Source organism: Mycolicibacterium alvei (assembly GCF_010727325.1).
Lineage (GTDB): Bacteria > Actinomycetota > Actinomycetes > Mycobacteriales > Mycobacteriaceae > Mycobacterium > Mycobacterium alvei.
The window spans coordinates 4,617,744-4,671,463 of the sequence record NZ_AP022565.1 but is presented as its reverse complement, the minus strand read 5'-3'; the positions used below and the strand labels follow the sequence as shown (position 1 = coordinate 4,671,463).

The 53,720-nt window shown below is 66.7% G+C and carries 62 protein-coding genes, 4 tRNA genes, 1 pseudogene and 1 riboswitch (2 of these 68 cut by a window edge); of the genes and pseudogenes, 34 read left to right on the top strand and 33 right to left on the bottom strand.

The features are described 5' to 3' along the window. The 4 genes in view from G6N44_RS22285 to G6N44_RS22270 are tightly spaced (each overlapping or abutting the next) and all read left to right on the top strand, a layout consistent with a single transcriptional unit that may run on beyond the window. Positions 1-472: the 3' portion of an ECF transporter S component gene (locus tag G6N44_RS22285; protein WP_163667769.1), read on the top strand. Its footprint begins 146 nt before the window's first position; 472 of the gene's 618 nt are visible here — the last part of the coding sequence; the start codon falls outside the window, past its left edge; the stop codon is at positions 470-472. Beyond that, positions 469-1,953 carry an ABC transporter ATP-binding protein gene (locus G6N44_RS22280; protein ID WP_163667766.1) on the top strand — a complete coding sequence of 495 codons (1,485 nt, stop codon included), beginning with the start codon at positions 469-471 and terminating at the stop codon, positions 1,951-1,953. The genes G6N44_RS22285 and G6N44_RS22280 overlap by 4 nt, the downstream gene beginning before the upstream one ends. Further along, the gene (locus G6N44_RS22275) at positions 1,950-2,693 is read left to right on the top strand and encodes an energy-coupling factor transporter transmembrane component T family protein (RefSeq protein WP_235682842.1); all 744 of its coding nucleotides are present in this window, start codon (positions 1,950-1,952) and stop codon (positions 2,691-2,693) included. The genes G6N44_RS22280 and G6N44_RS22275 overlap by 4 nt, the downstream gene beginning before the upstream one ends. Continuing rightward, positions 2,680-3,231, top strand: a complete 552-nt coding sequence (locus tag G6N44_RS22270) for an AAA family ATPase (RefSeq protein ID WP_163667763.1) — start codon at positions 2,680-2,682, stop codon at positions 3,229-3,231. Before G6N44_RS22275 ends, G6N44_RS22270 begins: the two co-directional genes overlap by 14 nt. A gap of 8 nt (positions 3,232-3,239) precedes the next feature. On the opposite strand, the gene G6N44_RS22265 is transcribed toward G6N44_RS22270, so the two are convergent. Both G6N44_RS22265 and G6N44_RS22260 read right to left on the bottom strand, forming a co-directional pair. Beyond that, the gene (locus tag G6N44_RS22265; protein ID WP_163667760.1) at positions 3,240-4,898 is read right to left on the bottom strand and encodes a 4Fe-4S binding protein; all 1,659 of its coding nucleotides are present in this window, start codon (positions 4,896-4,898) and stop codon (positions 3,240-3,242) included. Between the two features lie 40 nt (positions 4,899-4,938). Next, a complete protein-coding gene (locus G6N44_RS22260; RefSeq protein ID WP_163667756.1) occupies positions 4,939-5,955 on the bottom strand; it encodes an AurF N-oxygenase family protein in 1,017 nt (338 codons plus the stop codon). A 300-nt stretch (positions 5,956-6,255) separates the two neighbouring features. On the opposite strand from G6N44_RS22260, the gene serC reads away from it, so the two are divergent. Both serC and sepH read left to right on the top strand, forming a co-directional pair. Then, positions 6,256-7,362, top strand: a complete 1,107-nt coding sequence (serC, locus tag G6N44_RS22255) for a phosphoserine transaminase (RefSeq protein ID WP_163667752.1) — start codon at positions 6,256-6,258, stop codon at positions 7,360-7,362. Positions 7,363-7,453: 91 nt separating this feature from the next. Beyond that, the gene (gene sepH, locus G6N44_RS22250) at positions 7,454-8,263 is read left to right on the top strand and encodes a septation protein SepH (RefSeq protein ID WP_163667749.1); all 810 of its coding nucleotides are present in this window, start codon (positions 7,454-7,456) and stop codon (positions 8,261-8,263) included. Positions 8,264-8,337: 74 nt separating this feature from the next. On the opposite strand, the gene G6N44_RS22245 is transcribed toward sepH, so the two are convergent. The 3 genes from G6N44_RS22245 to G6N44_RS22235 are packed head-to-tail and all read right to left on the bottom strand — an operon-like array spanning position 8,338 to position 9,883. Then, positions 8,338-8,613 (bottom strand): DUF2537 domain-containing protein, encoded by a 276-nt coding sequence (locus G6N44_RS22245; RefSeq protein WP_163667746.1) that lies wholly within the window; start codon positions 8,611-8,613, stop codon positions 8,338-8,340. A 20-nt stretch (positions 8,614-8,633) separates the two neighbouring features. Continuing rightward, positions 8,634-9,455 (bottom strand): TrmH family RNA methyltransferase, encoded by an 822-nt coding sequence (locus G6N44_RS22240; protein WP_163667743.1) that lies wholly within the window; start codon positions 9,453-9,455, stop codon positions 8,634-8,636. Continuing rightward, a complete protein-coding gene (locus tag G6N44_RS22235) occupies positions 9,452-9,883 on the bottom strand; it encodes an Rv0880 family HTH-type transcriptional regulator (protein ID WP_163667740.1) in 432 nt (143 codons plus the stop codon). The genes G6N44_RS22240 and G6N44_RS22235 overlap by 4 nt, the downstream gene beginning before the upstream one ends. 85 nt (positions 9,884-9,968) lie before the next feature. Between G6N44_RS22235 and G6N44_RS22230 the strand changes: the two genes are divergently transcribed. Continuing rightward, entirely contained in the window at positions 9,969-10,232 is a 264-nt protein-coding gene (locus G6N44_RS22230) for a DUF2530 domain-containing protein (RefSeq protein ID WP_163667738.1), read from the top strand. A gap of 9 nt (positions 10,233-10,241) precedes the next feature. Then, entirely contained in the window at positions 10,242-10,694 is a 453-nt protein-coding gene (locus tag G6N44_RS22225; RefSeq protein ID WP_163667735.1) for an SRPBCC family protein, read from the top strand. Between the two features lie 53 nt (positions 10,695-10,747). Here G6N44_RS22225 and G6N44_RS22220 read toward each other — a convergent pair whose 3' ends face one another. Then, positions 10,748-11,530, bottom strand: a complete 783-nt coding sequence (locus G6N44_RS22220) for a DUF3027 domain-containing protein (protein WP_163667733.1) — start codon at positions 11,528-11,530, stop codon at positions 10,748-10,750. 141 nt (positions 11,531-11,671) lie between these two features. On the opposite strand from G6N44_RS22220, the gene G6N44_RS22215 reads away from it, so the two are divergent. Next, complete coding sequence (locus G6N44_RS22215) at positions 11,672-13,279, top strand: MFS transporter (protein WP_235683115.1); 1,608 nt, start codon at positions 11,672-11,674, stop codon at positions 13,277-13,279. Beyond that, positions 13,276-13,785 (top strand): DUF2771 domain-containing protein, encoded by a 510-nt coding sequence (locus tag G6N44_RS22210; RefSeq protein WP_163667729.1) that lies wholly within the window; start codon positions 13,276-13,278, stop codon positions 13,783-13,785. The genes G6N44_RS22215 and G6N44_RS22210 overlap by 4 nt, the downstream gene beginning before the upstream one ends. Here the strand turns inward: G6N44_RS22210 and G6N44_RS22205 are convergent. Then, the gene (locus G6N44_RS22205) at positions 13,774-14,778 is read right to left on the bottom strand and encodes a glutathione S-transferase family protein (protein ID WP_163667727.1); all 1,005 of its coding nucleotides are present in this window, start codon (positions 14,776-14,778) and stop codon (positions 13,774-13,776) included. The genes G6N44_RS22210 and G6N44_RS22205 overlap by 12 nt on opposite strands. 87 nt (positions 14,779-14,865) lie before the next feature. Next, positions 14,866-15,276, bottom strand: a complete 411-nt coding sequence (locus G6N44_RS22200; RefSeq protein WP_163670247.1) for a cold-shock protein — start codon at positions 15,274-15,276, stop codon at positions 14,866-14,868. Between the two features lie 162 nt (positions 15,277-15,438). Between G6N44_RS22200 and G6N44_RS22195 the strand changes: the two genes are divergently transcribed. The 4 genes from G6N44_RS22195 (at position 15,439) to G6N44_RS22180 (ending at position 18,380) form a co-directional block, all read left to right on the top strand. Then, positions 15,439-15,831, top strand: a complete 393-nt coding sequence (locus tag G6N44_RS22195; RefSeq protein ID WP_163667726.1) for a YccF domain-containing protein — start codon at positions 15,439-15,441, stop codon at positions 15,829-15,831. Beyond that, a complete protein-coding gene (moaA, locus tag G6N44_RS22190) occupies positions 15,828-16,904 on the top strand; it encodes a GTP 3',8-cyclase MoaA (RefSeq protein ID WP_163667724.1) in 1,077 nt (358 codons plus the stop codon). The genes G6N44_RS22195 and moaA overlap by 4 nt, the downstream gene beginning before the upstream one ends. 15 nt (positions 16,905-16,919) lie before the next feature. Beyond that, entirely contained in the window at positions 16,920-17,168 is a 249-nt protein-coding gene (locus G6N44_RS22185) for a MoaD/ThiS family protein (RefSeq protein WP_235682841.1), read from the top strand. 246 nt (positions 17,169-17,414) lie between these two features. Next, positions 17,415-17,610, top strand: a riboswitch (cyclic di-AMP (ydaO/yuaA leader). Between the two features lie 8 nt (positions 17,611-17,618). Beyond that, positions 17,619-18,380, top strand: coding sequence for a transglycosylase family protein (locus tag G6N44_RS22180; protein ID WP_163667719.1), 762 nt, complete (start codon positions 17,619-17,621; stop codon positions 18,378-18,380). Between the two features lie 3 nt (positions 18,381-18,383). Here G6N44_RS22180 and G6N44_RS22175 read toward each other — a convergent pair whose 3' ends face one another. From G6N44_RS22175 to G6N44_RS22160, 4 genes are read right to left on the bottom strand one after another with little or no spacing between them, the layout of a single operon-like run. Beyond that, positions 18,384-18,812 carry a molybdenum cofactor biosynthesis protein MoaE gene (locus tag G6N44_RS22175; RefSeq protein ID WP_163667716.1) on the bottom strand — a complete coding sequence of 143 codons (429 nt, stop codon included), beginning with the start codon at positions 18,810-18,812 and terminating at the stop codon, positions 18,384-18,386. 60 nt (positions 18,813-18,872) lie between these two features. Further along, positions 18,873-19,349 carry a MogA/MoaB family molybdenum cofactor biosynthesis protein gene (locus tag G6N44_RS22170; protein ID WP_163667713.1) on the bottom strand — a complete coding sequence of 159 codons (477 nt, stop codon included), beginning with the start codon at positions 19,347-19,349 and terminating at the stop codon, positions 18,873-18,875. After that, a complete protein-coding gene (moaC, locus tag G6N44_RS22165) occupies positions 19,346-19,780 on the bottom strand; it encodes a cyclic pyranopterin monophosphate synthase MoaC (RefSeq protein WP_235683114.1) in 435 nt (144 codons plus the stop codon). Before moaC ends, G6N44_RS22170 begins: the two co-directional genes overlap by 4 nt. 41 nt (positions 19,781-19,821) lie before the next feature. Next, entirely contained in the window at positions 19,822-20,019 is a 198-nt protein-coding gene (locus G6N44_RS22160; protein WP_163667708.1) for a hypothetical protein, read from the bottom strand. Positions 20,020-20,077: 58 nt separating this feature from the next. Between G6N44_RS22160 and G6N44_RS22155 the strand changes: the two genes are divergently transcribed. Next, entirely contained in the window at positions 20,078-22,336 is a 2,259-nt protein-coding gene (locus G6N44_RS22155; protein WP_163667705.1) for a helicase-associated domain-containing protein, read from the top strand. A 33-nt stretch (positions 22,337-22,369) separates the two neighbouring features. Beyond that, complete coding sequence (locus G6N44_RS22150) at positions 22,370-24,019, top strand: DNA repair helicase XPB (protein ID WP_163667702.1); 1,650 nt, start codon at positions 22,370-22,372, stop codon at positions 24,017-24,019. On the opposite strand, the gene G6N44_RS22145 is transcribed toward G6N44_RS22150, so the two are convergent. Continuing rightward, positions 24,016-24,351 (bottom strand): cupin domain-containing protein, encoded by a 336-nt coding sequence (locus G6N44_RS22145; protein WP_163667699.1) that lies wholly within the window; start codon positions 24,349-24,351, stop codon positions 24,016-24,018. The two genes, G6N44_RS22150 and G6N44_RS22145, sit on opposite strands and share 4 nt — an antisense overlap. Before the next feature lie 67 nt (positions 24,352-24,418). Between G6N44_RS22145 and G6N44_RS22140 the strand changes: the two genes are divergently transcribed. Both G6N44_RS22140 and G6N44_RS22135 read left to right on the top strand, forming a co-directional pair. Continuing rightward, the gene (locus G6N44_RS22140) at positions 24,419-25,270 is read left to right on the top strand and encodes an LpqN/LpqT family lipoprotein (protein ID WP_235682840.1); all 852 of its coding nucleotides are present in this window, start codon (positions 24,419-24,421) and stop codon (positions 25,268-25,270) included. Positions 25,271-25,315: 45 nt separating this feature from the next. Continuing rightward, positions 25,316-25,639 carry a hypothetical protein gene (locus G6N44_RS22135; protein WP_163667696.1) on the top strand — a complete coding sequence of 108 codons (324 nt, stop codon included), beginning with the start codon at positions 25,316-25,318 and terminating at the stop codon, positions 25,637-25,639. A 40-nt stretch (positions 25,640-25,679) separates the two neighbouring features. Here G6N44_RS22135 and G6N44_RS22130 read toward each other — a convergent pair whose 3' ends face one another. Both G6N44_RS22130 and G6N44_RS22125 read right to left on the bottom strand, forming a co-directional pair. Then, the gene (locus G6N44_RS22130; RefSeq protein WP_163667693.1) at positions 25,680-26,003 is read right to left on the bottom strand and encodes a hypothetical protein; all 324 of its coding nucleotides are present in this window, start codon (positions 26,001-26,003) and stop codon (positions 25,680-25,682) included. Positions 26,004-26,184: 181 nt separating this feature from the next. After that, a complete protein-coding gene (locus G6N44_RS22125; protein WP_163667690.1) occupies positions 26,185-26,643 on the bottom strand; it encodes a hypothetical protein in 459 nt (152 codons plus the stop codon). 91 nt (positions 26,644-26,734) lie between these two features. On the opposite strand from G6N44_RS22125, the gene G6N44_RS22120 reads away from it, so the two are divergent. After that, positions 26,735-27,442 carry a helix-turn-helix transcriptional regulator gene (locus tag G6N44_RS22120; RefSeq protein WP_163667687.1) on the top strand — a complete coding sequence of 236 codons (708 nt, stop codon included), beginning with the start codon at positions 26,735-26,737 and terminating at the stop codon, positions 27,440-27,442. Here G6N44_RS22120 and G6N44_RS22115 read toward each other — a convergent pair. After that, positions 27,423-28,412, bottom strand: a complete 990-nt coding sequence (locus G6N44_RS22115; protein WP_163667684.1) for an LLM class F420-dependent oxidoreductase — start codon at positions 28,410-28,412, stop codon at positions 27,423-27,425. The genes G6N44_RS22120 and G6N44_RS22115 overlap by 20 nt on opposite strands. A gap of 54 nt (positions 28,413-28,466) precedes the next feature. On the opposite strand from G6N44_RS22115, the gene G6N44_RS22110 reads away from it, so the two are divergent. The 3 genes and pseudogenes from G6N44_RS22110 to G6N44_RS29605 all read left to right on the top strand — a co-directional run. After that, complete coding sequence (locus G6N44_RS22110; RefSeq protein ID WP_163667681.1) at positions 28,467-28,892, top strand: pyridoxamine 5'-phosphate oxidase family protein; 426 nt, start codon at positions 28,467-28,469, stop codon at positions 28,890-28,892. Positions 28,893-28,896: 4 nt separating this feature from the next. Then, entirely contained in the window at positions 28,897-29,484 is a 588-nt protein-coding gene (locus G6N44_RS22105; protein ID WP_163667678.1) for a class I SAM-dependent methyltransferase, read from the top strand. Between the two features lie 69 nt (positions 29,485-29,553). Further along, a pseudogene (locus tag G6N44_RS29605) lies at positions 29,554-29,640 on the top strand (pyridoxamine 5'-phosphate oxidase); the annotation flags it as partial. A gap of 118 nt (positions 29,641-29,758) precedes the next feature. Here the strand turns inward: G6N44_RS29605 and G6N44_RS22100 are convergent. From G6N44_RS22100 to G6N44_RS22090, 3 genes are all read right to left on the bottom strand, one after another. Further along, positions 29,759-31,906 carry a 3-hydroxyacyl-CoA dehydrogenase NAD-binding domain-containing protein gene (locus G6N44_RS22100; protein ID WP_163667675.1) on the bottom strand — a complete coding sequence of 716 codons (2,148 nt, stop codon included), beginning with the start codon at positions 31,904-31,906 and terminating at the stop codon, positions 29,759-29,761. Positions 31,907-31,917: 11 nt separating this feature from the next. After that, positions 31,918-33,129 carry an acetyl-CoA C-acetyltransferase gene (locus tag G6N44_RS22095; RefSeq protein ID WP_163667672.1) on the bottom strand — a complete coding sequence of 404 codons (1,212 nt, stop codon included), beginning with the start codon at positions 33,127-33,129 and terminating at the stop codon, positions 31,918-31,920. A 351-nt stretch (positions 33,130-33,480) separates the two neighbouring features. Further along, the gene (locus G6N44_RS22090) at positions 33,481-34,587 is read right to left on the bottom strand and encodes an alkene reductase (RefSeq protein ID WP_163667669.1); all 1,107 of its coding nucleotides are present in this window, start codon (positions 34,585-34,587) and stop codon (positions 33,481-33,483) included. A 123-nt stretch (positions 34,588-34,710) separates the two neighbouring features. Here G6N44_RS22090 and G6N44_RS22085 point away from each other — a divergent pair, with 123 nt between their 5' ends. After that, the gene (locus G6N44_RS22085; protein ID WP_163667666.1) at positions 34,711-35,880 is read left to right on the top strand and encodes a pyridoxal phosphate-dependent aminotransferase; all 1,170 of its coding nucleotides are present in this window, start codon (positions 34,711-34,713) and stop codon (positions 35,878-35,880) included. Here the strand turns inward: G6N44_RS22085 and G6N44_RS22080 are convergent, their stop codons facing one another. From G6N44_RS22080 to G6N44_RS22065, 4 genes are all read right to left on the bottom strand, one after another. Then, positions 35,881-36,330 carry an SRPBCC family protein gene (locus tag G6N44_RS22080; protein WP_163667663.1) on the bottom strand — a complete coding sequence of 150 codons (450 nt, stop codon included), beginning with the start codon at positions 36,328-36,330 and terminating at the stop codon, positions 35,881-35,883. It abuts the gene before it with no gap. 64 nt (positions 36,331-36,394) lie between these two features. After that, the gene (locus tag G6N44_RS22075) at positions 36,395-37,270 is read right to left on the bottom strand and encodes a universal stress protein (RefSeq protein WP_163667661.1); all 876 of its coding nucleotides are present in this window, start codon (positions 37,268-37,270) and stop codon (positions 36,395-36,397) included. Then, on the bottom strand, positions 37,263-38,162 hold the full coding sequence (locus tag G6N44_RS22070; RefSeq protein WP_163667657.1) for a universal stress protein: 900 nt from the start codon (positions 38,160-38,162) through the stop codon (positions 37,263-37,265). The genes G6N44_RS22075 and G6N44_RS22070 overlap by 8 nt, the downstream gene beginning before the upstream one ends. A gap of 59 nt (positions 38,163-38,221) precedes the next feature. Further along, positions 38,222-39,304 carry a CaiB/BaiF CoA transferase family protein gene (locus G6N44_RS22065; RefSeq protein ID WP_163667654.1) on the bottom strand — a complete coding sequence of 361 codons (1,083 nt, stop codon included), beginning with the start codon at positions 39,302-39,304 and terminating at the stop codon, positions 38,222-38,224. Positions 39,305-39,321: 17 nt separating this feature from the next. Between G6N44_RS22065 and G6N44_RS22060 the strand changes: the two genes are divergently transcribed. Next, on the top strand, positions 39,322-40,989 hold the full coding sequence (locus G6N44_RS22060) for an alpha-keto acid decarboxylase family protein (protein WP_163667651.1): 1,668 nt from the start codon (positions 39,322-39,324) through the stop codon (positions 40,987-40,989). Between the two features lie 4 nt (positions 40,990-40,993). On the opposite strand, the gene G6N44_RS22055 is transcribed toward G6N44_RS22060, so the two are convergent. The 3 genes from G6N44_RS22055 to G6N44_RS22045 all read right to left on the bottom strand — a co-directional run bounded on the left by G6N44_RS22055 (position 40,994) and on the right by G6N44_RS22045 (position 43,725). Further along, the gene (locus G6N44_RS22055; RefSeq protein WP_163667648.1) at positions 40,994-41,434 is read right to left on the bottom strand and encodes an SRPBCC family protein; all 441 of its coding nucleotides are present in this window, start codon (positions 41,432-41,434) and stop codon (positions 40,994-40,996) included. Between the two features lie 79 nt (positions 41,435-41,513). Then, on the bottom strand, positions 41,514-43,070 hold the full coding sequence (locus G6N44_RS22050; RefSeq protein WP_163667645.1) for a phytoene desaturase family protein: 1,557 nt from the start codon (positions 43,068-43,070) through the stop codon (positions 41,514-41,516). 49 nt (positions 43,071-43,119) lie between these two features. Continuing rightward, positions 43,120-43,725, bottom strand: coding sequence for a TetR/AcrR family transcriptional regulator (locus G6N44_RS22045; protein ID WP_163667642.1), 606 nt, complete (start codon positions 43,723-43,725; stop codon positions 43,120-43,122). 88 nt (positions 43,726-43,813) lie between these two features. On the opposite strand from G6N44_RS22045, the gene G6N44_RS22040 reads away from it, so the two are divergent. Further along, entirely contained in the window at positions 43,814-44,290 is a 477-nt protein-coding gene (locus G6N44_RS22040; protein WP_163667638.1) for a DUF2834 domain-containing protein, read from the top strand. Here G6N44_RS22040 and G6N44_RS22035 read toward each other — a convergent pair. Together G6N44_RS22035 and G6N44_RS22030 are read right to left on the bottom strand one after the other, a co-directional pair. Further along, entirely contained in the window at positions 44,283-44,867 is a 585-nt protein-coding gene (locus G6N44_RS22035) for a TetR/AcrR family transcriptional regulator (RefSeq protein ID WP_235682839.1), read from the bottom strand. The two genes, G6N44_RS22040 and G6N44_RS22035, sit on opposite strands and share 8 nt — an antisense overlap. Positions 44,868-44,906: 39 nt before the next feature. Continuing rightward, positions 44,907-45,167: a hypothetical protein gene (locus G6N44_RS22030; RefSeq protein WP_235682838.1), complete on the bottom strand. Its 261-nt coding sequence runs from the start codon at positions 45,165-45,167 to the stop codon at positions 44,907-44,909. Positions 45,168-45,370: 203 nt separating this feature from the next. Here G6N44_RS22030 and G6N44_RS22025 point away from each other — a divergent pair, with 203 nt between their 5' ends. Then, positions 45,371-46,129, top strand: coding sequence for a L,D-transpeptidase (locus G6N44_RS22025; RefSeq protein WP_372508163.1), 759 nt, complete (start codon positions 45,371-45,373; stop codon positions 46,127-46,129). Between the two features lie 52 nt (positions 46,130-46,181). Here the strand turns inward: G6N44_RS22025 and G6N44_RS22020 are convergent. The 3 genes from G6N44_RS22020 to G6N44_RS22010 all read right to left on the bottom strand — a co-directional run bounded on the left by G6N44_RS22020 (position 46,182) and on the right by G6N44_RS22010 (position 46,478). Next, positions 46,182-46,255 (bottom strand) — tRNA-Phe (locus G6N44_RS22020). A gap of 38 nt (positions 46,256-46,293) precedes the next feature. Next, positions 46,294-46,370: transfer RNA gene (locus G6N44_RS22015), tRNA-Asp, on the bottom strand. 35 nt (positions 46,371-46,405) lie between these two features. Then, positions 46,406-46,478, bottom strand: a tRNA-Glu gene (locus G6N44_RS22010). A gap of 133 nt (positions 46,479-46,611) precedes the next feature. On the opposite strand from G6N44_RS22010, the gene G6N44_RS22005 reads away from it, so the two are divergent. After that, positions 46,612-46,687: transfer RNA gene (locus G6N44_RS22005), tRNA-Lys, on the top strand. A gap of 21 nt (positions 46,688-46,708) precedes the next feature. Here the strand turns inward: G6N44_RS22005 and G6N44_RS22000 are convergent. Both G6N44_RS22000 and G6N44_RS21995 read right to left on the bottom strand, forming a co-directional pair. Next, the gene (locus tag G6N44_RS22000; RefSeq protein WP_163667630.1) at positions 46,709-47,878 is read right to left on the bottom strand and encodes a site-specific integrase; all 1,170 of its coding nucleotides are present in this window, start codon (positions 47,876-47,878) and stop codon (positions 46,709-46,711) included. Next, positions 47,868-48,506 (bottom strand): helix-turn-helix domain-containing protein, encoded by a 639-nt coding sequence (locus G6N44_RS21995; protein ID WP_163667627.1) that lies wholly within the window; start codon positions 48,504-48,506, stop codon positions 47,868-47,870. The genes G6N44_RS22000 and G6N44_RS21995 overlap by 11 nt, the downstream gene beginning before the upstream one ends. Before the next feature lie 120 nt (positions 48,507-48,626). Here G6N44_RS21995 and G6N44_RS21990 point away from each other — a divergent pair, with 120 nt between their 5' ends. The 7 genes from G6N44_RS21990 to G6N44_RS21960 form a co-directional block, all read left to right on the top strand. Next, positions 48,627-48,818 carry a helix-turn-helix transcriptional regulator gene (locus G6N44_RS21990; protein ID WP_163667624.1) on the top strand — a complete coding sequence of 64 codons (192 nt, stop codon included), beginning with the start codon at positions 48,627-48,629 and terminating at the stop codon, positions 48,816-48,818. Between the two features lie 148 nt (positions 48,819-48,966). Next, the gene (locus G6N44_RS21985; RefSeq protein WP_163667622.1) at positions 48,967-49,473 is read left to right on the top strand and encodes a hypothetical protein; all 507 of its coding nucleotides are present in this window, start codon (positions 48,967-48,969) and stop codon (positions 49,471-49,473) included. Then, positions 49,470-49,847 (top strand): DUF2742 domain-containing protein, encoded by a 378-nt coding sequence (locus G6N44_RS21980; protein WP_163667619.1) that lies wholly within the window; start codon positions 49,470-49,472, stop codon positions 49,845-49,847. Before G6N44_RS21985 ends, G6N44_RS21980 begins: the two co-directional genes overlap by 4 nt. Further along, positions 49,844-51,217: an AAA family ATPase gene (locus G6N44_RS21975; RefSeq protein ID WP_163667616.1), complete on the top strand. Its 1,374-nt coding sequence runs from the start codon at positions 49,844-49,846 to the stop codon at positions 51,215-51,217. The genes G6N44_RS21980 and G6N44_RS21975 overlap by 4 nt, the downstream gene beginning before the upstream one ends. Next, positions 51,214-51,765, top strand: coding sequence for a hypothetical protein (locus G6N44_RS21970; protein ID WP_163667613.1), 552 nt, complete (start codon positions 51,214-51,216; stop codon positions 51,763-51,765). Before G6N44_RS21975 ends, G6N44_RS21970 begins: the two co-directional genes overlap by 4 nt. Further along, positions 51,762-52,097: a hypothetical protein gene (locus G6N44_RS21965; RefSeq protein ID WP_163667611.1), complete on the top strand. Its 336-nt coding sequence runs from the start codon at positions 51,762-51,764 to the stop codon at positions 52,095-52,097. Before G6N44_RS21970 ends, G6N44_RS21965 begins: the two co-directional genes overlap by 4 nt. Before the next feature lie 403 nt (positions 52,098-52,500). Beyond that, positions 52,501-53,720 carry the 5' portion of a terminase large subunit domain-containing protein gene (locus tag G6N44_RS21960; protein ID WP_163667608.1) on the top strand. It continues 241 nt past the right edge of the window, so 1,220 of the gene's 1,461 nt are visible here — the first part of the coding sequence; its start codon is at positions 52,501-52,503; its stop codon lies beyond the right edge, outside the window.

Below are 53,720 nucleotides of genomic sequence, written 5' to 3'. Positions count from 1 at the left end.
GTTGACGGCGCTGCTGCCAGGCCTGCAGGCACTGCTCGCCGGCGGATGGTTGTTCGCCGGGGTGCTGACCGCCCTGGTGATCCGCAAGCCGGGCGCGGCCCTGTACGGCGAACTCGTCGCGGCCACGGTATCGGCGTTGGTCGGCAACCAGTGGGGCGTGCTCACCCTCGAATCCGGACTGGTGCAGGGCCTCGGCGCGGAACTGGTGTTCGCGGTCTTCCTCTACCGCCGCTGGGGATTGCCGGTCGCACTGATCGCGGGGGCCGTCGCCGGGCTGGCCCTGGCCGTCAACGACCTGATCCTCTGGTATCCCGGTGCAGCCAACACGTTCGCCGTGATCTACACGGCCTCGGCGATCGTGTCCGGCGCACTCGTCGCCGGCCTGCTGTCCTGGTTCGCGGTGAGGGGGCTGGCGAAGACCGGAGCGCTGAGCCGGTTCGCCTCGGGGCGGATCGGCCCCGACGCTCGATGAGTTCACCGCACGGCAGCGGTGCCACCGTCACGGCGCACAACTGGCGGTGGTGCCATGCCGGCCGTGCCGCCTGGGCCGTGCGCGATCTCGATCTTCAGATCGAGCCCGGTGAGCGAGTGCTGCTGCTGGGACCGTCCGGCGCCGGGAAATCGACTCTGCTGCACGGTGTTGCAGGATTGCTCGGCGGCGCCGAAGAGGGCAAGCAGGCGGGAACGCTCCGGGTCGACGGCGCCGCCCCGGCCGAACAACGCCACCGGATCGGCATGGTGTTACAGGATCCCGACGCCCAGGTGATCCTGTCCCGGGTCGGTGACGACGTCGCCTTCGGCATGGAGAACCTCGGCGTCGCGCGCGAACAGATCTGGCCTCGGGTCCGCACGGCTCTCGACGCCGTGGGGCTGAATCTCGCCCTGTCCCGATCCACCTCGGAGTTGTCGGGCGGGCAGAAGCAACGTCTCGCGCTGGCCGGGGTGATCGCGATGAATCCAGGGCTGATCCTGCTCGACGAACCGACGGCCAATCTCGACCCCGTCGGTGTCCTCGAGGTGCGGGATGCGGTTGCCGCTTCGGCGGCGCGGACCGGTGCCACGCTCATCGTCATCGAGCACCGCACCGAGGTGTGGCTACCCGTCATCGACCGCGTGATCGTGCTCGGCGCCGACGGTCAGGTGATCGCCGACGGATCACCGGATGCGACCGTCCGGCGCCACCACGACTACCTGGTCCGGTCAGGTGTCTGGGTACCCGAAACCCCGCTACCCGAGATCATCCGCCACCGGTCCCGAACACGCGAATCATTGCTGCATGCAACCGATCTCGCACTGGCCCATCCGGGTGCTCCCCCGATGCACGTCGGGTTGAACTTCGAGATCGAGGCCGGGCAGACCACGGTGATCAGCGGTCCGAACGGGGCAGGCAAGTCGACGCTGGCCCTCACGCTCGGCGGCCTGTTGCCCGTGCCTGCCGGACGTCTTGAGGCGGACCCCGAATTCGCCCCCTCCCCGTCACGCCGCCATCCCGTCAGATGGCGGTCCAAAGAACTACTCACCCGGATCGGCAGCGTGTTCCAGGATCCTGAGCACCAGTTCCTCACCGCCACGGTGCGCGACGAACTCTCGTTGGGCCCCAGGGCGATCAAGGTGGGCGCCGCCGAAATCGCCACCCGTACCGACGAACTTCTCGAACGCCTGCACCTGGCGCACCTTGCCGCGGTGAACCCGTACACCCTCTCCGGTGGAGAGAAGCGCCGGCTGTCGGTGGCAACCATGCTGGCAACCGCGCCCAAGGTGATCATCCTCGACGAGCCGACCTTCGGCCAGGACCGTCGCACGTGGGAGGAGCTGACCCGGTTGCTGGCCGAAATCGCCGATGGTGGTACCGCCGTCATCGCAGCCACCCATGATCTCGACTTCGCCGGCCTGCTCGCCGACACCCGGATCGTGTTGCCCGACTGGGAGCCCACCGCGGACACGGCGTCGTGATCAACCCGGTGGCGCGACTGCTCACCGCGCTGATCATCGCGGGCGCCCTGGTGCTGTCGGTCGACTGGGTGTCGGCTCTGACCGCGCTGGTCGGTGAGATCGTGCTGTTCGCCGCAATCGGAGTGAAACTGATGGCGGCGCTGACCCGGGGCGCGGTGGTCGTCGTCGCGGCAGCTCTCACCGCGATCACGATCCTGCTCTACGGTCAGGTGAGCGGAACGGTGTACTGGCATTTCCTCCTCATCACGATCAGTGACGGATCCATCGCCCTGGCCGCGGCCACCTTCCTGCGGGTCCTGGCGATCGCACTACCGTCGGTCATCCTGTTCATCGACGTCGAATCAACAGAGTTGGCAGACGGTTTGGGGCAGGTGCTGCGACTGCCGGCCCGGTTCGTGCTCGGCGCGCTGGCCGGCCTGCGCCTGGTGGGCCTGCTCGGACAGGACTGGCGGTACCTCGGTTACGCCCGGCGGGCCCGCGGCGTGGCCGACCGCGCCCGGGCGCGTCGGATCGCCGGGCAGACGTTCGCCCTGCTCGTCTTCGCCGTGCGGCGCGGGTCCAAGCTTGCCACCGCGATGGAGGCCCGCGGGTTCGGCGCCTACCCCACCCGGACCTGGGCCCGGCCGTCACCATTCGGCACCCGCGAATTCGCCTTGATCGGTGCAGGATTCGTCATCGCTGCGGCTGCCATCGCCGTGTCGGTGGCCTCCGGGAACTGGAACTTCATTGGTGCTCGATGACATCCTGGGCCGCCTCGGCCCCACGGCGACCACCGTCCTGATCGACGGCCGCTCAGGGTCGGGCAAGTCGACGCTCGCGATGCGACTGCACAACCTGTGGGCCTGCAGCACGGTGGTACGTCTCGACGACATCTACCCGGGGTGGGATGGATTATCCTGGGCCGCAGAGCATGTGCGGCGATCGCTGCTCGAGCCGCGGGCGGCCGGGCATACCGGGCGCTGGAGGCAATGGGACTGGGCCACCGCCGCCCCCAGTGGTTGGCACACCGTCACGCCCGGACAACGTCTCGTCGTCGAGGGCATCGGTGCGCTCACCCCGACCAACCGGGCGCTGGCCGATCTGGGCATCTGGGTCGACGCCGACGACACCGAGCGCAAGCGGCGCGCACTGGAACGCGACGGCGAGACCTACCGGCCGCACTGGGACCGGTGGGCCACCCAGGAGGACGCGTTCATCGCCCGATTCCACCCCAGAGCGTGTGCCGATCTGATCGCGGTGGTGACCGCAGACGGATTCGAATTCACCGTGCCCGATTAGCGCGCCGGTTAGCGCAGACCGTCCAGAACCCTCTGTCGTACACTTGGTTTCGGCGCTTTCGCAGCGACCGCGACCATCTCGTCCACCGAGGTGAACTTGTCGCGGGGCCGGTCTTCGCCACCGCGCGCGATCTCGGTCGCGTTGATGGCCTGCCACCCGGCGGCATCGATCATGGCGGGCTGGCGCGTCCGCACCAGCTTCTCCAAGGCGGCCGGCTTGTGCACCGGATCGGTCAGCACACCGGCGTTGTAATCGTCGACCAGCTGGTGCACGGTCTGCGCCGCACACGACTTGTTGGTGCCGATGAAGCCGGTGGGCCCACGCTTGATCCAGCCGGCCACGTAGGCCCCGGATACGTCGCGGACACGTCCGCCGTCGTTGGGCACGACGGCGGCGTCGTCATCGAACGGAAGATCGGCAATCGCCTTGCCGCGGTAGCCGATTGAAGTCAGTACCAGCCCGGCGTCGAGCGCACGCAGCTGATCGGTTCCGGTGACACTGAACTCGATGCCGGTCACCCGGCCCTCGCCGAGCACCCGCTCGGGGGTCAGGCGGTACGCCAGCCGGATCCTCGGCCTGGTCGACGGTACGGACGAATTTCCCAGCTTGGTCAGGATCTCCAGCTTGCTGCGGGTCAGCCGATCCGTCTCGCGGGCCAGGTCCGCCTCCACCAGTTGGTGATCGGCGTCATCGAGCACGACGTCGCAGCTGGCGGTCAAGCCGATCAGCTCGGGGAGGGTGAAGGCCGACTCGGCGGGGCCGCGGCGGGCCGCGATCACCACCTCGGAAACCTTCGAGGAGCGCAGCGCAGCCAGCGCATGATCGGAAATATCGGTTCGGGCCAATACATCCGGATCGGTGGTGAGCACCCGGGCCACGTCGAATGCGACGTTGCCGTTGCCGACGATGACTACCCGTTCGTGGCTCAGGTCCACCGGCAGATCGGTGAACTCGGGATGCCCATTGATCCAGGCCACCATCTCGGTCGCCGTCCCCGTGCCCGGCAGGCCCATGCCGTCGATGTCGAGCCGACGGTCGTTGGGCGCACCGACCGCGTACAGCACGGCGTGATGATGCTCCAGCAGATCGGCGTGCGACAGGTGGTTACCGACCTCGACATTGAGGAAGAACCGGAATCCGCGCTGCTTACCGATGGTGTCGAACAGGTGCGTCACCCTCTTGGTGCCCTGGTGGTCCGGCGCCACACCGGCACGCACCAGCCCGTAGGGCGTCGGCAGCTTCTCGAAGACACTGACCCGCACGCCGCGCTGTGTCAGCAGCTCGTCGGCGGCGTACATGGCGGCCGGACCGGAACCCACGATGGCCACCCTCAGCGGCCCGCCGGGACGCGCCGTCACCTTCGGTGCCGCAATCACCGGGGCCAGCTTCGAGGTCGGCGGCAGCTTCCCTTCGCGCTTCGGGTAGAAGGCGGCGTTGAGCTCGATGAACGGCAATTGTTTCTCGGTCAGCCGGGTATCGGCCGCGATCGCGCCCACCGGGCACGCACTCACGCACGCTCCGCAGTCCACACACGCTTCGGGATCGATGTAGAGCATCTCGGCCGTAGCGAAGCCCGGCTCATCCGGCGAGGGATGGATGCAGTTCACCGGGCACGCGTAGACACACGACCCGTCGCTGCAACACGACTGTGTGATCACGTGGGGCATTGGAACCTCTGTAAACCTTGCGTCTTTCCGGGGGCGAACTTCAGGCGACCGAGACCAGGTGCTCGCGCTGAGGCTCGCTACGGTAGCGGCTCGGCGGCCCGTCGATCTTGCAGATCCGCCACATCAGCTTGGCGATCGGGTTCATCAGGCCAGTGTCGTGGCACAGCATACGGACATCACCGAACATGTCACGCAGCATCTTGCGCGACTCCGGCGCATTGAAGAACACGTCCTTGCGCACCGAGCGCGGGATGTCGAACTCCTTCCAGAACGCGCGCGGCGGCACGAGGATCGCCGAGCACAGGACGCGCATGGTCAGCGGCACGAAGATCGACAGGATCCAGCGCTGACGGCGACGCAGGTTCGGCACCCGTTTGTGCAGGTACTGGTGCGCGAACGAGATGTGGCGGGCCTCCTCGGCGACGTGGATCGCCATCACCCGCTCCATGATGGGGTGCAGGTTCGCGCCCTCGCGCAGCACGCTCTTCTGCGTATGGTCGATGGGCTCCTCGCCGGCGAGCACGCCGAAGAAGAACGGGATCGGCAGCGGGCCTGCGGCCAACGGGATGATCGGCTGCACCCACTTGAGCAGCTTCGGCATGCCCGGCACGTCTTTGCCGATCCGGTTGACCATCTCCTGGAACATCAGGGTGTGGTTGCACTCCTCAACCGATTCGTGCAGGCAGTACCGGTACTCCGGTGAACCGTTGGGCACCCAGAACGAGTACTCCATCAGCCCACGGATCAGGATGTTCTCGAAATGCAGGCCGACCTTGGCCACGTTGGCCTGACGCCACATGCCGATCTCGATCTGCCGCTCGAGGGGCTGAGCCTGGTACCAGGGGTGGCCACCCAGCGGATCGGTGTCGGTGAGGACCCACCGAGGATCGTTGGGGAAGACGGCAAACTCCGGCGAATCCCACTCGATGTCCTTGTAGGGGTTGAAATTGCGTCGCACCGACCCCTCGGACAATGTTGTTAGCATGTCAACGTACTGAATGTCGTCGCTGACGTCCATGTTCTTGCGCCAGCGCCTGACCATCTTGGTCCGAGCCATATTGCAGACCTCCTGATAATCGACTGAGGTTTACATCTACCCACCTGTTGTCCAAACGGTACCGCAGGTACCGCGTAAATGTCCATGCCTGATTCGAATCGTTTGCCGATAGGTGTCCCATGTGGTCAATTTCGCGGAAAAAGACCAGGTAGAAGCGATGGCCGCGATGGAAAAAAGTTGCGGAAACATCGCGGGCACCCGCAGAGCAGCCCGACGACCGGACGCACCGACACACCGTCGCCGCGACCACCGACCATGTCCGAATTTTGATGCGGTAGCGGCCGACTTTAGGCTGGTCCCATGGCTGAATTGATCATCCCCGCCGACCTCAAGCCCCGCGACGGCCGTTTCGGATGTGGCCCCTCCAAGGTCCGCCCCGAGCAACTGACCGCGCTGGCCGCTGCCGGAGATCTGTTCGGCACGTCGCATCGGCAGGCGCCGATCAAGAACCTGGTGGGTCGCGTCCGCGACGGACTGCGCACACTGTTCTCGGTTCCTGACGGGTACGAGGTGGTTCTCGGCAACGGCGGCTCGACCGCTTTCTGGGACGCCGCGGCCTTCGGTTTGATCGACAAGAAATCGCTGCACCTGACCTATGGCGAGTTCAGCTCGAAGTTCGCCTCGTGCGTGGCCAAGAACCCGTTCGTCGGCGACCCGATCATCGTCAAGACCGACCCGGGCACCGCACCGCAGCCCCAGTCCGACCCATCTGTCGACGCCGTTGCCTGGGCCCACAACGAAACCTCGACCGGCGTCTCGGTGCCGGTGCAGCGCCCGGCCGGCGACGCCCTGGTCCTGATCGACGCCACCTCGGCCGCCGGCGGCCTGCCCGTCGACATCTCCGACACCGACGCGTATTACTTTGCGCCGCAGAAGAATTTCGCCGGCGACGGCGGCCTGTGGCTGGCCATCGTCAGCCCCGCGGCGCTGGCCCGCATCGAGGCGATCGGCGCATCGGACCGCTGGGTGCCCGACTTCCTGTCGCTGCCCATCGCGGTGGAGAACAGTCTCAAGAACCAGACCTACAACACCCCCGCGATCGCCACGCTGATCCTGCTCGCCGAGCAGCTCGACTGGCTCAACGGCAACGGCGGCCTGGACTGGGCCGTCAAGCGCACCGCCGACTCCTCGCAGCGGCTGTACTCATGGGCCGAAGGCACGTCGTTCGCCACCCCGTTCGTCACCGATCCGGCACTGCGCTCGCAGGTGGTCGGCACGATCGACTTCAACGATTCGGTGGACGCCGCCGCGGTCGCCAAGGTGCTGCGGGCCAACGGCATCGTGGATACCGAGCCCTACCGCAAGCTGGGCCGCAACCAGCTGCGGATCGGCATGTTCCCGGCCGTTGAGCCCGACGACGTGAGCGCCCTCACCGCCTGTGTCGACTGGGTCGTCGGCCAGCTCTGAGTCAACCTTCGATCCACGTCGGCTCCCCCCGCGTGTCAGCCCGATAACGGGCTGATAACGCAGTAGGGTTCGCGCAGGAGGTCAGGTCGGTATGCGAGAACTCAGAGTCGTTGGATTGAACGTAGACGGCAGGCGCATCATCTGCGAAGACGACGACTCCAAAGAGACGTTCAGCTTGCGTGTCGATGACCGGTTGCGCGCTGCGATGCGTGGAGACAAGACCGCCTCGAATCAGCCCGAGATCGATATAGAGGTGCAGAACATGCTGCGGCCCAAGGAGATTCAGGCAAAAATTCGCGCCGGGGCGTCGGTCGAGCAGTTGGCCACAGCAGCCGGGGTGCCGATCGAGCGAGTCGAGCGGTTCGCTCATCCGGTGTTGCTGGAGCGGGCCCGCGCTGCCGAGCTGGCCACCGCGGCGCATCCGGTGCTGGCCGACGGACCCGCAGTCCTGACGCTGCTCGAAACCGTCACGCAGGCCATCGTGGCCCGAGGTCTGGACCCCGATTCGATCGCGTGGGACGCCTGGCGCAACGAAGACAGCCGCTGGACGGTGCAGCTGGCCTGGAAGGCCGGGCGTTCGGACAATGTTGCGCATTTCCGGTACAGCCCCGGGGCTCACGGCGGCACCGTCTCCGCATCGGACGATGCGGCCCGTCAGCTGATCAATCCCGATCTCGGGCGGCCGTTGCGCCCAGTCGCGGCGGTTCCGCACCTGTTCGACAACCACGAGTCGCACGAGATGCCCGCCGCAGTGCCCGAGCAGTACAGCCGGCCGGCCGAACCTGCACCCACGCCCACACCCGCTCCCCCGGCGCCCAAGCGCAGCCGCAAGGCCCGCGCGACGGTTCCGGCCTGGGAGGACGTGCTGCTCGGCGTGCGCTCGTCGGGCACCCAGCCCTGACCGTCTGACCACTTACACCGAGGATTCCAGTCAGCATGTGGCTGTGATCCTCGGTGGAGTGCTTTCTCTCGAGGTCAGCCCTGCATCAGTCCGACGGCCACGAGCACCAACCAGCCACCCGCCACACCGACGCCTGCACCGAGAACGAACCAGCGCCACACCGGCCGGTGCCGCCAGCCCCACACGGTGGGGGCCAACCCGCCGACGGCCACCATGTTCAGCCCGAGCGCCAGCAGCGGGTGCACGCGTAGCAGGCCCACCCCGAGCACCACGATCGCCGCTCCGAGCACCACGGCCACGAAACCGGCCACCGTCAGGCCGGTTCCCCACGGCGTGGAATCGTCGGTCACGGTGTCAATCTAACGCGATCTCAGCCTCCGAGCCGGGCACGCTCGTAGAACGCCAGCGCTGCCGCCGTGGCGACATTGAGCGAATCTGTGCGCCGCGACATCGGGATGCGCACGCGCACGTCGCTGGCGCGCATCGTGTGTTCGGTCAGCCCCGGACCTTCGGCGCCGACGAGGACCGCCACCCGCTCCCCGTCGAGCTGCGCCATTGCCTCCGACAGGGTCGCGGCCGCCGGATCCGGCGTCATCGCCACGAGCCGAAACCCCTTGTCCCGCAATAGTCCCAGATCGCCCGGCCACGAGGCGGTCCGGGCGAACGGAACCAGCAGAGCATGCCCCATCGACACCCGCACCGCCCGTCGGTACAACGGATCGGCGCATCCCGCACCGAACACCACCGCATCGACGGACAACCCGGCGGCGTTGCGGAAGATCGACCCGAGGTTCTCGTGATCGTTGACGCCTTCGAGCACCGCGACGGTGCGCGCCCCGGCGATGACCTCGGCTACCGACAACTCCGGCGCCCGCGACGCCGAGGCCAGCACGCCACGGTTGAGGTGGAAGCCGACCGCGGCGGCCATCACGTCCGCATCGGCCCGGTAGAACGGCACGTCGACACCCTCGAGATCGGTGGCCAGTTCCGCCAGGCGCCGGTCGGTGCCGAGCAGCGCGCGCGGCACGAACCTGGAAGCCAGCATGCGCTGAGCCACCAGCACCCCTTCGGCGATCACCAACCCCTTGCCGCTCGGCAGATCGGGCCGACGGTCCACACTGTTTAGATCGCGAAAGTCGTCCAACCGCGAATCGGCCGGATCCTCGATATCGATTACCTGCAGCAGACTCACACGCCCTCTTGAACCATGGCCGACATCAGATCGGTCGCGTCGAGCAGGGTCTGGCGCTCGTCCGCATCCAGCCGCGACAGCTGCGTCTGGAGCCACTCCTGGCTCGCCCGACGCTCGGCCTCTACGAGATTCACCCCGGCCGGGGAGGCAGACACCACGATCTGGCGGCCGTCCACCGGGTGTGCGGCGCGGGCCACCAGGCCCTGCTCGGCCAACGAGGCGATCACCCGGGTCATCGACGGGGGGCGCACCCGCTCCCGCAGCGCGAGGGCGCCCGGCGTCATCGCGCCCTCCTTGGCGAGGGTGGCGAGTGCCGAGAACTGAGTGAGTGAAACCGGGGATTCTGCACGCCGCGTTCGCAATTGACGCGCGAGACGAACAATCGCCAGCGCCAGATCATTCGCAAGCCGCGCCTCCAGATCCTTCACATCGGGAATAGTACTGAGACACCGACCGTAAAGGGCTAGAACCAAGACCAATGAATCCCGACCGCATCGGATACGTTGATCATCGATGACCGAGGACAACGACGACACGTCGGCCCCCGAACCGCCGGCCCTGCCCGCCGCCCTACTGGAGCCGTGGCCGGTGATCGTGACGATCGCCACGGGCTGGTTGATCGCGACCGTCGTGACCTTCACCGTCAGCGGTCTGCAACACTGGCGGCCGTTCACAGTCGCCGGACTGGCGATCGGCGTTCTCGGCACGACCATCTTTCTGATCCAGCGCCGCGCCGTGCGCCGCGGATCCCGCGGCGCACAGAGCGGATTGACCTGAGGAGACACCATGGCCGCACCCCTACTGCAAGCCAGCATCGATATCGACGCACCGGTTGACAAGGTCTGGGGGTTGATCTCAGACCTGAGCCGGATGCCGCAGTGGAGCCCGCAGTGCCGGCTGATGAAGCCACTCGGCCCGCTGCGTCCGGGAACCCGTACGTTCAACCTCAACCGGCGCAAGTTCATGTTCTGGCCCACCACGTCGCGCCTCATCGAGGTCGTCGACAACAAGAAGCTGTCCTTCCTGGTGGAGGGGAACAACAGCGTGTGGAGCTACGAACTGGAGCCGACCGCCACCGGCACCCGGGTGACCGAATCCCGCCACGCCGAGAACGGCACCACGGCCGTGTCCAACGCTCTGGTCGGCGCATTGTTCGGCGGAGTCCCCAGCTTCGAGAACGAACTCGTCGACGGCATGAATGCCTCGCTGGCGCGGATCAAGGCTGCCGCCGAGAACTGACCGGAGCTCACACCCGGATCAGATTCGCCTCAGTCGACCGGATCAGATTCGCCTCAGTCGGCGGTGTCGAGCACACCGTCGTCGTACGGCTCGTAGATCGGCGACCCGGTGCCGGGCGGTTGCGGGGTGTCCGAATGGGCCCCGCAACCGTATTCGGCCTCCACCACATGACCGTCGGCCGAGAGATCGTTGGCGCACACACCGAACATCGCGCCCAGCGCACCGCCCAACGGTAGGTAAAAGCCGCAGTCGCGACAGACCCGTCGCGTCGAGCGGGCCATCGCCGAACCTGGCCCGTAGTCGCCGTCGTGCCAGCGCTGCGCCGCCTGGGCGCGCCCCCACTCGCTGAGCACCTGGGGGCGGCCGAAGCCGAGGTCGAGCGGGGCGTCATCAAGCAGTGGATCCCCGGTGGCCACATACCCCGGAACCAGACGCGGATCATTCGGCGCGGGGGCGAGCAGGTCGCCGGGCCCGAGATCACCGGGACGAACCCGGTCCTGCCACGGCACCCACTCCGGTGCCAACAGAGCCGTCGGACCCGGAATCAGGACCAGCTCGCTGATCGTGACGCGGTCGGCACCCGGGTAGGCGGCCACCACGACGGCCCACTGCCAACCGCGGTAACCAGGCAGGTCAGCCAGGAATCGGTAGGTGGCCGAGGCCGCATCCTCGATGCTCACGCCGAGGTATTCGCCCACGGCGCCCTCGTCGCTGAAGTCGATCAGCGCCGCACGAGCTTGCTCGGCGGCACCCAGGAGCACCGCCTCCTGCTCCTGCGACGGTGACGCCGGGCTGATCTGTGGGGTCTGCTCGGCAGATTCGGTCACGCTTTCCATCGCCTCCATAGTGCCTGATCGGGGCAACCGCAGGCCACACCGGTTGCCTGTCGGCCGACTGCGCGCCGGATAAGAGAGAATCGGGGGGTGACCTACTACCCGCCGCGGCCGCCGGCCGATCACGGCGCGGAACATCCCGGAATGGCCAACTACCCCAGCGACGAGACGCCGCGGCGGCCACGCAGGCAGTCGGTGCCCAGCTCCAACCGCTGGCTCCCGCCGCTCGACGAGCAGCACACCGCCGAGCACTCACGGCACGACGACGCCCGCCGCTCCCACGGGATCGGGTCGGCAGCCGGTGAGAAGGTCACGGTCACCCGGGCCGCCGCGGCGCGCAGCCGCGAAATGGGTTCGCGGATGTACGGTTTCGTACACCGCGCGGCCACCGCCGACGGCGCCGACAAATCCGGGCTGACCGCGCTGACCTGGCCCGTGGTGGCGAACTTTGCCGTCGACGCGGCCATGGCCGTCGCACTGGCCAACACCCTGTTCTTCGCCGCGGCCAGCGGTGAGTCCAAGGGCAAGGTCGCGCTGTACCTGCTCATCACCATCGCGCCGTTCGCGGTGATCGCCCCGCTGATCGGGCCCGCGCTGGACCGCCTGCAGCACGGTCGCCGGATGGCGCTGGCCGCATCGTTCGCGTTGCGCACCGGGCTGATCGTGATCTTGATCGCCAACTATGACGGCGCCACCGGCAGCTACCCGTCCTGGGTGCTCTACCCGTGCGCGCTCGGCATGATGGTGCTGTCCAAATCGTTCTCGGTGCTGCGCAGCGCGGTCACCCCGCGGGTGCTACCCCCGTCGATCGACCTGGTCCGGGTGAACTCCCGGCTGACCACCTTCGGTCTGCTCGGCGGCACCGTGGTCGGTGGCGGCATCGCCGCAGGCGCCGAATACCTGTTCAACGTCGCTCAACTGCCCGGGGCGCTGTACGTCGTCGTCGCGGTCAGCGCTGCCGGTGCGGTGCTGTCGATGCGGATCCCGAAGTGGGTCGAGGTCACCGAGGGCGAGGTGCCCACCACGCTGAGCTACCACGGTCAATCGGACGGCCATGGTGAGGTGCGTCGTCGCCCCGGCAAACCCAAGGCCGTACGGCAGCCGTTGGGCCGCAACACCATCACCGCACTGTGGGGCAACTGCACCATCAAGGTGATGGTCGGATTCCTGTTCCTCTACCCGGCGTTCGTTGCCAAATCGCACGATGCCAGCGGCTGGGAGCAACTGCTGATCCTGGGTCTGATCGGGGCTGCCGCCGGCATCGGCAACTTCGGTGGCAACATTGCCGCCGCCCGGCTGAAGCTCGGTCATCCCGCACAGCTGGTGGTGCGGGCCGCTGCTGCCGTGACCGTTGCCGCGCTGGTCACCGCTCTCACCGGAAACCTGCTGGTGGCCGCCGGTGCGACACTGGTCACCTCGGCTGCGAGCGCCATCGCCAAAGCCTCGCTCGACGCATCCCTGCAGGACGATCTCCCCGAGGCCTCGCGGGCCTCGGCATTCGGACGTTCGGAATCGGTGCTGCAGCTGGCCTGGGTGACCGGCGGCGCCACCGGGGTGCTGATCTATACGGACCTCACAGTCGGGTTCACTACGATCACGGCCGTGCTGATACTCGGGCTGGCGCAGACGATCGTGAGCTACCGCGGCGAATCACTGATTCCCGGCCTGGGCGGTAACCGCCCGGTCCATGCCGCACGAGAAGGCGGCAGCCGTTCCGCGGCAGCCCCGACAACACAGTGGGAGTCCCGATGAAGCGCACCCTGGCGGTCCTGGCTGCCGTGATCGTGCTGGCTATCGCCGGCACCTCCGTCGGAGTCTGGCGCCTGCACAGTGCGCACGGCGATCGACTGCCCGAGATCAGCGCGTACTCCCACGGGCACTCGGTGCGGGTCGGCCCGTTCCAGTACTGCGAGGTACTCAACCTCGACGACTGCAAGGAGCCGCGCGACGCGGGCGAGTTGGTCGTCACCAAGAACAGTCCGGTGCAGCTCTCGGTGCCCAGCGCGGTCTCCCGTGCACCATGGCGGCTGCTGCGGGTGTACGAGAACCCCGTCGACACCACGGTGACGTACTTCGCACCCAAAACCACACTGGCCGTCACCATCCCCACGGTCGATCCCGACCGGGGCCGGCTCACCGGCCTGGCCGTCCAACTGCTGACCCTGGTCCAGGATCAAGACGGCCAGGAGTTCGCGCTGCCCCACGCCGAATGGTCGATCAGCACCGTCTGGCCGGACAAGCCCGCGCTAACCCGCTGAGTGCCCGTCCGGTACCCGCTCACCCGACGCCGTCGGACCGGGCGGAGTACCGTCGCCGAAAGGCCTGCCGCCCAACGATCCCCGACCATGGGGTGCGAGCCAGTCGGCCAGGTCCGGGCCTTTGGGCACGATCTGCGTCGGATTGATGTCCGAATGCACGATGTAGTAGTGGTCTTTGATCTGAACGAAGTCGATGGTGTCGCCGAAGCCCGGGGTCTGGAACAGATCCCGCGCGTACGCCCACAGCACGTCCATCTCGGTGAGCTTGGACCGGTTGCACTTGAAGTGGCCGTGATAGACCGGGTCGAACCGGGCCAGCGTGGTGAACAGCCGGACGTCGGCCTCGGTGATGGTGTCGCCCACCAGATACCGCTGCGTACTCAGCCGCTCGGTCAGCCAGTCCAGCGCCGCGAACAACCGGTCGTAGGCGGCGTCGTAGGCCTGCTGTGAGCCGGCGAATCCGCAGCGATACACACCGTTGTTGACCTCGGTGTAGATGCGCCTGGCCACCTCGTCGATCTCGGCGCGCAGCGACTCCGGATACAACTGCGGTGCGCCGTCACGCTGATACGCGGTCCATTCGGTGGAAAAGTCCAGCGTCATCTGGGCGAAGTCGTTGGTCACCACCGCACCCGTGGCGACCTCGACGATCGCGGGCACGGTAATGCCCTTCGGGTAGTTCGGGTCGCGCTTGAAGTACGCGTCCTGCAACCGCGGGATCTTCAGCACCGGGTCGAGCCCGCCCGGATCGAGGTCGAACGTCCAACTGCGTGCATCATGCGTCGGGCCGCAGAAGCCAATGGACAGAGCACCTTCGAGGCCCAGCAGGCGTCGCACGATGATGGTGCGGTTGGCCCACGGGCAGGCCCGCGCCACGATCAGCCGGTACCGGCCGGCCTCGACCGGATAACCGTCAGCGCCATCGCGCGTGATGCGGGTGGTGATGTAATTGGTGTCGCGGTTGAACTCACCGGCGCCGGCCACATACGACATGGGACCAGACTGCCAACTGAACCTGAAGTTATGTGCGAGAAATCAGCGGATTCTCGACCACAAGCTCAGGTTCGTCGCGGGGGACGCTCAGGCGTCGAGTTCCTGGGCGACCGCCTTGACGACCTCGGACACCCGGCGGGCGACCTTGCGATCGGGGTAGCGACCCTTGCGCAACTCCGGCTGCACGATGTCCTCGAGCAGCGTGATCATGTCCGAGACCATGCCGTGCAGCTCATCGGGAGTGTGCTTGTGCTCGGGACGCTCCGCCTCGCGCCGGGCCCGACTCAGGCTCGGCGGCGGATCGATGAGCTTGACGCTCAACGCCTGCGGGCCACGACGGCCGGCAGCCACGCCGAACTCGACACGCTGACCGGCCTTGAGGCCCTCTACGCCCGCGGGCAACGCCGAGGAACGCACATAGACGTCCTCGCCATCTTCCTGGGACACAAAGCCGAAGCCCTTTTCGGCGTCGTACCACTTCACCTTGCCGGTCGGCACTGCACTCACCCGCTCGTCTTGTCAGAACTACCTACACACATAAAGCTCGCGTCCCGTTAGCGCCGGGACGCGATGGAGCGATCCTACTCGGACGCCGCCGGGTAGTTCACCCCGATTACTAGGTAGGCTTGCAAACACCTCTGGGAGAGAGATGCGCCGGTAATGCGAGTGATACTCAACATCATCTGGTTGATCTTCGGCGGCCTGTGGCTGGCAGTGGGGTACCTGCTGGCCGCGCTGCTCTGCTTCGTCCTGATCATCACCATCCCGTTCGGATTCGCCTCGCTGCGCATCGCGTCCTATGCCCTGTGGCCGTTCGGCCGCACGATCGTGGACAAGCCGGGCACCCGGCCTGGCGCCCTGGTCGGCAACATCATCTGGATCGTCCTGTTCGGCTGGTGGCTGGCACTGGGACACCTGGTCAGCGCGGTGGCCATGGCCGTCACGATCATCGGAATCCCGTTGGCGCTGGCCGATCTCAAGATGATCCCGGTCTCGTTGGTCCCGCTGGGCAAGGAGATCGTCCCGGTCGACTCGGTAGGGGTGCCGGCATGACGCTGACCTCACTCGGCCTGCCCGCGGTAGGCGGGCCCGGTCGCCCACCCCTCGGGCCGGCCCCGTCCAGCGGCCCGCTGGTGGACACCTACGGCCGGGTGGCCACTGACCTGCGGGTCTCACTCACCGACAAATGCAATCTGCGCTGTACCTATTGCATGCCCGCCGAAGGGCTGGACTGGTTGCCCGGCGAGGCACTGCTGAGCCCCTCCGAACTGGGCCGGTTGTTGCGCATCGCCGTCACCCGCCTCGGCATCACCAGCGTGCGGTTCACCGGCGGCGAACCGTTGGTCACCCGCCATCTGGAAGACGTGGTCGCCGCCGCGGCAGCGCTGCGCCCCCGCCCGGAGATCACACTGACCACCAACGGCATCGGGCTGGACCGCCGCGCGGCGGCCCTCAGACAGGCCGGGCTGGACCGGATCAACGTGTCGCTCGACAGCATCGACGCCGCCCATTTCGCCCGGATCACCCGCCGGGACCGACTGGGCGACGTGCTCGACGGACTGGCGGCCGCCAAGGCGGCCGGGTTGTCGCCGGTGAAGGTCAACGCCGTGCTCGACCCGGCGTCGGGTCTCGAGGACGCCGTGAACCTGTTGGGGTACTGCCTGGACCATGGATACCAGCTGCGCATCATCGAGCAGATGCCTCTGGACGCCGGACACACCTGGCAGCGCGGCAAGGTGATCGACGCGGACACCATCCTTGCCACGCTGCGGCAGCACTTCGATCTGCGATCCGATCCGCAGCCGCGCGGTTCGGCCCCCGCCGAGCTGTGGCAGGTCTCCGAGAGCGCCGAGCATCCCGCGGGCACCGTCGGGGTGATCGCCTCGGTGACGCACGCCTTCTGTTCAGCCTGTGACCGCACCAGGCTGACCGCCGACGGCCAGATCCGCAGCTGCCTGTTCTCCACCGAGGAGAGCGATCTGCGTGCGCTTCTGCGCGGCGACGCCGACGACGCCGACATCGAGGCGGCTTGGCGGACCGCGATGTGGGGCAAGCCCGCCGGGCATGGGATCAACAACCCGGATTTCGTGCAACCCGCGCGGCCTATGAGTGCGATCGGCGGCTAGATGACAGGGCACACCATGGCGGTGACGGTCCGCTATTTCGCCGCTGCGGCGGCGGCAGCCGGAGTTGATACGGAAACGTTAGATTTAGCGAAAGACGCGACGATCGCGTCGCTCGTCGAGCAACTCAGCGGCCGCGGCTCAGAGCTCGCGCGGGTGCTAAAGCGCTGCTCATACCTGTGCGACGGCGTGGCCGTCCGCGATCTGAACAGGCCGATGTCAACGCCTCAGACCATCGATGTGTTACCCCCCTTCGCGGGCGGATAACGTGATTTGCATCACATAACAAAATGGTCACGAGCTGGCTACGGCGGGGTGGAGCTCCTCGCCCACCTGCGACAACGCAAAAATAACCTGCACCTTTAAACAACTTTTAGAGTTTGCTCCGAGCCGAAACGCCCGAGGCCGTCAAAGGTGACGGGATAGCCGAGAGCCGTTACCTTCGAACCCGAGTCAACGGACCCTAATCGGTTGACCTACCTCGAACCGAAGCGCCGAGCTCCATCCATCGGGCCGGGGTACACGACGAACAACAAGGATGGAGACGGGGGACCCACCGGTCCACCGCTTTACTTCAGGACCAGGAGCCGCTTGCGGCCCCTTGGGGTGCCCCTTGGGGTGAAGCCGTCAGAGTTTCGACGACGACGGCCGGGCAACCTCTCCAGCCCGAACCCGACAGCTGACCTCGTGGGCGCATACGAGAGGACCTTCACGCTTATGAGCGGACGGCATCGCAAGCCCACCACGTCCACATCAGCCAAGAACGTCGCCAAGATCGCGGTGACCGGCGCTGCGATCGCAGGCGGCAGCCTCGCGATGGCCAGCCAGGCGACGGCCGCGACCGACGGCGAATGGGACACCGTCGCTCGCTGCGAGTCCGGCGGCAACTGGGCGATCAACACCGGCAACGGCTACCACGGGGGCCTGCAGTTCTCCCCCAGCACGTGGTCCGGTCACGGCGGTGGTGAATATGCCCCCACGGCCTTCATGGCCACCAAGGAAGAGCAGATCGCCGTCGCCGAGCGCGTTCTGGCCACCCAGGGCAAGGGCGCCTGGCCCACCTGCGGCCGCGGCCTCTCGAGCGCCACCCCGCGCAATGTGGTCAACGAGCCCGCCCCCGCCCCGCTGGACGCACCCGCGGTCAACGGCGAACTGCCGCCCGCACCTGACGCTCCGGCCCCGGCACCCGAGGCAGCCCCGATGGACGCCCCGCTGCCGCCCGCGCCCGAGAACCTGCCGCCTGCCCCGGAGAACCTGCCCCCGGCACCCGAAGCTCCGGCCCCGGCACCCGAAGCTGCCCCGATGGACGCCGCGCCAGCCCCGGCCCCTGAGGCCGCCCCGATGGACGCCGCACTGCAGGTGCCCGCTCCGGCTCCCGAAGAGGCACCTGTCCCCGCACAGACGGTCAGCTACTTCGATAAGATCCAGCACGCCATCGAGAAGCAGGGCCTCGACGGCAACATCGTTATCAACGGCTGAGTTTCAGGCCGAACCGACCCATTCGTCGGTGCCGTCGGAGAAGTACTGGTGCTTCCACACCGGTAGCCGCTCTTTGACGGTGTCGACGAGGCGGGCACAGGTTTCGAACGCCGCCCCGCGGTGGTCCGCTGCCACAGCGGCCACCAGGGCGGCGTCTCCTATATTCAGGGTTCCGATGCGGTGGCTGACCGCGATCGCACGTACCCCGGTGGCCTGCGCGGCCACCTCGGCGGCCACCTCTTGCAGGGTTTGAAGGGCATCGGGGTGCGCGGAGTACTCCAGCCGGAGGACCGAGCGGCCGTCGTCGTGATCGCGCACCACCCCGGAGAACCCGACGACCGCTCCGGCCGCCTCGTGGGCCACCAGCGCCTCGTATTCGGTCAGTGAGATCGGTGTCTCGGTCAGTTCGACCCGTACGACGCTGGCGCTCATCGGCACTGTCTCCTCTTCGCGCAAGCGCTCATCGGCACTGTCTCCTCTTCGCGCAAGCGCTCATCGGTGGTCCTTGCCGCTCAGTTGGTCCAACGCATGCTCCAGGACGCCGGCCAGTACGCCCAGCCCGTCCTTGACCCCGCCCGGCGACCCGGGCAGGTTGACGATCAGGGTGCGCCTGGCAACGCCGCAGACGCCGCGGGACAACACCGCGGTGGGCACCTTGTGCACGCCGGCACGCCGGATGGCATCGGCCAGGCCGGGTATCTGATAGTCGAGTACCGCCGAGGTGGATTCCGGCGTCGTGTCGGTGGGCGAGATGCCGGTGCCACCGGAGGTGATGATCAGGTCGACGCGCTCGGCCAGTGCGGCCCGCAGGGCGTCGCCGACGGCATGTCCGTCGGCGACCACCATCTGCTCGGTGACGTCATAGCCCCGATCGGACAGCCAGCCGACGATGAGCGGGCCGGTCCGGTCGTCGTACACCCCGGCAGCGGCACGGGTGGAGGCGATGATGACCCGCGCCGAACGCGTCACTGAGTAGTTCTTTCCCACAATCCCGTTTTACCGCCTTCTTTGCGCATCACTTTGATGTCGTCGATGCGTGCGGCGGGGTCGACGGCCTTGATCATGTCGTACAGCGTCAGCGCGGCCACGCTCACCGCGGTCAGGGCCTCCATCTCGACCCCGGTGCGGTCGGTGCTGCGCACGGTGGCGGTGATGGCGACCTCGGCGTCGCGGGCGTCGAAGTCCACGTCGACACCGGTCAGGGCCAACTGATGGCACAGCGGAATCAACTCGGGAGTCCGCTTGGCCGCCTGGATGCCGGCGATCCGTGCAGTGGCCAGGGCATCACCCTTGGGCAGGCCGCCCGAGGCGATCAGGGCCACCACATCCGACCTGGTGTGCAACGTGCCCACGGCCACCGCGGTGCGTTTGGTCACGGCCTTGGCCGTGACGTCGACCATGTGCGCCGCGCCGGACTCGTCGAGGTGCGACAGGCCCTCTGTCACCTGTTGACGACGGTGGCCGACTGGATGAAGGGCAGGTCTTCGGCCGGCAGCGGAAAGGTCAGATCACCGAACGGGGACAGTGCGCCGGTGCGGTCGGTGGCAAGCTCACTGACGGCGTGATCATCGCCGTCGGAGAGCACGGGCCAGCCGTTGTCGACGTAATGGTTCTTCTTGTTGTCAGCCACGCTCCACATTGTGGCAGGCTCCTCATCCGGTGGCGAGACCGGCGGGCTGCTTTACCCTGGTCAGGATATGACCGCCGCACAGACTCCCGGATTCCCGCTGGGTGCCTGGCTGTCCGACCTCGACGACAAGGGCCTCATCCGCCTGCTGGAGCTGCGGCCCGACCTGAGCCAGCCACCACCGGGAACGATCGCCGCGCTTGCCGCGCGCGCCACCTCACGTCAGTCGGTCAAGGCTGCCACCGATTCCCTGGACTTCCTGAGGCTGGCCGTGCTGGATGCACTGCTGGTCCTGCACGCCGACACCCACGCCGTTCCGGTTTCCGAGGTGAGCAAACTGTTGGGTAAGCGGGTCGGTGCCGGCGACGTGACCACTGCGCTGGAAGATCTGCGCGAGCGGGCCCTGGTGTGGGGCGAGGCCGCCGTCCGGGTGGCGCCCGAAGTAGCGGCGGGCCTGCCCTGGTTCGTCGGTCAGGCCGCCGTGGAGACCTCAGATCGCAGCGCCGACGAGATCGCCGACCTGCTCGGAGGGCTCGATGAGGCCCAGAGCGAGCTGCTGGCCCGGCTGCTGGAGGGCTCACCGATGGGCCGCACCCGCGACGCGGCCCCCGACACCCCGCCCGACCGGCCGGTGCCGCGACTGCTGGAGGCCGGACTGCTGCGGCGGATCGACGCCGAGACGGTGATCCTGCCCCGGATGGTCGGTCAGGTGATGCGCGGCGAGGCGCCCGGCCCGACGGAGTTGACCACGCCGGTGCTTCAGACCTCGTCGACAACGCCTGCCGATACGAACGCGGCGGCCGCCGGTGCTGCCATCGATCTGCTGCGCGAGGTCGACCTCGTCATCGAAACCCTCGGCAGCACGCCGGTTCCCGAGTTGCGCAACGGCGGGCTCGGGGTGCGCGACGTGAAACGGCTGGCCAAGGCCACCGGCATCGACGAACCGCGGCTGGGGCTGCTGCTGGAACTGGCGGCCGGCGCCGGACTGATCGCAGCCGGGATGCCCGAACCGGACCCGGGTGACGGCACCGGGCCCTACTGGGCGCCGACCGTGGCCGCAGACCGGTTCATCGAGTCCCCGACTGCCACCCGCTGGCACCTGCTGGCCGCGACCTGGCTGGACCTGCCGGCCCGGCCCGCCCTGATCGGCAGCCGCGGGCCGGACAACAAACCCTTTGCCGCACTGTCGGATTCGCTGTATTCGACGGCAGCTCCACTGGACCGCAGACTGCTGCTGAGCGTGCTGGCGGAGCTGGCACCGGGCTGCGGGGTCGACGGCACCGAGGCCGCTCGGGCCATGGTGTGGCGGCGGCCGCGCTGGGCGGCGCGCCTACAGCCGGCCACGGTCGGCGGCCTGCTCGCCGAAGCGCATGCGCTGGGCATGGTGGGCCGCGGTGCGATCAGCACCCCGGCTCGCGGCCTGCTGGCCGGTGACCCCGAGGTGGACGTGCTGGCCGCGATGGCCAAGGCGCTGCCCAAACCACTCGACCACTTCCTGCTGCAGGCCGACCTCACGGTGATCGTGCCCGGACCGCTGGAGCGGGATCTGGCCGAACATCTGGCCGAGGTGGCCACCGTCGAATCGGCGGGCGCGGCGATGGTCTACCGGATCAGCGAAGCGTCCATCCGCCGTGCACTCGATGCCGGGCGCACCGCCAGCGAGCTACACACCATGTTCGAGAAACACTCGAAAACCCCGGTGCCGCAAGGCTTGACCTATCTCATCGACGACGTCGCCCGCCGGCACGGCCAGCTGCGCGTCGGGATGGCCACGTCATTCCTGCGATGTGAAGATCCGGCACTGCTGGCCCAGGCGGTCGCCTCCCCGAAGGTCGACCAGCTCGAGTTGCGCCTGCTGGCCCCGACCGTGGCGGTGTCGCAGGCCCCGATCGCCGACGTGCTCACCGCGCTACGCGACGCCGGGTTCGCGCCCGCCGCCGAAGACTCCACCGGCGCCGTCGTCGACATCAGGGCCCGCGGCGCGCGCGTCATCGCACCGACCCGGCGCCGCGTCTATCGCCCACCCACCCCGCCGACCGCCCAGACTCTCGGCGCGATCGTCGCGGTGCTGCGCAAAGTGGCGTCGGGACCGTTCGCCGGCGTGCGCCTGGACCCCGCGATGGCCATCACCCAATTGCAGGACGCCGCGATCAACCAGACCCCCGTGGTGATCGGATACGTCGACCCGGCCGGGGTGGCCACCCAGCGGGTGGTCTCCCCCATCAACGTGCGCGGCGGTCAGTTGACCGCGTTCGATCCGGCCGCCGGGCGGGTCCGCGAGTTCGCCATCCACCGCGTCACCTCGGTCGTGTCGGCCGATTCGGAATAATGGGCAGAATGACTTGCCTGCGAGGAGCCGAGAATGACTGACGGCCCACTGATCGTGCAGTCCGACAAGACGGTGCTGCTCGAGGTCGACCACGAGCAGGCCGGGGCGGCCCGCGCCGCCATCGCACCGTTCGCCGAGCTGGAACGCGCCCCCGAACACGTCCACACCTACCGCATCACCCCGTTGGCACTGTGGAACGCCCGCGCCGCGGGCCACGACGCCGAGCAGGTGGTCGATGCGTTGGTCAGCTTCTCGCGGTACCCGGTGCCGCAGCCACTGCTGGTCGACATCGTCGACACCATGGGCCGCTACGGCCGCCTGCAGTTGGTGAAGAGTCCCGTGCACGGTCTGGTCCTGGTCAGCCTGGATCGCGCAGTGCTCACGGAGGTGCTGCGGCACAAGAAGATCGCCCCGATGCTGGGCGCGCGCATCGACGACGACACGGTGGTCGTGCACGCCAGCGACCGTGGCCACATCAAGCAGATGCTGCTGAAGATCGGCTGGCCGGCCGAGGACCTGGCCGGCTACGTCGACGGTGAGGCCCATCCGATCGAGCTGGCCCAGGACGGCTGGGAGCTGCGCGACTACCAGCAGATGGCCACCGATTCGTTCTGGGCGGGCGGCTCCGGTGTGGTGGTGTTGCCGTGCGGTGCGGGCAAGACCCTGGTCGGGGCGGCGGCGATGGCCAAGGCCGGCGCGACGACGCTGATCCTGGTCACCAACACCGTGGCCGGACGGCAGTGGAAACGCGAACTGGTCGCCCGCACCTCGCTGACCGAGGACGAGATCGGCGAGTACTCGGGTGAGAAGAAGGAGATCCGGCCGGTCACCATCGCGACGTACCAGGTGATCACCCGCCGCACCAAGGGCGAGTACAAGCATCTGGAGATCTTCGACACCCGCGACTGGGGGCTGATCATCTACGACGAGGTGCACCTGCTGCCGGCACCGGTGTTCCGGATGACCGCCGATCTGCAGTCCCGGCGGCGGCTGGGCCTGACGGCGACCCTGATCCGCGAAGACGGCCGCGAAGGTGACGTGTTCTCCCTGATCGGGCCGAAACGCTATGACGCGCCGTGGAAGGACATCGAGGCCCAGGGCTGGATTGCCCCCGCCGAGTGCATCGAGGTGCGGGTGACGATGACCGACAACGAGCGGATGCAGTATGCCACCGCCGAACCCGAGGAACGCTACAAACTGTGTTCGACCGTGCACACCAAGATCGCGGTGGTCCGCTCGATCCTGGAACGTCACCCCGGCGAACCGACCCTCGTGATCGGTGCCTACCTGGATCAGCTGGAGGAACTGGGCGAGGAGTTGGATGCGCCGGTGATTCAGGGGTCGACGAAGAACTCCGAGCGCGAGGCTCTGTTCGACGCGTTCCGCCGCGGCGAGATCACCACACTGGTGGTCAGCAAGGTGGCGAACTTCTCCATCGACCTACCGGAAGCATCTGTCGCCGTTCAGGTTTCAGGCACCTTCGGCTCCCGCCAGGAAGAGGCGCAGCGCCTGGGCCGGCTGCTGCGTCCGAAGGCCAACGGCGGCGGCGCGGTGTTCTACTCCGTGGTCTCGCGTGATTCGCTGGACGCGGAGTACGCCGCGCACCGGCAACGGTTTCTGGCCGAGCAGGGCTACGGCTACGTCATCAAAGACGCCGACGACCTGCTCGGCCCCGCGATCTAGGCGTGCGGCTTGACCACGGTCAGCAGCACCACCGAATTTTCGAGTGCATGCAGGCTGTGGCGGGTACGCGGGATCACGATGTGATCGCCCGGCGATCCTTCCCAGCTGGCCTCGGCGGTGGCCAGCTTCACCCGGCCGTCGATCACCTGCAGGGTCGCCTCGCCCGGGCTCTCGTGCTCGTCGAGACCGGTGCCACCTTTGAGAGCGATCACCGTCTGACGCAACTGGTGCTCATGCCCGCCGTAGACCGTGGTGGCACTGCGTCCATTGCTGGCCGCAAGGGCGGAAGTCAACTGTTGGCGGGCAATCGCGGTGAGCGAGATCTTCTCCATAACGGTGCATTCCCTTCCGACGGGGTCGGGCTGACGACACCGGTCCGGTGACCGATTCTGTGACCCCTTGGCAGACTATCGCTCCCGTCACACAGTCCGCGCCCGGCTGGGCGGAGATACCACGGCAACGGTCCGTTCCGAATGCGCAAACACAATTCCGCGCAAACACGTTTGGGTATCAGCGATGCCGATATGCTGCGGACTCGAGCCTGACCACGACGAAAAGGGAACCGATCCCATGAGAAAAATGTTGGTGGCCACAACAACCGGCCTGACCGCAGCGGCCCTCAGTTTCGCCATTGCGGGTTGCGGACCGTCCGGCGAATCAAAATCCACCACTTCGGAATCGACGGCGGTGACCGCAGTGCAGGATCAACCGCCCAAGCTGGAGGACGGTCTCGACGACACCCTGCATGACTATATCGTCGAGCACAACATCGCCGAAGTCCCTTTCAAGCCAGGCGATCCCGGGACACCGACCTACGACCTCGCTCTTCCCGAGCACTGGGCCTTGGCCACCGAGATACCGGAATGGGCCTTCGGAGCCATCGTCTACGACCAACCTCGAGACGCCTCGGATCCCCCCACCATCACCGCGATCGCCAACAAGCTCACCGGCGACGTGGAGGGCCCGGAAGTTCTCGATTATGCGTCGGGACTTTTGGACAACATGCCCGATTTCAAACCGCTCGGTGAGGCCACCGAACGCACCATCAGCGGGTTCAATTCCGTTGATTACGCCGGAACGTACCTCCATGAGGGCAAAACCCGTTTCGTCGCCCAGAAAACGGTTGTGGTGCCGGGTCCGGACGCGCTCTTCGTCGTCCAACTGAACGGCACGGCAGTGGAGAGTGATTCACAGATCGTGCTCGACGCCATGCAGTGGATCAATGACCGCACGACGATTACTGCCGCCTAGCCGCCCGGCCGCGGTCACATCCGCAAATGATGGAGACCCTCGAGAATGACCCGAATCAAAGCTTCCACGCTGCTGTTGGCGCTGCTCGGCTTCGTGCTGTTCCTGTCAGGCCCGGTCATCACCGCTCCGCCGGCGTACGCGGCATGTGCCCCCAACCAACAGCTTGATCCCCGCACCGGGATGTGCTGGTCGACGGCCGACCGGAACACCGTGGGCACGCCGCGCGGAACGGGCGGAACCGCACCCTGCATTCCCGGCCGGCTCGGGATGTGCCTGGCCGCCGCACAGAACGGCACGCAGCCCGGTGCGAACCTGAAGCCACAACCGCCCGGGGGCCCTGCACCTCGCACCACCTGGCCGGCCCGGTAACGCCTCGGCCCGACCCCGGCGGCGGCTTCGCCGGCGACATTCAAATCACCCGGAGTGGATCTTCGCCGTAGCCGAAGCGGCACCGCAGTTGGACGAGCAATCGTTCGGCCTCGGCGATGCGCCCGTGCAACCGGACAAGTGCCTCCGGTATCGGCGCGTCGGCCACTCGGCTGCGTTCCCGAAGCTTCCGCCACCGGAGTTCCGTGGCGGCGAGATGGTCTCGCAGGTCATCGATTTCCCCGAGCAGAATTTCCTCGAACAGGCGCGATTGAGCGATGTCAGCGCTGTGCACGGGCCTGGAACAGTCCACCGGGGCGGCCGCGAGGGGGGCCGTGCGCGGCCGGCGGTTGAACACCGCGGCCACGCCGGCCCCGACGGTTGGGGCGGATACGGTTCCGCTCCCGAATTCCCGTGATATCAGCGTCACGTAGGGATCATGGAGCACATTACTGCTCCAATCCACCGCACGTTTCAGCCGGCATATCGTCTCCGGTCATCTACCAGTCATGCGATGTACATTTGACGACCGTTTCGCGCGGACGCCATCAATGCGTGCCGGCACGATGCCAGGCCGGGTCATAGACCCAGGCCAACCGGGCGAGGGTCAGCGCCGCCAGCAGCAGCCCGAAATCGCGCAGCGCGACATCGTAGAAGCCCGGGTAACTCACCAGGTTGAGGATGATGCCGGCCAGCCACGCGGCCACGACGTAGGCCGCATACCTCGGCTTGACGGCCACTGCCACGCCGGCCACGATCTCGATCACTCCCACCACGAGCATGGTCGAGTGCGCGCCGAACGGGCTGAGATCCGCGATCCACGGCGCCAGATAGCTGTCCCAGTTGGTCAGCAGGTCGGTGAACTTGTCGATCCCGAACACGATGGGCAACACGGTAAAGCCGATCCGCAGCAACGCGTAGGCCCCGTACGCCGGGTCGGTGCGGGCGCGTTCGACCGCGGCCGCCCAACCAGCAGGTTGGCCGATACCAACATTTGAGGTGCTCATGACCCTTCCCTTCTAAAAATAAACTGTGACACTTTTAGACTCGACCCCGCTCCCCGACTTTGTCAAGAGTTTTTGGTGTTAGAATGGAGCAATGTTCTCCCGGTCTGCCCACCCGGCGACCATGTCAGCGCTGAGCACGCTCGATGACCCGCTACGCCGCCGGCTCTATCAACTCGTCGCCGACAGCGACGAGCCGGTGTCCCGCGAGGACGCCGCGGCAGCAACCGGGATCGGACGCACCCTGGCGGCCTACCACCTGGACAAGCTCGCCGATGCCGAACTCCTTGCGGTCACCTACCAGCGACCCGACGGGCGATCGGGCCCCGGCGCCGGACGGCCCGCCAAGCTCTACAGCCTGGCCGAACGCGAGCTGGCCATCAGCGTGCCGCCTCGCGACTATCAGTTGCTGGCCGGAATACTCGTGACCTCCATCGAGCAGGACACCGGCGGTGCGGTAAGAGCGACGGTCGAGCAGGCCGCGCGCGATGCTGGCATGCGCGCGGCTCACGACGCAGGCGGCGATTTGATCGATGCCCTGCGTGGCTGCGGATACCTACCCCGCACCGACCCGGACGGGGGAATCTCGCTGCGGAACTGCCCGTTTCACGCGGTGGCCCGTGATCACCTCGACGTGGTGTGTGGGTTGAACCTGGAACTGATCCGGGGCGCGATCGCCGCCAGTTCGTCAAGCACCGCACAGGCAGAACTCAATCCACGTCCCGGACACTGCTGCGTGCAGCTACACGACGCAGATCGCCAGCATCGCGTTTCCGACCCGGTCAACTCAACGCCGGGATGACCTTCTGCTCGAACAGTTCGATCCCGGACCGGTCGTAGGCGGCCTCCGGGAAGTACAGAATCGCGTACTCACACCCGAGGTCGCGCATCCGCTGCAGCTTCTCGATCACTTGTTCGGTTGTACCGCTTGCCGATTCGGGTGCGGTGGCGTTGGCGAGCATGGCGTCGACGGCAGCCTCGCCGGCCACCGGCACCTGCCGGGCCCGCAACCGCGCGACACGGGCGGCCACATCGGCCTCGGACTCCCCGATGACGGCGTTGAAGTTGGCCGAACGCACGATGGTGTCGTAGTCGGTACCGACGTCGCGGCAATGCCCGGCCAGCACCTCCGACTTGTGCGCGAAGCCGTCCGGCTCAGACGTGAAGTTCGTGTACTGCGCATACTTGGCCGCGATCCGCAGTGTCACCTTCTCCCCGCCGCCGGCGATCCACATCGGAATACCGTTGTCCTGCAGTGGCTTCGGAGCAACGATGGCGCCGTCGACCTGGTAGTGCTTGCCGTCGAAGCTGACCCGGCCGACGCGCCAGGCGTCGCGCATGATCTGCACGCCCTCGTCGAGCCGGCCCAGCCGCACCCCGGCCGACGGGAATCCGTATCCGTAGGCGCGCCACTCGTGCTCGTACCAGCCGCCGCCGATACCCATCTGCACCCGACCACCCGAGATGATGTCGGTGGTCGCGGCAATCTTGGCCAGGTAGACCGGATTGCGGTAGCTCATCGCGGTACACATCTGGCCGAGTTTGATCCGCGACGTCGTCGCCGCGTGCGCCGCCATCAGCGACCAGGCCTCATGGGTGGCCTCGTCGGTCGGCACCGGAACGGTGTGGAAATGGTCGTACACCCACAACGAGTCCCAGCTGCCTGCGTCGGCGTAGGCAGCCAGGTCGCGCATCACCGGCCAGTGGTTTTCGGTGGGAATGTCGACGAGATCAAGGCGCCAACCCTGCGGGATGAAAAGTCCGAAGCGCATGGCCCCCGACTCTACGGCGCCGACCCATGTTGCGGTACGGGGTTAGCCTCGGATATGCCCCTCTCCAAGGAAGAACGCGAGCAATTTCTGGCCGAACCGCACATCGCCGCATTGTCGGTCTACGCAGGAGACAAACGCGGTCCGCTGACCGTCCCGATCTGGTACCAGTACACCCCTGGCGGGCAACCCTGGCTGCTGACCGGTACCGGGTCCCGTAAGCACCGGTTGATCGAGGCAGCCGGACATCTGTCGTTGATGGTCGAGCGGCTCGAGCCGACGGTGCGCTACGTGGCAGTCGACGGCGCAGTCGACCGCATCGAACCGGGCACCGATGAGCAACTCGTCGAGATGACCAAGCGCTACCTGGCTCCTGAGAAGGTGGAGCCATACCTCGAATTCGCCCGCCGCGAGCAGGGTGAGAGCGTTGCGGTGTTCTTCAAGCCCGAGCACTGGCTGTCCTCCGATCTGGGAGCGCTCTAACTCTGTGAGCTCGCGCCAACGCTTGTTCCGGTGGCTGTACCGGCTGGGGTTCACCCCCTGGGATGGCCACCCATTGGCGCACAGCCTGATGACACTTGTCGAGGGCACCGCGTTGCCCCCGGGAACCGCGCTCGACGTGGGCTGCGGCACCGGGGACAACGCGGTGTACCTGGCCAGACACGGGTGGCGGGTCACCGGCGTGGACTACGTGGCCAAACCGCTGAAGATAGCCCGCGCCAAGGCCGCCGGACTGCCCGCTGTCTTCACCAAAGCCGATGTGACACAACTGAGCTGGTCGGGTGTCGGGGCCGGATTCGATCTCATCGTCGACAGTGGCTGCCTGCACGGCATGGACGCCGACGACCGTGACGCCTACGTCCGGGAGGTCAGCGCAGTGGCCGCCCCCGATGCACAACTGCTGATCGTGGCGTTCATCCCGGGTGGATCGATGGGTGTACCCGGCATCGGGTTCGAAGAAGTGCAACGACGCTTCAGTGCGGGCTGGATACTGCTGTCCAGCGGGGATGAGCCCGCGATGAACCAGAACGGCAAGAACGCGGCGCGGTTCTATCTGTTCCGGCGCACCACATAAAGGGTTACGCGCTTCGGTCAGTCATATAGCGAAGGCCTGGCAACGCATTTCGCTGCGTACCCGTCGTCGGGCGACGACTGGGACACCTACGACCGCGTCATGCGCGAGGAGCGCCGCACCGCGGTGCTGATCTCTCCCACCCGGATCTACTCGAACCCAGATCGAGATTGCACACAGGGTCGTGAAATCGCGAAATCGACAGCCCTGGGCGCAATCTCGACGCCCGCGCACGCAAAAGCCCCCGACTTGCGCCGGGGGCTTCTGACGTTCTGGCTTAGCTCTCCAGCGAGGCCGGGGGCAGGAAGCGGTCGCCGTAGCGGGCGGCCAGTTCCTTGGCGCGGGCGACGAACGCCGCCTTGCCGACACCGAGCTCACCCTGGTAGCCGACGATGAACTGCGCCGAACCACCGGTGTAGGGCGGGAAGCCAATACCCATGATCGAGCCGATGTTCGCGTCAGCGGTCGAGGTGAGCACGCCTTCGTCGATGCACTTCTGGGTCTCCAGTGCCTCGGCGAACAGCATGCGGTCGATCATGTCCTGCAGCGGGATCGAGGCGCTTCCGGAGTTGAAGGCCTCCTTCAGACCCGGCCACAGCTGCGTCCGCTTGCCGTCGACGTACTCGTAGAAGCCGGCACCCTTCAGCCGCGACGGGCGACCGAGCTCGATCATCTTCTCCACCACGGCCTCGGCCGGGTGCGGCACGTGGGTGCCACCGGCAGCCTCGACACCTTCCTTGGTGGCGACAGCGATCTTGTGCATGAGCTCCAGGTTGAGCTCATCACTCAGCTGCAGCGGCGCCGCCGGGTAACCGGCCTGCGAACCTGCCTGCTCGATGGAGGCGGGCGCGACGCCCTCGCCCAGCATGGCCAGCGCCTCGTTGACGAAGGTGCCGATCACGCGGCTGGTGAAGAAGCCGCGGCTGTCGTTGACCACGATCGGGGTCTTGCGGATCGCCAGCGTGTAATCGAACACCCGGGCCAGCGCCTCGTCAGAGGTCTTCTCGCCCTTGATGATCTCCACCAGCGGCATCTTGTCGACCGGTGAGAAGAAGTGGATGCCGATGAAGTCCTCCTGGCGCTTCACGCCGGTCGCCAGACCGGTGATCGGCAGCGTGGAGGTGTTCGAGCCGAGCAGCGCGTTGGGCTCGACGATGTCCTCGATCTCCTGGAACACCTTGTGCTTGAGTTCCTGGTTCTCGAACACGGCCTCGATCACGAAGTCGACGCCCTTGAGATCCTGCGGATCGGCGGTCGGGGTGATCTTGGCGAGCAGCGCCTTCGACTTCTCTTCGGTGGTCTTGCCACGCTTGAGTGCCTTGGCCTCCAGGCCCTCCGAGTACGCCTTGCCCTTGTCAGCGGCTTCCTGCGTGACGTCCTTGAGCACGACGTCGTAGCCAGCCTTGGCCGACACGTAGGCGATACCGGCGCCCATCATGCCCGCGCCCAGCACACCGATCTTCTTGATCTCCTGCTTGGCGATGCCCTCCGGACGCGATGCGCCGCCGTTGATGGCCTGCAGGTCCAGGAAGAACGCCTGAATCATGTTCTTGGCGGTCTGGCCGGTGACCAGCGAGACGAAGTAACGGCTCTCGATGCGGCTGGCGGTGTCGAAGTCGACCTGCGCACCCTCGACAGCGGCGTCCAGGATGGCCCGCGGGGCGGGCATCGGGGCGCCCTTGAGCTGCTTGCGCAGCAGCGCCGGGAACGACGGCAGGATCGCCGCCAGAGCCGGGGAGGACGGGGTGCCGCCGGGCATCTTGTAGCCCTTGACATCCCACGGCTGGGTGTGGGCCTCGGGGTTGGCCTTGATCCAGGCCTTGGCTGCCGGGAGTAACTCGTCCACGTTCGGTACGACCCGGTCCACAAGCCCGATTTCAGCGGCCTTGGCCGGGCTGAACCGGGTGCCCTGGCTCAGGATCTCCATGAAGGCCTTCTGGATACCGAACATCCGCACGGTGCGGGCGACGCCGCCACCGCCGGGCAGCAGGCCCAGGGTGACCTCGGGCAGACCGATCTGGCTGCCCTTCACATCGGCGGCGATGCGGTGGTTACAGGTCAGCGCGATCTCCAGGCCACCGCCCAGCGCCGCGCCGTTGATGGCGGCGACGACGGGCTTGGGCAGGGTCTCCAGCTTGCGCAGGTCGGCCTTGATGGTTTCGACCATCTCGAACGCCTCGGCGGCGTCGTCGGGGCCGATGTTCATCATGCCCTTGAGGTCGCCACCGGCGAAGAAGGTCTTCTTCGCGCTGGTGATGACCACACCGGTGATCGAATCCTGCTCCGCAACAAGCTTTTCCACAGCATCATGCATGGACTGCTTGTAGTGCTCGTTCATCACGTTGGCCGAACCGGTCGGGTCGTCCAACGTCAGGGTGACGATGCCGTCGGCATCCTTGTCCCACTGAATAGTGTTCTCAGCCATTGTCATTACTCCTAGACGCGCTCGATGATGGTGGCCACGCCCATGCCGCCGCCGATGCACAGCGTGATCAGGGCACGCCGAGCGCCACGACGCTCGAGCTCGTCGACCATGGTTCCGGTGATCATGGCGCCGGTGGCGCCCAGCGGGTGACCCATCGCGATGGCGCCACCGTTGACGTTGAGCTTCTCGTCGGGGATGTTGAGGTCCTTCTGGAACTTCAGCACCACCGAGGCGAACGCCTCGTTCAGCTCGAACAGGTCGATGTCATCGACGGTCAGGCCGGCCCGGTCGAGCACCTTCTTGGTGGCCGGAGTGGGACCGGTGAGCATGATGACCGGGTCGGCACCGCTGGTGGCGGTGGCCACGATGCGGGCGCGCGGGGTCAGGTTCTGGGATGCCCCTGCACTTTCGCTGCCGATCAGCAGCAGGCCGGCGCCGTCGACGATGCCCGAGCTGTTGCCGCCGGTGTGGACGTGGTTGATCTTCTCGACGAAGTGGTACTTCTGCAGCGCCACGTCATCGAAGCCACCCATGGCACCCAGGCCCTCGAACGCCGACTTGAGCTTGCCCAGATCCGCCGCAGTGGTGCCCGGACGCATGTGCTCGTCATGGTCCAGCACGACCAGACCGTTCTGGTCCTTGACCGGAATGACCGACTTGGCGAAGTAGCCACCGGACCAGGCCGCGGCGGCCTTCTCCTGCGACCGCGCCGCGTAGGCGTCGACATCGTCGCGGGAGAAGCCCTCGATGGTGGCGATCAGGTCCGCGCCGATGCCCTGCGGGACGAAGCCGATGCGGTAGTTGGTCTCCGGGTCAGAGGCCCAGGCGCCGCCGTCCGAACCCATAGGGACGCGACTCATCGACTCGACACCACCGGCCAGCACCAGATCGTCCCAGCCCGAACGCACCTTCTGGGCGGCCAGGTTGACCGCCTCCAGGCCCGACGCGCAGAAACGGTTGAGCTGGAAACCACCGGTGGTCTCGGGCAGCTTGGCCACCAACCCGGCGGTGCGGGCGATGTCACCACCCTGATCACCCACCGGGGACACCACACCCAGGATGACGTCGCTGATCAGCGTCTCATCCAGGTCGGGATACCGGCTACGAATCTCCTCGATCAGACCGACCACCAGATTGACCGGCTTGATCTCATTGAGTGCGCCACCGCGCTGCTTGCCACGCGGCGTACGGATCGCCTCGTAGATGAAAGCTTCTTCGGACATGTCTGCTCCCCTGCCGTATCGGCGTCCAGGTTCAGGTTGGGTTGTGGAACCGCCCAGCGAATGTGGACAGTCCTCTGAACGGCAGCGTAGCAGCCTCGCCCAACCCGTTGGTTGGGCCTGTGCTCAGCATCTCCTTTGCGGGACGATCCCGCCCGCACGCCGCTTTCCACCCCAGGGCTGCACACCACGCAGCGCAACGACCCCGGCGTCGGAAATGGCGCAAACGAACATCCCACCCGCACGCCGCTTTCCACCCCAGGGCAGCGCCCGGCGAAGACCAGCGACCCGCAGGTAGAAATCGGTGCGACGACGGCGCCAACCGTGTCACACCAGGCGCGAAATCACCCGACGTCAGGCCGAGCGGGGCTCCTCGATCTCGATCAGCGACGGGTAGTCGGTGTACCCGCTCGGCCCGGGAGCGTAGAAAGTCGACACGTCGGGTTCGTTGAGTTCGGCACCCAGGATCAGCCGGTCGATCAGGTCCGGGTTCGCCAGGTACGCCCGCCCCACCGCTGCCGCGCTGATCGCGCCCCACTCCGCATAACCCTCCAGTGCCGAGAAGTCGGTGCCGGAGGCGCGACCGGTATTGAGGACGAACGTCCCCGACCACAAGGCGCGGATGACGCCGAAGGTCCGGGTGGCCGGGTCGATGAGCACGTGCAGGTAGGCCAGACCCAGCGGGGCGATTCGCGCCAGCAATGCCTCATAGGCGCCGACCGTGTCGTTCTCGTGCATGTCCCCGGCGGTGTTGCCGGGCGAGATACGCAGCCCGACCCGACCCGCGCCGATCTCGTCGACGACGGCCTCGACCACCTCGGCGGTCAACCTGGCCCGGTTCTCCGGCGAACCGCCATAGGCATCGGTGCGCTGATTGACCACATCGGAGGCGAACTGGTGCAGCAGGTAGCCGTTGGCGCCGTGGATCTCCACGCCGTCCATGCCGGCGTCGATCGCCCGGCGCGCGGCGGTGCGGAACTGTTCGACGATCGCCGGGATCTCGGCGGTATCCAGTGCTCGCGGCGTCTGCAGCGCCTTCTTGCCGGTGGGTGTGTGGGTGACCACATCGGCCGCGATCGCCGATGGCGCGACGGCCTCGAACCCGCTGATCTCGGGGTGCGCCATCCGGCCGACGTGCCACAACTGGACGAACATCTTGCCGCCGGCGGCATGCACCGAATCGGCGATCTCGGCCCAGCCCTGCTGATGGCGGTCGGTGTAGATGCCCGGGGTGTTCAGGTAGGCGCCGTTGGCGGTCTCGGCGACAGCGGTGGCCTCGCTGATGATCACGCCCGCACCCGCACGCTGCGAGTAGTACTGCGCGGCCAACGGCGAGGGGGTGCCGTCGGCATCGGCGCGCGAACGTGTCAGCGGCGCCATGAACAGACGGTTCGCGGCGGCGGTGTCGCCGACCTGGATCGGCTGAAGCAGTGCGGCGTCGGCGTTCAGTTTGTAGGTCACGCCGCTCTAAAGCGTCGTGAGCGCGGCAATCATTCCCGCCGAGCGTGCATCCAGATCTCGGATTCGTCGATTTCCACGATCTGTGCGCACGCTGGGTGTCTCCGAGCACCTACTGTCGACGGCATGACCGTGCAGAGACTGCAGCCCTTCGCCGTCACGATCTTCGCGGAGATGTCTGCGCTGGCCGGCCGACTGGGCGCGGTCAACCTGGGCCAGGGTTTCCCGGACGAGGACGGCCCGGCCGAGATGCTCAAGGTGGCGCAGCATGCGATCTCCGAAGGCCACAACCAGTACCCGCCCGGCCTCGGCATCCCCGAGTTGCGCCATGCCATCGCCGCACAGCGCAAACGCCACTACGGCATCGATTACGACCCCGACACCGAGGTCCTGGTGACAGTCGGCGCCACCGAGGCCATCGCCGCGTCGGTTCTCGGCCTGGTGGAACCGGGCTCGGAGGTGCTGGTGATAGAGCCGTTCTACGACTCCTACTCCCCGGTGATCGCGATGGCCGGGTGTGTACGCAGCGCGGTCCCGCTGGTTGCCGACGGGACCGGGTTCGCGATCGACGTCGAAGGACTCCGCCGCGCCGTCACGCCCAAGACCCGTGCGCTGATCCTCAACTCCCCGCACAACCCCACCGGCGCCGTGGCCTCCGACGCCGAGCTACGCGCCATCGCTGCACTGGCCATCGAGCACGACCTGCTGGTGATCACCGACGAGGTCTACGAGCAGTTGGTGTTCGGCGTCGAACACCTGCCGCTGGCCGGCTACCCCGGTATGGCCGAGCGCACGGTGACCATCTCCAGCGCCGCCAAGATGTTCAACGTCACCGGCTGGAAGATCGGCTGGGCCTGCGGGCCAACGGAATTGATCGCCGGGGTGCGCGCCGCCAAGCAGTACCTGAGCTATGTGGGCGGCGGACCGTTCCAGCCCGCGGTGGCCCACGCGCTCAATCACGAGGACGGCTGGGTGGCCGACCTGCGGGAGTCGTTCCAGACCAAGCGGGATCGACTGGGCAACGCACTGGCCGATATCGGGTTCGAGGTGCACGACAGCCGCGGCACGTACTTTCTGTGCGCCGACCCGCGGCCACTGGGCTATTCGGACAGCACGCAGTTCTGTGCCGAACTGCCGCACACCGCGGGGGTGGCGGCAATCCCGATGTCGGCGTTCTGCGATGCCGAGGCGCCGCATGCCGATCTGTGGAATCACCTGGTGCGCTTCGCATTCTGCAAACGAAACGACACCATGGAAGAGGCCATCCGACGGCTGGACGTGCTCCGCAGACGCTGACTAGATCAATCGGTGCCGTGAATTCCTCATGACGCGCTGACGCAGCCGCTCGATGGCGACGTCGAGAACGAGTGTCTTTGCCCGCTTGATGAGGAACTCCGGCACCGGCACCGCGAGGTCGACGATGACGTCGAACCGCACCCGCGTCCGATCCACCTCGGGCGTCAGGTTGTATTCGACATGCTGGCCACATTGCTGCCGGTTGGGTTCGGCATCCCACACCATCCAGTGGTCGCCCCAGTGGAACTCGAGGAGCTCTTTGTCGGTGATGCCCAATACCCGCAGGGTGGTCTTGACGTGGTGGGGCTTGCCGTCCGGATAGCGGTCTATGACCTTGACGCGACGGTGCATCGCAGACCAGGACGGCAGCGCGTCGACGTCGGCGAGCACCTCCATGATCGCCTCCGGCGAGGAGTCGAACACCGCCTCGCGTGATGCCTGCACGGCCACGCCCTCAAATCTAGCGACGCGCGCCGTCCCATGTGCGGTTCTTCGTATTGAGGTCCAGCGACAATCAGTTGGATTGCCGCGCAACGATCACCGGTGCAGTGGATGAATGCACCACCGCGGAGCTGACCGAGCCGAGCAACATCCCGGCGAATCCACCCCGGCCCCGGTTGCCGACCACCACGAGCTGGGCGGTTTCGGCCTGAGCCAGCAATTGCCGGGCCGGCTGATCGGGCATGACCACCCGCCGAACGGCGACGTCGGGATACCGCTCGCCCCACCCGGCCAGCTGTTCAGCCAGTGCACGCTCGGCCTCGGAGCTCAGATCCTCCCACCTGACGGAGGGGAACTCGAAGTTCAGGTCCGTCCAGGTGTGGAGGACCACGAGCTCCACACCGCGCCGCGACGCCTCGTCGAATGCGATCGCGGTGGCGAGCTCAGACGCAGGTGACCCGTCGACCCCGACCACGACGGGCGCCGTCGACGGGCGTTCGTCGTGGGGGATCACCGCCACCGGACCGTGGGCGTGGTGCGCCAGACTCGAGCTCACCGATCCGAGCAGTCGTCGTCCCCATTTGCCCAGGCCACGGGAACCCACGACCACCAGCTCAGCCTGGCGTGAGTACTCGATGAGCGTCGCAACCGCATGCCCCGGAACAGCTTTCGCAACGATGTTCAGCGGGTGCGTCCCGGCTGCGTCCGCGGCGACCCGGCGGGCGGCATCGAGGACCTCCTGACCCTGCTGGTCCTGATAGTCCCAATATTCCTGAGGCAGAGCCACATCCAACCAGACCGGGGACGCGGCGCCCGGCGATGCATACACCAACGTGAGCTCGACGCTCCGCGACACCGCGGCTTTGGCAGCCCACGACACTGCGTTGTCCGATGCCGGCGACCCGTCAACCCCGACGACGATGCCGTGCCGAAGGTTGTGTTCAGGCATCCGAATCTCCTTGTGCCCGACAGATCATCACCGGTACCGGACTGTGGTGCAGCAGGTTCAGGCTGGTCGAGCCGAGCAATACTCCGGCCAGCGCATTGCGGCCGCGAGACCCGACCACCACGAGTCCGGAATCATCGACGTGCTTCAGCACCGCCTTGCCGGGCGAGTCGGGCTCGATGAAACATTTGGCGTCGACGCCCGGGTGGTTCTTGTTGTGGACGTCGACGGTCTCGGTCAGCGCCATCAGTTCGGCGGACTCCACCCCGTCCCAGTCGATCAGCAGTGGGATGGTGACACCGGTCTCGGCGGGTGCGGTCAACGACAGCGACCGCACGGCGTTGACCGACTGGCCGAACCGATCGGCGAATTCGAAGGCCGTCTCCAGCGCGGTCTGCGCGGCGGGGCTGTCGTCGACCCCGACGATGACCGGGCCGTCCCCGGGGTCGACCCGGTCCCCGCGGAAGGCGACCACCGGGCACGCGGCCCGAGTGGCCACGGACAGCGCCGTCGACCCAAGCAGCAGCGCCGCGGCCGGTGTGACCGTCTTACCGCCGAGGACGACGAGCCGCGCCTGCCGGCTGGCCTCGATCAGCACCTGGTCGGCGGGTTCGTTGAATGAGTCCGTGGATACCGACAGCTCGGGGTGATCGGCGCGTACGGCCTCCTCCGCGGCCTTGAGGAACGCCTGGGCCATGTCGCGCTGATACGACATCATCGCCGCGGTCAGGGCGGCCGCGGTCTGAGTCAGGTTGCGGCCGATGGACGGTAGGGCGTGCACGATGCGCAGCGGCGCGCCGAACCGCGCGGCGACCGCGCCTGCCCAGCGAGCCGCGCCGAGCGCGCCGTCACTGCCGTCGATTCCGACTACTACTGGTGCGTCCGAGGAAGTCACACCCCCATCGTGGCCGCTTCAGAGCCCGATTGCCAGGGCACAAAGTCCCTGCGCGCCGGTCAGGTCCAGCCGATGTCGTCGATGTCGGTGCTCGACTGTGGCGGCTGACCGGGTGAACTCGGCGGCGTCCGGGAGAACCGCGGGGCCGGGGCGGCCTGTGCGACACCGTCGACGGTGACCAGGGTCGAGCGGGCCAGCAGGTGCTCGCCTTCGGCAGCCTCGCCCCAGGTGAGCACCGGTGTCACACATGCATCGGTGCCGGCGAAGATCTCGGTCCACTCGTCGCGGGTCTTGGTGGCGAAGCGCTCGGTGAAGATGGCCCGCATCTGGTCATAGCGGGCCAGTTCGAACTGCCCGGGGATCTCGGCGGCGTCCAGGCCGAGACCGGCCACCAGCTGCGCGAAGAACTGCGGTTCGATCGATCCGACCGCCATGTAGCCCCCGTCGGAGGTCTCATAGGTCCGATAGTAGGGGGCGCCGCCGTCGAGCAGGAACGACTCGCGCTCGTCACGCAACGATCCGGTGGCCCGCATTGTCCACATCATCTGCGCCAGCATGCTGACCCCGTCGACCATCGCAGCATCGATCACCTGCCCCTTGCCGGAGCGTTCCCGCTCGTACAACGCGGTGACGATACCGACGACGACGAGCATCGAACCGCCACCGAAATCGGCGACCAGGTTCAGGGGCGCCACCGGCGGACGGTCGCGGTAGCCGATCGCGCTGAGCGCACCCGTCTGCGACAGGTAGTTGATGTCGTGGCCGGCGGTGGTGGCCAGCGGTCCGTCCTGACCCCAGCCGGTGATCCGGGCGAAGATCAGCCGCGGATTGACGGCCTCACACTCGGCCGGCCCGATCCCGAGACGTTCGCAGGTGCCGGGACGGAAACAATCCAGCAGCACATCGGCTTTGGCGACCAGATCCAGCAACTTGCCGGGCTCGGACTTGACGTCCAGGTCGACGATGCGCTTGCCGCGATGCATCAGATCGACATTCTCGGCAGGCATCGTCAGGCCACCCGGCCGGCGCACCCGCACCACGTCGGCACCCAGGTCCGAGAGCATCATCGCGGCGTGTGGCCCGGGGCCGATGCCGCCCAGTTCGATAACTCGCACTCCGGCGAGCGGTCCGGTGTTGGTCATGCGAGGCACACTAAGGGATGGGCGAAATCGGGTACACCGTCGGCGACTATCTCCTGGACCGCCTCGCCGAACTCGGCGTGACCGAGATGTTCGGCGTTCCCGGCGACTATCAAATGGAATTCCTCGACCACATCCTGGCTCACCCGACGCTGCGCTGGGTGGGCGGCGCCAACGAGCTCAACGCCGGCTACGCGGCCGACGGCTACGGCCGGCTGCGCGGGATGGCCGCGCTGGTCACCACGTTCGGGGTCGGTGAACTGTCGGCGGCCAATGCGATCGCGGGCAGTTATGCCGAACACGTGCCGGTAGTGCACATCGTCGGCGCGCCGTCCAAGGATTCCCAGGCGGCACGTCGGATCGTGCACCACACTCTGGGTGACGGCGACTTCGATCACTTCCTGCGGATCAGTCGTGAGATCACCTGCGCCCAAGCGGATCTGGCGCCGGCAACGGCGACCCGAGAGATCGACCGGGTGCTCTCGGAGGTGCGTGAGCAGAAGCGGCCCGGCTACCTGTTGATCGCCACCGACGTGGCCCGGTTCCCCACCGAACGTCCCACCACGCCGCTGCCGCGCTACACCGGCGGCACCAGTCCGCGAGCACTCGCGATGTTCACCGCAGCGGCCGCCGAGATGATCGCCGACCACCGGTTGACCGTGCTGGCCGATTTCCTGGTGCACCGACTGGACTGCGTCGACCAACTCAATGCCCTGCTGGCGGCCGACACCATCGCCCACGCCACCCTGATGTGGGGCAAGAGCCTGGTCGACGAGAGCTCACCCAACTATCTGGGCATCTATGCCGGTGCGGCCAGCGAGGATTCGGTGCGCGAGGCGATCGAGGATGCTCCGGTGCTGGTGACCGCGGGTGTGTTGTTCACCGACATGGTCAGCGGGTTCTTCAGCCAGCGCATCGACCCGGCCCGCACCATCGACATCGGCGTCAACCAGAGTGTGGTGGCCGGGCAGGTGTACGCCCCGCTGGACATGTCGGCCGCACTCGACGCCGTCACCGCGATCCTCACCGAGCGTGGCATCACCTCACCGGCGCTACCCCCGCTGCCAGCCCGGCCACACACCGACCCTCCGGCCCGGGAAGCCGCCCTGACCCAGGAAGCCCTGTGGGACAGGCTTTCTCAAGCGCTGACCCCGGGCAATGTGGTGCTCGCCGATCAAGGCACGTCGTTCTACGGAATGGCCGGGCACCGGCTGCCCTCAGGGGTGACGTTCATCGGCCAACCCCTGTGGGGCTCGATCGGCTACGGCTTGCCCGCCGCGCTCGGCGCCGGTCTGGCCGATCGGGACCGTCGCACGGTGCTGCTCATCGGTGACGGCGCCGCCCAGCTGACCATCCAGGAACTCGGGGCGTTCGGCCGCGAAGGGCTGTCCCCCGTCGTGGTGGTGGTCAACAACGACGGATATACCGTGGAACGCGCAATCCACGGGGTCACAGCCGAATACAACGACATCACCGGCTGGCGCTGGACCGAACTGCCCGCGGCGCTGGGCGTCTCGGATGCGCTCACCTTCCGGGTCAGCACCTACGGCGAACTCGACGACGCGCTGACGACGGCGGCGGCCACCCCCGACCGCATGGTGTTCGTCGAGGTGATGCTGGGCCGGATGGACATCCCGCCACTGCTGACCGAGTTGGCGCAGTCCGCCGCGGACGCCAACTCGAGCTGACCGGCTACCCCTTCTTGACCTTGAGCACCTGCTTGCGCAGGCCTTCGGTAGCGGTCTCCACGCCGCCCTTCATGGTCCGCTTCAGGATGAAGCCGGGCATCGGCACCGACAGATCGATGGTGATGTCGAACCGGACCTTGGTCTTGTCACCGTCGGGGGTCAGGGTGTAGCTGGCGTCCTGGGCCTTGAGCTGGCCGGCCCGCACCAGCGTCCAGCTGACCTTGTTCTCACTCCAGGTGTATTCGATGACCTGCTCGTCGGTCAACCCGGCGGCCTTGACCGTCATCTTCACCTGCTTGGGCCGGCCGTCGTCGTAGGACTCGAGGATCTCGGCACGCTGGTATTGGGGCGACCAGGTCGGCGTCGCCTCGACATCGGCGACGACGTCGAGGATCTCCTGTGGGGTCGCCTCGATCACTACTTCACGGGAATCGCTGGTTGCCATGCGGCGAGATTACCCGGGGCTACGCTCGCCGATGTGCGCAATGCCCACGATCCCGGTGCGCGACCGAGTGGAGCCCCGTTCAGTCGCCCAGCACGGCCTTGGCGGCGTTGTAGCCGGGGATGAAGGTGATCCCCGGCCCACCGTGACACCCGGCGCTGGCCAGATATAGACCGTCAATGGGAATCGGTTGACCGACATGCCCTTTGGGGCCGGGACGGTTGGGGCCCATCTGCTCGGGATGGATCAGGCCGTGGCAGTAGTCGCCGCCCGGCGCGCCGAACATCGTGCCCATGTGGCGCGGCGTGAAGGTGGTGTGTCGGATGATCCGCTGCTCGAAATCAGGCGCCAACCGGCTGATCTTCTCGATGACCCGCCGGCCCATCTCGTCCTTGAGTTCGCCGTAGCCGGACGCCGACTCCTCGACCGGGAACCACAACGCGAACGCCGAGGCGGCGTGCTTGCCCGGCGGGGCCAGCGTCGGGTCATGAGCCGACGGGATCTGAAAGGCGACGGCGGGATCGGCGGGCACGATCCCGCGGCGGGCGTCCTGCCACTGCTGCTGCAGTTCTTCCGGAGTGCTGAAAATGCCGATGGCAGCCTGCATTTCCGGGTCGTTGAGCAGCTCATAGGGGGCGTCGAAGGTGGGCGCTCCGTCGAGCGCGAAATGCATCTGCAGATAGCTGCCGCGATGGTCGATCCGGGTGAACCGCTCACGCACCTCGGCCGGCAGCGCCTCGGGATCGATCAGCTTGGTCACCGTGATGTCCGGGGCGATCGCCGACACCACGACGGGCGCGGTGATCGTGGTGCCGTCGGCCAACCGCACTCCGGTGATCCGGCCGTTGTCGACGGCTATCCGGTCGACGCTGCTGCGCAACCGCAGTTCACCCCCGGCGGCGGTCAGCAGCGCATGCAGATGGTCGGTCAAGGCGCCGATCCCGCCCGCCAGCTTCTTCATCAGCACGGCGTTCTCGTCGGGCACCGCCAGTCCGTAGGCCAGGGCGGCCGCACTGCCCGGCGTTTCGGGTCCGCGGTAGGTGGTGTTGACCGCCAGAAAGGCCAGCATGCCGCGCAACGCGCCGTGTTTGTCCTTGTCCGGCAGGTACCGGTCCAGGACATCACTGACCGATCCGAATAGCAGGTCATCGATGGCCAACCGCTCGGATTCTGTTGCTGCGCAGGCATACATCTCGTCGAGGGTGCGGGGTGGACGGCCTGCGTCGAAGCGGCCCAGAGCCCGAGTGGGCGCCAAACTCCAGGTCATCAGGCCCGCCATCCCGGCCACCGCGTCGGCGCCGTGAACCTCACCGAGGTGGCCCAGCATCTTCATCGGGTCGGCGTAGTAGACGACCGGCCGGTCACCGATTCCGCGCAGCGATACCGACATGACCTCCAGACCCACGGTCGGCAAGGTGTCCAGCCCCAACTCGGCACTCACGACGGCCGAGGTGGGGAACTGCAACGACCCGGCGATCTCGAACCGGTAGCCGTCGAAAAGCTCGACGGTCGAAGCCATCCCGCCGGCGTATCGCTTGGCCTCCAGGCACAGAGTGCGCCTTCCGGCCCGCGCCAACAGGGCCGCCGCAGCCAGTCCGTTGTGCCCGGCCCCGATCACGATCGCGTCGTATTCCGCCATCGACTGAGGCTGACACCGAGCGTGATGTTTTGTCAATAATGACAAAACATCAGGCCAGCCCCGATCGCAGCGCTTCCAGCGCGGTCCGGCACATCCGGGCCAGTTCGGGCAGGGACCGCTCCCCCGCCTCGTTGCCGATCATCCACAACTCCATGGCACCGAACACCGAAGCCGCCACACATCGGGCGGTCACCGCGATCCGCAGTCGGTCATCCCCCTGCGGCAGCTGGCCGCTACGCGCCACGAGTAGCTCGGCCACCGCGTCGGCGAAGTCCGATTCGACCTGGCGGATGTGGCGCACGATCCGGTCGGGGTCGAGTTCCACCGCCCGCATGCCGGCGATCTTGGTTACCGCATCGACGTCGTAGGGGAAGGCCAGGATCGCCGACTGCACCGAGTCGAGGATCGATTCGGACGCGGGTCGTTCGGCCAGCGCCGCACGAAACCAGTGCAGGCCGGCGTCGTAGTCCGCGAACAGGAGGTCGTGTTTGGACGTGAAATGCCTGTAGAACGTGCGCAGCGAGACGCCGGCGTCGGCGGCGATCTGTTCGGCCGAGGTGTCCTCGACGCCCTGGGCAAGAAATCGCACCAACGCGGCCTGCCGCAACGCCTCTCGTGTGCGCTCACTGCGCGCGGTCTGCGCGGGTTTGGCCATAGCAGTGAAATTACCGCACGGCCGATCGATCCCCGGACCCTCAAATGTCAATATTGACAAAACTTCGGAAGGCGAGTGTGCTCACGTCATGGTGTCGCTCATCGTTCATGCAATTCTGGGCGTGACCGTCGTCGCGCTCGTGATCCGTCTCAATCCCGGCATCTTCGCCCGCCCGCCCGGGCCGGCCCTGTCCCGGGTCGAACTCGCCTTCTACGTCGTCGGCCTCGCATCGATCCCGATCTGCTGGTACTTCAACATGAAGTTCGTCGCGCAGTACGGCCAACCGGGCGGCAATCCGATCTGGGGGCCCGGAAGTTGGCAGGAGTTCATCGCGCTCGGGTACGCCAACCCCGCCGCGGGCTCCGCCAGCGCCGACTACACCATCGCCAATGTCATTCTGCTGCCACTATTTACGATCATCGACGGGCTACGACGCGGCATCCGTCACCCCTGGCTGTTCTTTGTCGCGAGCCTGTTCACCAGCTTCGCGTTCGCATTCGCGTTCTACTTCGCCACCATCGAACGGCAGCGCCGCCACCAACAGGCCGCGGTCGCCGTCAGCTGAGCGGGGTCAACATCGCGGTGCAGGCCTGCACGGCGTCCTCGATGATCTCCCCGACATCGCCGCCCGTCTCGACGGTCATCGCGGTGAGTTCACGCAACCCACCGATCATCATGATGGTGCGGCGCCGTGAAATCGACACTCCGGCCGAGCGGAAGACCTCGGAGCTCGTCATCACCTCCACCATCGCGACGAAGTTCTCCATCGACTCGCGCTGCAACGCCCGCGCCGCCGTCCCCATGGTCGGCAGATCGCGAATCCAGGCCAGCATCAACTCGGGGTGGGCCTGATACGAGCCGATCCACGCCTCGACCGCCTGGCGGACCTGAGCCTGCCACGGAGCATCCCTGTCGACCACGCGGGTGATCTCCCGCACATGCTTGGTGTTGACCGTGGTCAACAGCGCAACGAAACATTCCTCACGGCTCGCGAAGTGCTCATAGAAGGTGCGACGCGACGTCTTGGCCCGCCGCACGATGTCGGCGACTGTGGTGTTCTGATAGCCGTCCTCGATGACCGACTGAATCATCGCATCGAGCAACCGCGACCGGAACGCGCTCTTGTCGGTTTCAACCGACATCGTGGGACTGTTCATCTCGGGCTGTCATGGTAATGCCGCTCAGCGGCGGACGGTGGGGCTATGGCCGACGCTGGACCGCGCGCCCGGGTTGGCCGCCGGTGGCCGGTTCTGCCGGAAGCTCAGACAGACCCCGAGATTGCCGCCCACACACGGCACGCCATTGACGGTCGGCACCGGTCCACCGGAGCGATTCCCGGTCGGATCCAGCGCTGCCGGTTCGGCGGCGGCAGACGGCACAAAGATCATGCCGGCGACACAGCAACCAACCAGCACCCGCGGTACCCGGGCAACTTTCGGCATCTTCCTCACGCTTTCGTCTGCGATTACACAAGCCTAGCCGCGCAGACGATCGGCCGATCGTCGTGACCGGACTCGAGAACGGGGGTGGCCGGTTCGCCACTGTTTTACCGGACAGACCTGACCAGCGATGACACGATGGTGCGATGAGTGATGGGACGTCGGGAAGACTATTCGGCGCTGTGAGGGCAGCCGGAGCGGCTTCGATGGTGGGCTGTGCACTCGTACTCAGCGTGGGCACCGCGCAGGCAGATCCGGCACCGTTCGAGCCACCGCGGCTTGTCCCCGTCGACGGCTCGACCGTCGGGGTGGCCCAGCCGATCATCATCAACTTCCCCGGACCCGTCGACGATGCCGGAGCCACCGAGAACGCCATCCACGTCTCGTCGGTACCGGAAGTTCCCGGCAAGTTCTACTGGATGACCCCCACCCAGCTGCGTTGGCGTCCGCTGAGTTTCTGGCCCGCCCATACCGCGGTCACCGTCGACGCCGGCGGCACGGTGTCCAATTTCAATACCGGAGACACGTTGGTGGCCACGGCCAACGACACCACCCACCAAATGACCGTCACCCGCAACGGGGCCGTGGAGAAAACCATCCCGATGTCGATGGGAATGGCAGCCGGTGGCCACCAAACTCCGAACGGCACCTACTACGTCCAAGAAAAGATGCCCTCGGTGGTGATGGATTCGTCGACCTACGGCGTCCCGGTCAACTCGGCCTACGGATACAAGCTGACGGTCGATCTGGCCGTCCGGTTCGACGACAGCGGCGACTTCGTACACAGCGCCCCATGGTCGGTCGCCGATCAGGGCAAGCGCGACGTCAGTCACGGCTGCATCAACATCAGCCCCGCCAACGCGAGGTGGTTCTTCGACAACTTCGGCGCCGGCGATCCCATCATCGTGCAGAACTCCACCGGCACCTACTCCCGGCACGACGGCTCCAACGATTGGCAGATCTGATCCGGAAGGGCAAGAAACAGAAAAACCCACCGTCGCCGGTGGGTTCTCTCAGTGGCCAGGGCCGGGATCGAACCGGCGACCTTCCGCTTTTCAGGCGGACGCTCGTACCAACTGAGCTACCTGGCCGGAAGGCCGTCGGCCTAGACCGAAGTGCCTCGCCGTGATGGCGACCCTGACGGGACTCGAACCCGCGACCTCCGCCGTGACAGGGCGGCGCGCTAACCAACTGCGCCACAGGGCCTTGCTTTCCTGCGTGCTCCGCGTTCCCGCGTTGCGTACCCCCAACGGGATTCGAACCCGTGCTACCGCCGTGAAAGGGCGGCGTCCTAGGCCACTAGACGATGGGGGCCTATCCGAATCTCTCCGGGGTACTCATCAACCTCGTTCGTTGGGAGCTTCGATAGCTTAGGGTACAGATGCCCAAATCCTCAAACCCGGTGGTCGCAACAGGAAAATCACCATCTTGTACCCTGTCTTCTCGCGCCCCTATAGCTCAGTTGGTAGAGCTACGGACTTTTAATCCGCAGGTCCCAGGTTCGAGCCCTGGTGGGGGCACCAAAATGGCCACAAGGCCATCGTTTATTCATCGCCTACGGCGGTGTCCAAAAGCGCCGCTACCTCGGCGTGCACCTTCCCGCGGCGCATGTAGCGGTCCTGGGTCATCGACACCTTGGAGTGCCCGAGCTGGTCCGCCCCGATGCGCGCCGACATGCCGGCGTCGTCGATCAGCGTGGCCACCGACTTACGGAACGAGTGACTCGTCACGTCCGGCACTCCGAGGTCCGCTCGGACCCGGCGCCATTGCTTGTCGAAGTTGTCCGGATCCCGTAGACCGCCCGCGGTGCTCGCGAAGATCATCCGCTGCTCCCCGATGAAGGGTTTCGCTCGACGCTCAGCGAGCGCAGCGATAGCGAACCCGGGCAACGGCACCGTACGCTCGGCCGAGTCCGTCTTGCCTGTGTCCAACCGCCTCAGGCCCACACCCTTGATCCGGGCGATCTTTCCCGACACCGAGATCGTCCCGGCCGCCTCGTCGTAGTCCTGCCAGCGCAGCGCCAACAGCTCAGACCGTCGCAGCCCTGTAGCAACGAACAGGGTGATCGGGTCGACGAGATCGGCGCGCTCACACGCCTCAGATGCCCGCAGCTTTCCGAGCATGTCTCGCAGCTCGACGCTGTCCAGTGGCCGAGCGCCCTTCGGTTTCCGCTCCGAAGTAATCCGAGACACCTGGGCCACGGGGTTGGCCTCGATCACATCATCGAGCACCGCGATCTGGAGAGCACCGCGTAGAAGCGTCCGGCCGTGCCGAGCCATGTTTGCGCCGTGCGCGGCCTTCAGTGAACGGATCACCGCGTTCAGCCGTCCCGGTGTCGCCTCGCCCACCCGCAACGACTTGCTGAACTTGGCCAGCTTGCCCGCGGCGCTGCGGTATGTCGTCATCGTGGCCGGCGCCTTACCGTCCGATTCCAGCAGTTCTAGGTGCTGATCGACGAGCACTGAGACCTTGGTATCCGTCGTGATGTCACCGGACACGCCAGGTGGCCGGCGCTCTCCCAGCGACTCGACCAGTGCGTCCTCGGCCGCCTTGCCATGCTTGTCGTCCTGTCCGTCTGGGCTGCGCCGCTCAACGATCCGCGTCACTCCATCGAAATCACGAAAACGACAGCGCGCCAACCACACTCCGACACCTAACTGCTTGCGTGTGATCTTTCCATGCTGCCCAATCCGCAGCGGAGGCCTACCCGCCATAGCCATCCCTCTCCAATGAGGAAGCCAGCAGTGCGATGTACTCATCAAGATCACCTGCAAGTTGTCGAAGTGCGGCCGCTTCAGCGTCTGCAGTGAACGGCGTCGACCTGCCGTAGCCATGCGGGTCGCCCTGGGCCGTTGCAACCAACCTCACGTGCGCCTTCAGCCGGTCAATTGCGTCGATCTCGGGCCGCTTGTCCCGCAACCTCCTAGCTTGTCGGGACTTAGCTGCGGCGTCCCAAAACTCTTCGGACACCTTGGCATCTATATGGGTTCCGTACGGCAGTTGCCGCCACGGGCTACGGCCGGAAATCCACGCGTCAAGCTGACCAGGATTAAGTGGTGGAATCCCCTCGGCCACAACAAGATCGCCCCCGTCAACAGGAATGAGAAGGTCAATAATGCTGGTGTTCAAAGCCACTGCGATCGTCAAAAGCTCATCCACGGTGACCCGACGATCCCCTTTTTCGAGTGCGGTCAAGCCTGACGGAAGCAGCTTCATGCCGCGCTTCTCAAGTTGCGCGATGAAGTCTCGACCACTTATGTCGCGCACCTTCCGGATGCGTTTGATGTTCGCCGCAATTGCAGTTCGAACGTCCGTCGTCTTGGGGGTGGATTCATCAGACACATGGGCATAGTAACCGAAATTCGGTAAATCCGAACCGGGTTGCTCCTTGACGAATTGAGAACGTTCGGGCAAGATTCAGCTCAGCCGAACGTGATTCGGATAAACCGAACGGAGTAACGAATGTCCGAAGACTGCTGGCTGACACGCCCAGAGGTCGGCGAACGCCTGCGGGTGCCCGATAAGACGCTCGCGCAATGGGCGAGTCAAGGCAAAGGTCCCAAGTATGCCCGGTTCGGTCGCCATGCCCGCTACCGGCTGAGTGACGTAATGGCCTGGGAGAACGAACAGTTCAGTGGCGGAGACGCCGCGTGATGTGGGTACAAGCCGACCACGCCGACCTGGGACTGATACCCGACAGCGATAACACGCCGGATCTGCGCCCCGGAAAAAACGACGACCCCAGGGCTGCCACCCCGAGGCCGTCAAAACCAACCCTCACCAGAAAGTAGGTAACTCCATCATGACATCACGCACCGACAACGCCAAGCCCGCTGCTCTGGCGTTCTTCGATACCGAGCCGGTCAACCTGGACCCGCCCGCCCCGGGTCTGCCCAGCGGCGCGGACCCCGAAAACTCCGATGATTGGCAGACGGCAACGCCCACTGAACCCGCCTACCGCTGCGTGTGGACCCCCGGCGCAGCGGGCACGGATACAGACGTCCGCGGTGTCGTTGTGCAGTGGGGAGACGGCACGATCGCCACCGAGGGCGACGACGCGCCGCTGGTCTACATCAACGCCTCCTGCTATCAGCCCGACGAGGCCCGCGAGATCGCCGAGGCTATCCACAAGGTCGCCGATCAGGTGGACCAGTGGGCCGGCCGCGGCAGCGCAGACGCCGCCATGATCGCCGCACACCGAGCCGTGCGGACCGCGTACACCCTGCTACGCACCGCACCAGGCAACGCCGGGGACTACCTGCGCGCCGCACTCGACAGCCTCATCGACGCCACCGAAGCGATCCGATGACCGACCGGACAGTGGAGACCCGCGCCGACCGTGGCGCGGGTTCTCCGCAACTTTGCGGACGCCCGCAAGATTCACAGCAAGTCGCTTGGTGGCCCGTCCACGAGTTCATCACCGCCGCTGTCGCACAAGCGAATTACGGCCCGCTCCCCATCGCCGGAACCCCGGCATGGTGCGAACTCGCAGACGGCGATCCCCGAAAGCTGCTGGCGCTCGCCGTCGCTGGAGACCATCACGTACTCCGCGTAGAGACCGCCCAGGCCGCGATGGCCGAGGCATCCCGCGAGATCTCCGCAGCCGCCGACTGGACCGCGATGGCCCAGCGGATCCGCAACCGCCACAGCAGCGCCCACATACCCCGAAGGAAGTCAGCGTGACAGAACCACACCCCGACGACCCCGGTCCGGCCGAACCTGGCACCCCGGCCGCACCCCGCCGCCTGGTCGTCACCCGCGGATCACACGTCAAGGCAAAGAAGTTGGTGTGGTGGGAACTGGGGTTGATCCTCCAGTACGCCATCAACCTCCTGGCCGCACGCGAGGGTAAAGGCAAGAGCACAGTGGCATCCAGTTGGGCTGCCCGCGAGACCCGCAACGGTGGAACCGTTCTATGGATTGGCACCGAGGAGTCCCGAGAATCCGCCATCGTCCCGAGGCTGATCGCCAACGGCGCCGACATGGACCGCGTCATCTTCGTCGACGTACAGACCGACCTCGGAACCGGCGCATTGGTGTTCCCCTTGGACCTCTACGCCATCGAGAACACCATCCGCGAGTACGGCGTCACCATGCTTTTCCTCGACCCCGCCAAGGCCGTTGTACCGCCCGGATTCTCCGGCAACGACGACATCGCCGTCCGGCAGTACCTCGAACCCATCGCCGCCCTGGCCGACCGCTGCAAGGTCACCATCATTGGCCTCGCACACTTCGGCAAGCGCGACGGCGCCGACTCCGGACAGCTCATGCTCGGCAGCGTCGCCTGGTCCCAGGTCGCCCGCTGCGTGCTCTCCATCGCCGAGGACCCCGACACTGGTACTCGCGTGCTGACCAACACCAAGGCCAACTACGCGGGTACCGACCGCTCGGTGGAGTTTCGGATCGCCAGCACCACCGTGGACACCGACGACGGCCCCACCGAGATCGGTGCAGTCGAATGGCTCGGCGACACCACAGTCGACGCCAGAGATCTCCTCGGTGGCGATGGAGGCGACGACGCTGGGGAGCGCACCGCCGCCGAACACTGGCTACAGGACTACCTCACAGCGAACGGTGAGACCCCCTCGAAAACCGTCAAGATCGAGGCGGCCAAGGAAAAGATCAGTGAGCGAACGCTGAAGCGAGCAAAGAAGCACCTCGGCGTAATCGACCGCTCATCAGGGTTCCCGAGGACCTCGACCTGGCAGCTTCCCAGTCAGGCCAGCGGTGGCCCAACTGGGGGTGTCATGCAAGACCGTGGCCCAACTGGCCCAACTGGGCACGACCAGCAAGAACAGGATGGCCCAACTGAGGCAAATCCACAGTTGGGCCAACCCTTCACGTCTGGCCCAACTGGTGACCCGACTGAGCACTCGCCGGCCCTCACCGCGCCGACGCCCCTTGACGCACGCAAGCAAGGGCTGCGTACCCGCCGCACCATCACCGTCAAGGGCAAAGAAGTACCCCGCTGCTACATCTGCAGCAAGCCCGTCATGGCAGAGCAAGGTGATGCCCACCTGTCATGCCTCAGCAAAGAAGAAGCCGCCTCATGAGCCGCCGCGTCATCTTCCCCGACCCCGACATCTGGACACGCAAGGAGCACCCCATGACCGACCAAGCCACACCCACCAACGCCGCCGACTACCGCCGCGCCGCTGCACTCACAGTCCACCACCGACAAGGCAACCCCGCCGGCGTCGTGGCCATCATCGACGAAACCAACACCACCGGCCGCGCCGCCCACCTCCTCCTCGCAACCCTCGGCCTCCACCACAACTTCATCGCCACACTGCGCACACGCGACGGCATCAACCTCATGGCCGACTACATCCACGGCATCGCCACCCTCGACCCCACCGAGTCGCCCGGTACCGAGATCTGCCGCGCCGCCCGCATCCTCGAATGCCACGGCCTCCAGGACCTCGACGGCATCGACCACGAGATCCGGTCAGCCATCGACGACCAACGCGCCACCGAGACGTTCATCGCGCTGCTCGATCACTACGAAGTCGCCCTACCCGAACTGTCCTCCAACGTCGGCATCGGCTGGATACAGGACCACATCACCGCCCTGGCCAATGAGGAGGCGCAAGACCAGTGATCGGCAACGACACCATCACCCTGATCCAGCACGTACAGATCGGCGTCGACGAGTTCATGGTGCCCATCTACGACAACGTGGAGACCACCATCACCGGCTGCTCATTCCAAGCAGGACAGCCCACCGAGGACACCGCTCTCATGACCACCATCGTCAGCGCCACAGCCCGCGTCTACATGCCCGTCACCGCAGTCACCCGGACCATCAAGTCCACTGACCAGATCAAGCACGCCGGCCTGACCTACCACGTCCGCGGTCCCATCGTCATCCCCACCGACCTCGCCGGCCGCGAGGACCACGTGTGGTGCATCGCCGAATGGACCGCCGGCTGATGACCCTCACCGCCTGCCTCGACTGTGGCGAACCATGCAACGGGCCACGCTGCCCCGACCACACCATCACCCGACCCGACACCAGGACCAGACCCTCAGCATCCGCACGCGGCTATGACGCGAACTGGACCAAACTGTCCAAGCAAGCACGCCGTATGCAACCGTGGTGCTCCGACTGCGGTGCCACCGAGGACCTGCAGGCCGACCACACCCCAGAAGCCTGGGCACGTAAGGCCGCTGGCCTGACCATCCGCCTGCAGGACGTCCAGGTCCTCTGCGGACCGTGCAACCGCGCCGCCGGTGCCGCACGCGGCCAGACAGCCACCAGGGGGATGCCCCCGGGGGTACCGCCACAGACCCCCTGTCCTCTAGGCAAAGTTTGCGTTTCACACCGGGGCCAGACATGAAAGCAGGGCCAAAAGGGCAGGTCAAGGCCGCACCGCTGGACCTCTCGAAGCTCCCCACCGAGCGCGCCGAACGCCGGCTGGCGTTCATCCACGACTATCTGCGGGTGCCCAAGGGCGTCGGTGCTGGTATGCCGGTGACGCTGAGGGGGTTTCAGACCGAGATCATCCGGGGTGCGTTCGCGCCGGGTATCCGTACAGGTCTGGTGTCGGTGGCGCGTGCTAACGGCAAGACGGGCCTGGCCGCGATGCTCGCGGTGACTGAGTTGTTCGCCGGGGATGCCAGCGCCGAGGTTCTGGTGGTCGCCAGCGACCAAAGGCAAGCAAATATCACGTTGCGAATGGCACGGCGCATGATCGAACTGACACCGGAGCTGGCCGACCGTGCCCAGATCTTCGCGGATCGGATCGTGGTGCCGCACAACGATGCCATCCTGTTGCCGTTGCCGGCCGAGCCGGGTGCCCTGCATGGTCATGATCCGTCGCTGCTGATCGTCGACGAGTTGCACGTGGTCAGTGAAGCGGTCTGGGAGGCCGTGACGTCGGTGTCGGGTAAGCGGCCCGAGTCGCTGACGTTGGCGATCTCCACCCCGTCGTCGTCGCCGGACTGCATCATGTGGCGCCTGGTGGAGCACGGCCGCGCCGGGGACGATCCGGCGTTCTATCTGCGTGAGTTCGCCGCCCCGGACGGCTGCGATATCGGGGACCGGGAGGCGTGGCGTACCGCGAACCCTGCGTTGGCGTGTGAGGACCCGTTCCTGGCTGAGGACGGTCTCGAGGCTGCCCGTCGGACGTTGCGCGAGCCGGTGTTTCGGCAGTTGCGTCTGGGCCAGTGGGTGACTGGTGTTGAGGCGTGGTTGCCGTGGGGTGCCTGGGATGCCTGCGTGGACCATGTTGCCGGCGCCGGCAAGAAGGGTCAGCGTGTGGTCCTGGCGTTCGACGGGTCCGCGTCTCGTGACTCCACGGCCCTGGTCGCTTGCACTCTCGACGGGCATCTGTTCGTTGAAGGCCTGTGGGAGAACCCCGGCGATCCGCGCTGGCGTGTGCCGCGGGAGGACGTGACCCGAGCCGTCGACGTGGCGTTCGCCAAGTACGACGTCGTCGAGCTGGCGTGCGATCCGTGGGGGTGGCGCAGCGAGATCGAAGACTGGGCCAAGCGGCACGGTGAGCGCCGGGTGATCGAGTGGAACACCGCACACGCGGCCCGCATGGCACCGGC

Coding starts and splice junctions, on each gene's coding strand:
- G6N44_RS22280 (WP_163667766.1), top strand. CDS start 469: ATGAGTTCACCGCACGGCAGCGGTGCCACCGTCACGGCGCACAACTGG.
- G6N44_RS22265 (WP_163667760.1), bottom strand. CDS start 4,898: ATGCCCCACGTGATCACACAGTCGTGTTGCAGCGACGGGTCGTGTGTC.
- G6N44_RS22260 (WP_163667756.1), bottom strand. CDS start 5,955: ATGGCTCGGACCAAGATGGTCAGGCGCTGGCGCAAGAACATGGACGTC.
- serC (WP_163667752.1), top strand. CDS start 6,256: ATGGCTGAATTGATCATCCCCGCCGACCTCAAGCCCCGCGACGGCCGT.
- sepH (WP_163667749.1), top strand. CDS start 7,454: ATGCGAGAACTCAGAGTCGTTGGATTGAACGTAGACGGCAGGCGCATC.
- G6N44_RS22230 (WP_163667738.1), top strand. CDS start 9,969: ATGACCGAGGACAACGACGACACGTCGGCCCCCGAACCGCCGGCCCTG.
- G6N44_RS22225 (WP_163667735.1), top strand. CDS start 10,242: ATGGCCGCACCCCTACTGCAAGCCAGCATCGATATCGACGCACCGGTT.
- G6N44_RS22220 (WP_163667733.1), bottom strand. CDS start 11,530: ATGGAAAGCGTGACCGAATCTGCCGAGCAGACCCCACAGATCAGCCCG.
- G6N44_RS22215 (WP_235683115.1), top strand. CDS start 11,672: ATGGCCAACTACCCCAGCGACGAGACGCCGCGGCGGCCACGCAGGCAG.
- G6N44_RS22210 (WP_163667729.1), top strand. CDS start 13,276: ATGAAGCGCACCCTGGCGGTCCTGGCTGCCGTGATCGTGCTGGCTATC.
- G6N44_RS22205 (WP_163667727.1), bottom strand. CDS start 14,778: ATGTCGTATGTGGCCGGCGCCGGTGAGTTCAACCGCGACACCAATTAC.
- G6N44_RS22195 (WP_163667726.1), top strand. CDS start 15,439: ATGCGAGTGATACTCAACATCATCTGGTTGATCTTCGGCGGCCTGTGG.
- moaA (WP_163667724.1), top strand. CDS start 15,828: ATGACGCTGACCTCACTCGGCCTGCCCGCGGTAGGCGGGCCCGGTCGC.
- G6N44_RS22185 (WP_235682841.1), top strand. CDS start 16,920: ATGGCGGTGACGGTCCGCTATTTCGCCGCTGCGGCGGCGGCAGCCGGA.
- G6N44_RS22180 (WP_163667719.1), top strand. CDS start 17,619: ATGAGCGGACGGCATCGCAAGCCCACCACGTCCACATCAGCCAAGAAC.
- G6N44_RS22175 (WP_163667716.1), bottom strand. CDS start 18,812: ATGAGCGCCAGCGTCGTACGGGTCGAACTGACCGAGACACCGATCTCA.
- moaC (WP_235683114.1), bottom strand. CDS start 19,780: ATGGTCGACGTCACGGCCAAGGCCGTGACCAAACGCACCGCGGTGGCC.
- G6N44_RS22160 (WP_163667708.1), bottom strand. CDS start 20,019: ATGTGGAGCGTGGCTGACAACAAGAAGAACCATTACGTCGACAACGGC.
- G6N44_RS22155 (WP_163667705.1), top strand. CDS start 20,078: ATGACCGCCGCACAGACTCCCGGATTCCCGCTGGGTGCCTGGCTGTCC.
- G6N44_RS22150 (WP_163667702.1), top strand. CDS start 22,370: ATGACTGACGGCCCACTGATCGTGCAGTCCGACAAGACGGTGCTGCTC.
- G6N44_RS22145 (WP_163667699.1), bottom strand. CDS start 24,351: ATGGAGAAGATCTCGCTCACCGCGATTGCCCGCCAACAGTTGACTTCC.
- G6N44_RS22135 (WP_163667696.1), top strand. CDS start 25,316: ATGACCCGAATCAAAGCTTCCACGCTGCTGTTGGCGCTGCTCGGCTTC.
- G6N44_RS22125 (WP_163667690.1), bottom strand. CDS start 26,643: ATGAGCACCTCAAATGTTGGTATCGGCCAACCTGCTGGTTGGGCGGCC.
- G6N44_RS22120 (WP_163667687.1), top strand. CDS start 26,735: ATGTTCTCCCGGTCTGCCCACCCGGCGACCATGTCAGCGCTGAGCACG.
- G6N44_RS22115 (WP_163667684.1), bottom strand. CDS start 28,412: ATGCGCTTCGGACTTTTCATCCCGCAGGGTTGGCGCCTTGATCTCGTC.
- G6N44_RS22110 (WP_163667681.1), top strand. CDS start 28,467: ATGCCCCTCTCCAAGGAAGAACGCGAGCAATTTCTGGCCGAACCGCAC.
- G6N44_RS22100 (WP_163667675.1), bottom strand. CDS start 31,906: ATGGCTGAGAACACTATTCAGTGGGACAAGGATGCCGACGGCATCGTC.
- G6N44_RS22095 (WP_163667672.1), bottom strand. CDS start 33,129: ATGTCCGAAGAAGCTTTCATCTACGAGGCGATCCGTACGCCGCGTGGC.
- G6N44_RS22085 (WP_163667666.1), top strand. CDS start 34,711: ATGACCGTGCAGAGACTGCAGCCCTTCGCCGTCACGATCTTCGCGGAG.
- G6N44_RS22075 (WP_163667661.1), bottom strand. CDS start 37,270: ATGCCTGAACACAACCTTCGGCACGGCATCGTCGTCGGGGTTGACGGG.
- G6N44_RS22065 (WP_163667654.1), bottom strand. CDS start 39,304: ATGACCAACACCGGACCGCTCGCCGGAGTGCGAGTTATCGAACTGGGC.
- G6N44_RS22060 (WP_163667651.1), top strand. CDS start 39,322: ATGGGCGAAATCGGGTACACCGTCGGCGACTATCTCCTGGACCGCCTC.
- G6N44_RS22055 (WP_163667648.1), bottom strand. CDS start 41,434: ATGGCAACCAGCGATTCCCGTGAAGTAGTGATCGAGGCGACCCCACAG.
- G6N44_RS22050 (WP_163667645.1), bottom strand. CDS start 43,070: ATGGCGGAATACGACGCGATCGTGATCGGGGCCGGGCACAACGGACTG.
- G6N44_RS22045 (WP_163667642.1), bottom strand. CDS start 43,725: ATGGCCAAACCCGCGCAGACCGCGCGCAGTGAGCGCACACGAGAGGCG.
- G6N44_RS22040 (WP_163667638.1), top strand. CDS start 43,814: ATGGTGTCGCTCATCGTTCATGCAATTCTGGGCGTGACCGTCGTCGCG.
- G6N44_RS22035 (WP_235682839.1), bottom strand. CDS start 44,867: ATGTCGGTTGAAACCGACAAGAGCGCGTTCCGGTCGCGGTTGCTCGAT.
- G6N44_RS22030 (WP_235682838.1), bottom strand. CDS start 45,167: ATGCCGAAAGTTGCCCGGGTACCGCGGGTGCTGGTTGGTTGCTGTGTC.
- G6N44_RS22025 (WP_372508163.1), top strand. CDS start 45,371: ATGGTGGGCTGTGCACTCGTACTCAGCGTGGGCACCGCGCAGGCAGAT.
- G6N44_RS22000 (WP_163667630.1), bottom strand. CDS start 47,878: ATGGCGGGTAGGCCTCCGCTGCGGATTGGGCAGCATGGAAAGATCACA.
- G6N44_RS21990 (WP_163667624.1), top strand. CDS start 48,627: ATGTCCGAAGACTGCTGGCTGACACGCCCAGAGGTCGGCGAACGCCTG.
- G6N44_RS21985 (WP_163667622.1), top strand. CDS start 48,967: ATGACATCACGCACCGACAACGCCAAGCCCGCTGCTCTGGCGTTCTTC.
- G6N44_RS21980 (WP_163667619.1), top strand. CDS start 49,470: ATGACCGACCGGACAGTGGAGACCCGCGCCGACCGTGGCGCGGGTTCT.
- G6N44_RS21970 (WP_163667613.1), top strand. CDS start 51,214: ATGAGCCGCCGCGTCATCTTCCCCGACCCCGACATCTGGACACGCAAG.